67 protein-coding genes and 1 pseudogene (1 of these 68 cut by a window edge) are annotated in these 53776 nt (G+C 60.6%); 17 read left to right on the top strand and 51 right to left on the bottom strand.

Annotated elements, in window-relative coordinates:
• The 3 genes from BM216_RS17725 to BM216_RS17715 form a co-directional block, all read right to left on the bottom strand.
• Window positions 1-572, bottom strand: partial view of a GNAT family N-acetyltransferase gene (locus tag BM216_RS17725; RefSeq protein ID WP_093000544.1) — the 5' portion only. It extends 223 nt beyond the left edge of the window; the window shows 572 of its 795 coding nt (coding positions 1-572); the start codon lies at window positions 570-572; its stop codon lies beyond the left edge, outside the window.
• 158 nt (window positions 573-730) lie between these two features.
• Entirely contained in the window at window positions 731-1249 is a 519-nt protein-coding gene (locus BM216_RS17720; RefSeq protein WP_177230821.1) for a GNAT family N-acetyltransferase, read from the bottom strand.
• Window positions 1250-1319: 70 nt separating this feature from the next.
• Window positions 1320-1913, bottom strand: a complete 594-nt coding sequence (locus BM216_RS17715) for a sugar O-acetyltransferase (RefSeq protein ID WP_093000542.1) — start codon at window positions 1911-1913, stop codon at window positions 1320-1322.
• Window positions 1914-2072: 159 nt separating this feature from the next.
• On the opposite strand from BM216_RS17715, the gene gpt reads away from it, so the two are divergent.
• The 4 genes from gpt (at window position 2073) to BM216_RS17695 (ending at window position 8555) form a co-directional block, all read left to right on the top strand.
• The gene (gene gpt / locus BM216_RS17710) at window positions 2073-2570 is read left to right on the top strand and encodes a xanthine phosphoribosyltransferase (protein ID WP_093000541.1); all 498 of its coding nucleotides are present in this window, start codon (window positions 2073-2075) and stop codon (window positions 2568-2570) included.
• Window positions 2571-3312: 742 nt separating this feature from the next.
• Window positions 3313-7134: a vitamin B12-dependent ribonucleotide reductase gene (locus tag BM216_RS17705; RefSeq protein ID WP_093000540.1), complete on the top strand. Its 3822-nt coding sequence runs from the start codon at window positions 3313-3315 to the stop codon at window positions 7132-7134.
• A gap of 650 nt (window positions 7135-7784) precedes the next feature.
• Window positions 7785-8177: a hypothetical protein gene (locus tag BM216_RS17700; RefSeq protein ID WP_143102791.1), complete on the top strand. Its 393-nt coding sequence runs from the start codon at window positions 7785-7787 to the stop codon at window positions 8175-8177.
• A 96-nt stretch (window positions 8178-8273) separates the two neighbouring features.
• Window positions 8274-8555, top strand: a complete 282-nt coding sequence (locus BM216_RS17695; RefSeq protein WP_093000538.1) for a helix-turn-helix domain-containing protein — start codon at window positions 8274-8276, stop codon at window positions 8553-8555.
• Between the two features lie 162 nt (window positions 8556-8717).
• Here BM216_RS17695 and BM216_RS17690 read toward each other — a convergent pair whose 3' ends face one another.
• The 5 genes from BM216_RS17690 to BM216_RS17670 form a co-directional block, all read right to left on the bottom strand.
• Entirely contained in the window at window positions 8718-9107 is a 390-nt protein-coding gene (locus BM216_RS17690; protein WP_093000537.1) for a RidA family protein, read from the bottom strand.
• 117 nt (window positions 9108-9224) lie between these two features.
• A complete protein-coding gene (locus BM216_RS17685) occupies window positions 9225-9656 on the bottom strand; it encodes a nuclear transport factor 2 family protein (protein WP_093000536.1) in 432 nt (143 codons plus the stop codon).
• 66 nt (window positions 9657-9722) lie between these two features.
• Entirely contained in the window at window positions 9723-10445 is a 723-nt protein-coding gene (locus tag BM216_RS17680) for a L,D-transpeptidase (RefSeq protein ID WP_093000535.1), read from the bottom strand.
• Window positions 10446-10552: 107 nt separating this feature from the next.
• Entirely contained in the window at window positions 10553-11488 is a 936-nt protein-coding gene (locus BM216_RS17675; RefSeq protein ID WP_093000534.1) for a LysR family transcriptional regulator, read from the bottom strand.
• A gap of 99 nt (window positions 11489-11587) precedes the next feature.
• Window positions 11588-12070: an Lrp/AsnC family transcriptional regulator gene (locus BM216_RS17670; RefSeq protein WP_093000533.1), complete on the bottom strand. Its 483-nt coding sequence runs from the start codon at window positions 12068-12070 to the stop codon at window positions 11588-11590.
• Between the two features lie 100 nt (window positions 12071-12170).
• Between BM216_RS17670 and BM216_RS17665 the strand changes: the two genes are divergently transcribed.
• Together BM216_RS17665 and BM216_RS17660 are read left to right on the top strand one after the other, a co-directional pair.
• A complete protein-coding gene (locus BM216_RS17665; protein WP_093000532.1) occupies window positions 12171-13688 on the top strand; it encodes an aminotransferase class V-fold PLP-dependent enzyme in 1518 nt (505 codons plus the stop codon).
• Entirely contained in the window at window positions 13675-14553 is an 879-nt protein-coding gene (locus BM216_RS17660) for an MBL fold metallo-hydrolase (RefSeq protein ID WP_093000531.1), read from the top strand. Before BM216_RS17665 ends, BM216_RS17660 begins: the two co-directional genes overlap by 14 nt.
• Before the next feature lie 116 nt (window positions 14554-14669).
• Here BM216_RS17660 and BM216_RS17655 read toward each other — a convergent pair whose 3' ends face one another.
• The gene (locus tag BM216_RS17655) at window positions 14670-15767 is read right to left on the bottom strand and encodes an alpha/beta hydrolase (protein WP_177230820.1); all 1098 of its coding nucleotides are present in this window, start codon (window positions 15765-15767) and stop codon (window positions 14670-14672) included.
• Window positions 15768-15971: 204 nt separating this feature from the next.
• Here BM216_RS17655 and BM216_RS17650 point away from each other — a divergent pair, with 204 nt between their 5' ends.
• Window positions 15972-16793 (top strand): DUF1206 domain-containing protein, encoded by an 822-nt coding sequence (locus BM216_RS17650; protein WP_093000529.1) that lies wholly within the window; start codon window positions 15972-15974, stop codon window positions 16791-16793.
• 95 nt (window positions 16794-16888) lie between these two features.
• Here BM216_RS17650 and BM216_RS17645 read toward each other — a convergent pair whose 3' ends face one another.
• Window positions 16889-17095 (bottom strand): CsbD family protein, encoded by a 207-nt coding sequence (locus BM216_RS17645; RefSeq protein WP_093000528.1) that lies wholly within the window; start codon window positions 17093-17095, stop codon window positions 16889-16891.
• Between the two features lie 84 nt (window positions 17096-17179).
• Window positions 17180-17620 carry a hypothetical protein gene (locus tag BM216_RS34050; protein WP_093000527.1) on the bottom strand — a complete coding sequence of 147 codons (441 nt, stop codon included), beginning with the start codon at window positions 17618-17620 and terminating at the stop codon, window positions 17180-17182.
• Between the two features lie 248 nt (window positions 17621-17868).
• Between BM216_RS34050 and BM216_RS17635 the strand changes: the two genes are divergently transcribed.
• The gene (locus BM216_RS17635; protein ID WP_244530222.1) at window positions 17869-19266 is read left to right on the top strand and encodes a peptidoglycan L,D-endopeptidase MepK; all 1398 of its coding nucleotides are present in this window, start codon (window positions 17869-17871) and stop codon (window positions 19264-19266) included.
• 891 nt (window positions 19267-20157) lie between these two features.
• Here the strand turns inward: BM216_RS17635 and BM216_RS17630 are convergent.
• Entirely contained in the window at window positions 20158-20796 is a 639-nt protein-coding gene (locus BM216_RS17630; protein ID WP_093000525.1) for an outer membrane protein, read from the bottom strand.
• Between the two features lie 389 nt (window positions 20797-21185).
• Here BM216_RS17630 and BM216_RS17625 point away from each other — a divergent pair, with 389 nt between their 5' ends.
• The 4 genes from BM216_RS17625 to BM216_RS17610 all read left to right on the top strand — a co-directional run bounded on the left by BM216_RS17625 (window position 21186) and on the right by BM216_RS17610 (window position 24243).
• Window positions 21186-22277, top strand: coding sequence for an acyltransferase family protein (locus tag BM216_RS17625; RefSeq protein WP_093000524.1), 1092 nt, complete (start codon window positions 21186-21188; stop codon window positions 22275-22277).
• An 84-nt stretch (window positions 22278-22361) separates the two neighbouring features.
• On the top strand, window positions 22362-22577 hold the full coding sequence (locus BM216_RS17620; protein ID WP_093000523.1) for a hypothetical protein: 216 nt from the start codon (window positions 22362-22364) through the stop codon (window positions 22575-22577).
• A gap of 94 nt (window positions 22578-22671) precedes the next feature.
• On the top strand, window positions 22672-23673 hold the full coding sequence (locus BM216_RS17615) for a ketopantoate reductase family protein (protein ID WP_093000522.1): 1002 nt from the start codon (window positions 22672-22674) through the stop codon (window positions 23671-23673).
• A gap of 255 nt (window positions 23674-23928) precedes the next feature.
• Window positions 23929-24243, top strand: a complete 315-nt coding sequence (locus tag BM216_RS17610) for a DUF1883 domain-containing protein (protein ID WP_093000521.1) — start codon at window positions 23929-23931, stop codon at window positions 24241-24243.
• Between the two features lie 18 nt (window positions 24244-24261).
• Here the strand turns inward: BM216_RS17610 and BM216_RS17605 are convergent, their stop codons facing one another.
• Together BM216_RS17605 and BM216_RS17600 are read right to left on the bottom strand one after the other, a co-directional pair.
• Window positions 24262-25575 (bottom strand): replication-associated recombination protein A, encoded by a 1314-nt coding sequence (locus BM216_RS17605; protein ID WP_093000520.1) that lies wholly within the window; start codon window positions 25573-25575, stop codon window positions 24262-24264.
• On the bottom strand, window positions 25572-26975 hold the full coding sequence (locus tag BM216_RS17600) for a DegQ family serine endoprotease (protein ID WP_093000519.1): 1404 nt from the start codon (window positions 26973-26975) through the stop codon (window positions 25572-25574). Before BM216_RS17600 ends, BM216_RS17605 begins: the two co-directional genes overlap by 4 nt.
• Before the next feature lie 128 nt (window positions 26976-27103).
• Between BM216_RS17600 and BM216_RS17595 the strand changes: the two genes are divergently transcribed.
• Entirely contained in the window at window positions 27104-27478 is a 375-nt protein-coding gene (locus BM216_RS17595; protein WP_093000736.1) for a YkvA family protein, read from the top strand.
• Window positions 27479-27523: 45 nt separating this feature from the next.
• Entirely contained in the window at window positions 27524-27889 is a 366-nt protein-coding gene (locus tag BM216_RS17590; RefSeq protein ID WP_093000518.1) for a lysozyme inhibitor LprI family protein, read from the top strand.
• 56 nt (window positions 27890-27945) lie between these two features.
• Here the strand turns inward: BM216_RS17590 and BM216_RS17585 are convergent, their stop codons facing one another.
• The 3 genes from BM216_RS17585 to BM216_RS17575 form a co-directional block, all read right to left on the bottom strand.
• Window positions 27946-28170 carry a DUF433 domain-containing protein gene (locus BM216_RS17585; RefSeq protein WP_093000517.1) on the bottom strand — a complete coding sequence of 75 codons (225 nt, stop codon included), beginning with the start codon at window positions 28168-28170 and terminating at the stop codon, window positions 27946-27948.
• A 96-nt stretch (window positions 28171-28266) separates the two neighbouring features.
• On the bottom strand, window positions 28267-30102 hold the full coding sequence (ilvD, locus tag BM216_RS17580) for a dihydroxy-acid dehydratase (RefSeq protein ID WP_093000516.1): 1836 nt from the start codon (window positions 30100-30102) through the stop codon (window positions 28267-28269).
• Window positions 30103-30508: 406 nt separating this feature from the next.
• Window positions 30509-30931 (bottom strand): DUF4112 domain-containing protein, encoded by a 423-nt coding sequence (locus BM216_RS17575; protein ID WP_093000515.1) that lies wholly within the window; start codon window positions 30929-30931, stop codon window positions 30509-30511.
• A gap of 211 nt (window positions 30932-31142) precedes the next feature.
• Between BM216_RS17575 and msrP the strand changes: the two genes are divergently transcribed.
• Together msrP and msrQ are read left to right on the top strand one after the other, a co-directional pair.
• Window positions 31143-32087 (top strand): protein-methionine-sulfoxide reductase catalytic subunit MsrP, encoded by a 945-nt coding sequence (gene msrP, locus BM216_RS17570; protein ID WP_093000514.1) that lies wholly within the window; start codon window positions 31143-31145, stop codon window positions 32085-32087.
• A 2-nt stretch (window positions 32088-32089) separates the two neighbouring features.
• The gene (msrQ, locus tag BM216_RS17565; RefSeq protein ID WP_093000513.1) at window positions 32090-32737 is read left to right on the top strand and encodes a protein-methionine-sulfoxide reductase heme-binding subunit MsrQ; all 648 of its coding nucleotides are present in this window, start codon (window positions 32090-32092) and stop codon (window positions 32735-32737) included.
• 4 nt (window positions 32738-32741) lie between these two features.
• Here msrQ and BM216_RS17560 read toward each other — a convergent pair whose 3' ends face one another.
• From BM216_RS17560 to BM216_RS17535, 5 genes are all read right to left on the bottom strand, one after another.
• Window positions 32742-33122 (bottom strand): DUF779 domain-containing protein, encoded by a 381-nt coding sequence (locus BM216_RS17560; RefSeq protein WP_093000512.1) that lies wholly within the window; start codon window positions 33120-33122, stop codon window positions 32742-32744.
• A gap of 300 nt (window positions 33123-33422) precedes the next feature.
• A complete protein-coding gene (gene adh, locus BM216_RS17555) occupies window positions 33423-34931 on the bottom strand; it encodes an aldehyde dehydrogenase (protein WP_093000511.1) in 1509 nt (502 codons plus the stop codon).
• A 130-nt stretch (window positions 34932-35061) separates the two neighbouring features.
• The gene (locus BM216_RS17550) at window positions 35062-35925 is read right to left on the bottom strand and encodes a helix-turn-helix domain-containing protein (protein ID WP_093000510.1); all 864 of its coding nucleotides are present in this window, start codon (window positions 35923-35925) and stop codon (window positions 35062-35064) included.
• Between the two features lie 252 nt (window positions 35926-36177).
• Complete coding sequence (locus BM216_RS17540) at window positions 36178-36588, bottom strand: DUF1801 domain-containing protein (RefSeq protein WP_093000735.1); 411 nt, start codon at window positions 36586-36588, stop codon at window positions 36178-36180.
• 14 nt (window positions 36589-36602) lie between these two features.
• Window positions 36603-37034 carry a DUF1801 domain-containing protein gene (locus BM216_RS17535; RefSeq protein ID WP_093000508.1) on the bottom strand — a complete coding sequence of 144 codons (432 nt, stop codon included), beginning with the start codon at window positions 37032-37034 and terminating at the stop codon, window positions 36603-36605.
• A 148-nt stretch (window positions 37035-37182) separates the two neighbouring features.
• On the opposite strand from BM216_RS17535, the gene BM216_RS17530 reads away from it, so the two are divergent.
• Window positions 37183-38055, top strand: coding sequence for a DUF817 domain-containing protein (locus BM216_RS17530; RefSeq protein WP_093000507.1), 873 nt, complete (start codon window positions 37183-37185; stop codon window positions 38053-38055).
• Here BM216_RS17530 and BM216_RS17525 read toward each other — a convergent pair.
• The 29 genes and pseudogenes from BM216_RS17525 to tuf all read right to left on the bottom strand — a co-directional run.
• Complete coding sequence (locus tag BM216_RS17525) at window positions 38027-38446, bottom strand: ribosomal maturation YjgA family protein (RefSeq protein ID WP_093000506.1); 420 nt, start codon at window positions 38444-38446, stop codon at window positions 38027-38029. The two genes, BM216_RS17530 and BM216_RS17525, sit on opposite strands and share 29 nt — an antisense overlap.
• A gap of 77 nt (window positions 38447-38523) precedes the next feature.
• Window positions 38524-38949 (bottom strand): 50S ribosomal protein L17, encoded by a 426-nt coding sequence (rplQ, locus tag BM216_RS17520; protein WP_093000505.1) that lies wholly within the window; start codon window positions 38947-38949, stop codon window positions 38524-38526.
• A 46-nt stretch (window positions 38950-38995) separates the two neighbouring features.
• A complete protein-coding gene (locus BM216_RS17515) occupies window positions 38996-40006 on the bottom strand; it encodes a DNA-directed RNA polymerase subunit alpha (protein WP_093000504.1) in 1011 nt (336 codons plus the stop codon).
• A gap of 175 nt (window positions 40007-40181) precedes the next feature.
• Window positions 40182-40571 (bottom strand): 30S ribosomal protein S11, encoded by a 390-nt coding sequence (rpsK, locus tag BM216_RS17510; protein WP_007766864.1) that lies wholly within the window; start codon window positions 40569-40571, stop codon window positions 40182-40184.
• Between the two features lie 112 nt (window positions 40572-40683).
• Complete coding sequence (gene rpsM / locus BM216_RS17505; RefSeq protein ID WP_093000503.1) at window positions 40684-41052, bottom strand: 30S ribosomal protein S13; 369 nt, start codon at window positions 41050-41052, stop codon at window positions 40684-40686.
• A 274-nt stretch (window positions 41053-41326) separates the two neighbouring features.
• Window positions 41327-41911 carry an adenylate kinase gene (locus tag BM216_RS17500; RefSeq protein ID WP_093000502.1) on the bottom strand — a complete coding sequence of 195 codons (585 nt, stop codon included), beginning with the start codon at window positions 41909-41911 and terminating at the stop codon, window positions 41327-41329.
• Complete coding sequence (gene secY / locus BM216_RS17495) at window positions 41908-43248, bottom strand: preprotein translocase subunit SecY (protein ID WP_093000501.1); 1341 nt, start codon at window positions 43246-43248, stop codon at window positions 41908-41910. Before secY ends, BM216_RS17500 begins: the two co-directional genes overlap by 4 nt.
• Window positions 43249-43485: 237 nt before the next feature.
• The gene (gene rplO, locus BM216_RS17490) at window positions 43486-43965 is read right to left on the bottom strand and encodes a 50S ribosomal protein L15 (RefSeq protein WP_093000500.1); all 480 of its coding nucleotides are present in this window, start codon (window positions 43963-43965) and stop codon (window positions 43486-43488) included.
• Between the two features lie 16 nt (window positions 43966-43981).
• Window positions 43982-44191 carry a 50S ribosomal protein L30 gene (rpmD, locus tag BM216_RS17485; protein WP_093000499.1) on the bottom strand — a complete coding sequence of 70 codons (210 nt, stop codon included), beginning with the start codon at window positions 44189-44191 and terminating at the stop codon, window positions 43982-43984.
• 14 nt (window positions 44192-44205) lie between these two features.
• Window positions 44206-44772, bottom strand: coding sequence for a 30S ribosomal protein S5 (rpsE, locus tag BM216_RS17480; protein WP_093000498.1), 567 nt, complete (start codon window positions 44770-44772; stop codon window positions 44206-44208).
• A 125-nt stretch (window positions 44773-44897) separates the two neighbouring features.
• Window positions 44898-45260, bottom strand: a complete 363-nt coding sequence (rplR, locus tag BM216_RS17475) for a 50S ribosomal protein L18 (RefSeq protein WP_093000497.1) — start codon at window positions 45258-45260, stop codon at window positions 44898-44900.
• Window positions 45261-45272: 12 nt separating this feature from the next.
• The gene (gene rplF, locus BM216_RS17470; protein ID WP_093000496.1) at window positions 45273-45806 is read right to left on the bottom strand and encodes a 50S ribosomal protein L6; all 534 of its coding nucleotides are present in this window, start codon (window positions 45804-45806) and stop codon (window positions 45273-45275) included.
• Window positions 45807-45848: 42 nt separating this feature from the next.
• A complete protein-coding gene (rpsH, locus tag BM216_RS17465) occupies window positions 45849-46247 on the bottom strand; it encodes a 30S ribosomal protein S8 (protein ID WP_093000495.1) in 399 nt (132 codons plus the stop codon).
• Between the two features lie 12 nt (window positions 46248-46259).
• Window positions 46260-46565, bottom strand: a complete 306-nt coding sequence (rpsN, locus tag BM216_RS17460; protein ID WP_093000494.1) for a 30S ribosomal protein S14 — start codon at window positions 46563-46565, stop codon at window positions 46260-46262.
• Window positions 46566-46598: 33 nt separating this feature from the next.
• The gene (gene rplE / locus BM216_RS17455; RefSeq protein ID WP_093000493.1) at window positions 46599-47156 is read right to left on the bottom strand and encodes a 50S ribosomal protein L5; all 558 of its coding nucleotides are present in this window, start codon (window positions 47154-47156) and stop codon (window positions 46599-46601) included.
• A complete protein-coding gene (gene rplX / locus BM216_RS17450; protein ID WP_093000492.1) occupies window positions 47149-47457 on the bottom strand; it encodes a 50S ribosomal protein L24 in 309 nt (102 codons plus the stop codon). The genes rplE and rplX overlap by 8 nt, the downstream gene beginning before the upstream one ends.
• Before the next feature lie 12 nt (window positions 47458-47469).
• Window positions 47470-47838, bottom strand: a complete 369-nt coding sequence (gene rplN, locus BM216_RS17445) for a 50S ribosomal protein L14 (protein WP_003495199.1) — start codon at window positions 47836-47838, stop codon at window positions 47470-47472.
• A 234-nt stretch (window positions 47839-48072) separates the two neighbouring features.
• On the bottom strand, window positions 48073-48309 hold the full coding sequence (rpsQ, locus tag BM216_RS17440) for a 30S ribosomal protein S17 (RefSeq protein ID WP_093000491.1): 237 nt from the start codon (window positions 48307-48309) through the stop codon (window positions 48073-48075).
• An 11-nt stretch (window positions 48310-48320) separates the two neighbouring features.
• A complete protein-coding gene (rpmC, locus tag BM216_RS17435) occupies window positions 48321-48521 on the bottom strand; it encodes a 50S ribosomal protein L29 (protein ID WP_093000490.1) in 201 nt (66 codons plus the stop codon).
• 12 nt (window positions 48522-48533) lie between these two features.
• Window positions 48534-48947, bottom strand: a complete 414-nt coding sequence (gene rplP / locus BM216_RS17430) for a 50S ribosomal protein L16 (protein ID WP_093000489.1) — start codon at window positions 48945-48947, stop codon at window positions 48534-48536.
• A 38-nt stretch (window positions 48948-48985) separates the two neighbouring features.
• Window positions 48986-49720 (bottom strand): 30S ribosomal protein S3, encoded by a 735-nt coding sequence (gene rpsC / locus BM216_RS17425; RefSeq protein WP_093000488.1) that lies wholly within the window; start codon window positions 49718-49720, stop codon window positions 48986-48988.
• On the bottom strand, window positions 49720-50109 hold the full coding sequence (rplV, locus tag BM216_RS17420) for a 50S ribosomal protein L22 (protein WP_093000487.1): 390 nt from the start codon (window positions 50107-50109) through the stop codon (window positions 49720-49722). Before rplV ends, rpsC begins: the two co-directional genes overlap by 1 nt.
• Window positions 50110-50111: 2 nt before the next feature.
• The gene (rpsS, locus tag BM216_RS17415) at window positions 50112-50390 is read right to left on the bottom strand and encodes a 30S ribosomal protein S19 (RefSeq protein WP_029620128.1); all 279 of its coding nucleotides are present in this window, start codon (window positions 50388-50390) and stop codon (window positions 50112-50114) included.
• Between the two features lie 16 nt (window positions 50391-50406).
• Complete coding sequence (gene rplB, locus BM216_RS17410) at window positions 50407-51240, bottom strand: 50S ribosomal protein L2 (RefSeq protein WP_093000486.1); 834 nt, start codon at window positions 51238-51240, stop codon at window positions 50407-50409.
• 11 nt (window positions 51241-51251) lie between these two features.
• Window positions 51252-51545, bottom strand: a complete 294-nt coding sequence (locus tag BM216_RS17405; protein WP_093000485.1) for a 50S ribosomal protein L23 — start codon at window positions 51543-51545, stop codon at window positions 51252-51254.
• On the bottom strand, window positions 51542-52162 hold the full coding sequence (rplD, locus tag BM216_RS17400) for a 50S ribosomal protein L4 (RefSeq protein ID WP_093000484.1): 621 nt from the start codon (window positions 52160-52162) through the stop codon (window positions 51542-51544). The genes BM216_RS17405 and rplD overlap by 4 nt, the downstream gene beginning before the upstream one ends.
• A gap of 13 nt (window positions 52163-52175) precedes the next feature.
• Window positions 52176-52817, bottom strand: coding sequence for a 50S ribosomal protein L3 (gene rplC, locus BM216_RS17395; protein WP_093000483.1), 642 nt, complete (start codon window positions 52815-52817; stop codon window positions 52176-52178).
• Window positions 52818-52866: 49 nt separating this feature from the next.
• Window positions 52867-53175: a 30S ribosomal protein S10 gene (gene rpsJ, locus BM216_RS17390; protein WP_003547547.1), complete on the bottom strand. Its 309-nt coding sequence runs from the start codon at window positions 53173-53175 to the stop codon at window positions 52867-52869.
• Window positions 53176-53490: 315 nt separating this feature from the next.
• A pseudogene (gene tuf, locus BM216_RS17385) lies at window positions 53491-53776 on the bottom strand (elongation factor Tu); the annotation flags it as partial.

Genomic DNA, 53776 nt, shown 5'->3' with positions numbered 1-53776 from the left:
ACAAGGCCACCCCAGGCGTAACGATGGAAGTGACTGAACACATTGTGCGGCAGATAACCATGCGCCGTAGCCACCAGCGTCCCGTCTCCGTTGCCGATCAAGGCTGTCGCTGCGGGGCCGACGCTGCCGACCAGCATGGAACCGGAAAACGGCACCATGCCCGCCTCCGCCATGAACATCTGGACATTTTCCGTCAGCTGATCATCGGGATCGGCCGCCATCTTAAGCTCGGCCAACCCATCAGGCATCCCTGCGGAAATGATCGCTTGCGATGCGGCAAGCGCTCTCTCCTTGTCTCCGATGAAGACATCCCAGGTGTCGAGGCGGCAATCGCGCCGGGCCAGCTGGACCTTGAGCTCCTTGATCTGCCTGGCATCGAGCAGCCGGAAAGCGCAGACACCATCGCGGGTGACGAACTCTGCGATACGATCCCAGCCGAGCATCTCGGGATCGTCGCACCCCATCATCCGTCCCGCCTGGCATGCGCCGGGTGTCGCGGCGATGAAACCTGCACTTTCCTCCGCAATCTTTTGAAGACGTTTCTGAATCTCCGTTCCGAAATAGCCTGCCATCTTGCCCTCCCAAGGCAGGACATCAGCTTAGCATCGCCACAAGCACCACCCAACGAGATCAAAAGGAGATACGTCCCCGTCGATATGCCCTACCCTCCGAAAATGCGGTCCGCACAAATCCGGCACGGAGCGCGGCCTTCGTATGGGAGCATGCAGCGTCACTGTGTTCGGCGTGCAAATTCCAGAGCGTAAAACTGCATCGGCATTTCGGATACGAGCGCCTGATGCGTCGCATCCATGCCGATACGCTCCAGCACCCGCTTGGAGGCACAATTGTCGACATGGGCAAATCCGATAAATCCGGCCCAACGGCCGGTTGCCTCCAGCCAGTCCCGCAGCCCCTCGGCAATCTCTGTCGCGTAGCCCTGTCCCCAATGCATGGGCAGCAGTGAATATCCGATCTCGGGTTTACCGGGCGCGTAGAGGGAAAAACCCGCACGCCCTATAAAAACGCCGTCGTCTTTCCTGACCAGACGTTGCTTGCCGAGCCCATGTTCGGCGTATTCTCTCGCCCATTCACCAAGGCGATGCTCCGCCTTGGTGCGATCGTAGAATTCGCCTCTGGCATCGAGAAAGCGCATGACCGCCTCGCTGCCATGAAGCTTTATCAACTCGGCCACGCCATCTTCACCCCAGGTCTCCAGGCGCAGCCTGTTGGTCTCCAGAATCGTCGCCAAGGCAATATCCTTCGTGATGGTGGCGTTTCGCCTTCCTGCTATATCGGCTCACCGGGGCATGACGGCAGGTCTACCTCCGGCCAAAGCTTTCGCGCCTGCCATCTTCCTCGGTGATCTCACGGATGACGCGGGCGGGGTTGCCGGCAGCAACCACATCCGGCGGAATGTCCCTCGTCACCACAGCGCCACCGCCGATGACGGCCCCGTCGCCGATCGTCACACCCGGCATGATCGAGACGCCGCCGCCGATCCAGACATTGTTGCCGATCGTGATCGGCAGTGCGTATTCGAGGCCGGCATTGCGGCGCTCAATGTCGAGCGGATGCCCGGCGGTATAGATGCCGACATTCGGTGCGATGAAGACATTGTTGCCGATCGTCACCTTCGCGCCGTCGAGGATGATCAGATTGACGTTGGCGTAGAAATTGTCGCCGATCTCGATATTGAAGCCGTAGTCGCAGTGGATCGTGCCGTCGAAGACAAAATTCCTGCCGATCCGCCCCATCAGACTGCGGATCAGGTCCGCCCGCTCCTCTCCCTCATCGGGCGAAAGCCTGTTCAGCCGGTGGAGAATACGTTTTGCGACCATGCGCTTTTCCAGCACGGCCGGATCGTGGTTCGCGTCATACAAGAGACCGCGGGCGGCCTTTTCCAGTTCGTCCATCAAATGCTCCTCATGCGAATGCCGGCAATGCTTCGCAGAGGATTGCGGCCGGATCTGGCCGCCGGGAACACTTCACGCCATCAGTCCCCTGCTTGCGCTTCGCCCCCGCTTCCCGCTATTAGCGAAAACCAAACAAGCTCTCGTATCGGCGGCAAAACCATGTCTCTTCCAGAAAAAGCATTTCCCGTATCCTGGGACCAGTTCCATCGTGACACCCGCGCGCTGTCGTGGCGCCTGTCCGGCCTTGGCCAGGAATTCAAGGCGATCGTCTGCATCACCCGCGGCGGTCTCGTTCCGGCCGCGATCATTTCGCGCGAACTCAACATCCGCTTGATCGACACGGTCTGCATCGCCACGCGCCATGACTACGTCAACCAGGGCGACACGGTGCTTCTCAAGGGCATCTCGCCCGAACTGATGGAAAATGGCGGCGAAGGCGTTCTCGTCGTCGACGATTTGACCGATACCGGCAAGACGGCGCTCGAAGTGCGCGCCATGATGCCGAAGGCGCATTTCGCCTGCGTCTACGCAAAACCGTCGGGCGTGCCGACTATCGACACATTCGTCACCGAAGTTTCCCAGGACACTTGGATCTACTTCCCCTGGGACATGGGCTTCACCTACCAGGAACCGATCGCCAAGGGCCACAAGGGCTGAGACATACAAGGGCTAGTAGGTGCATCCGCACCCACCACAGATCTCGAGTTGAGACGTCCTGATTTCGCGAATGGCAGCCCCCGCATTTCGCCATCAATATCCGGCCCGTCATCCACAGGATGGCGGGCCGTTCTACATTTAGTGGCCGCTGTTACCCATATGTCTCAATATGGTATCGCCAAACACTGAGATCCGGCGTGAATGCGGGCTTTTGCGGCATCCGTTTTGCCGCGAAGACGCCACAATCAAAAATCGCAAGCCTCGCGCAAGCTTCAGCTTGACCGGCCAACTGATTGAGAATCCTAGCTGTTTTTTATTCCCCGTTATCCACAGGCCTCACCCACAATATCTTGTGGTTTAAAAAGTACTGCGAACTACGGCTTGACCGAATCGCCAGCCAGTCGCATGAATGAACCCATGTTGCGGCGGCGACTGAACCGGGAGTAACGAGGCCGGTTCTTTTTCGAGTTTGATGGAAACAATCAAGCGCAAGGCTGGTTTTGACAGACCACCAGGCGGCGGGTTTCCGCGCGCTCGAAAAACGTCCTCACCATGACGATTGGGCTGGCATAAAGATCCTGTTAATACTATATTTAGTGTTTGCAGCCATCATCCGGCACAAGATACAGATAGGCATCCAAGATGATTCTGGATGGAATTTTAGCCGGCTGCCCATGATGGCGAGCGGCCGCAGCGGACACGTGCGCCCATTTCGGCGACAAAGGATGAGGGACCAAAGGCAATGCGTATCGAACGTCGTTTCACCAAGCCTGAGACAGGCGCCTACGGAACAATCGAGTTCCGCAAGGCGACCAGCGAGATCCGCAATCCGGACGGTTCCATCGTGTTCCGCCTGGCGGATATTGATGTGCCGTCGCAGTTCTCGCAGGTCGCGACCGACGTTCTGGCGCAGAAGTATTTCCGCAAGGCCGGCGTACCGAAGTTTCTGAAGAAGGTCGAAGAGAACGACGTCCCGTCCTTCCTGTGGCGCTCCGTCGCCGACGAGAAGGCTCTGAAGGACCTTCCGAAGGAAGAGCAGTACGGCCCCGAGACCGACGCTCGCCAGGTCTTCACGCGTCTTGCCGGCACCTGGACCTACTGGGGCTGGAAGGGTGGCTACTTCACGTCGGAAGACGATGCGGCCGCCTTCATGGATGAGCTGGCCTATATGCTTGCCACCCAGCGCGTTGCCCCGAACTCCCCTCAGTGGTTCAACACCGGTCTTCATTGGGCCTATGGCATTGACGGTCCCGGCCAGGGCCACTTCTATGTCGACCCCTTCACCGGCAAGCTGACCAAGTCCAAGTCGGCCTATGAGCATCCGCAGCCGCATGCCTGCTTCATCCAGTCCGTCGGCGACGACCTCGTCAACGAAGGCGGCATCATGGACCTGTGGGTTCGCGAAGCGCGCCTCTTCAAGTACGGCTCCGGCACCGGCTCCAACTTCTCTCATCTGCGCGGCGAAGGCGAAAAGCTTTCCGGCGGCGGCCGCTCCTCCGGCCTGATGAGCTTCCTCAAGATCGGCGACCGTGCAGCGGGCGCCATCAAGTCCGGCGGCACGACCCGTCGCGCGGCCAAGATGGTCGTCGTCGATATCGACCACCCGGATATCGAGGAATACATCAACTGGAAGGTCAAGGAAGAGCAGAAGGTTGCTGCCCTCGTCACCGGTTCCAAGATCGTCGCCAAGCACCTGAAGGCGATCATGAAGGCCTGCGTCAACTGCGAAGGCTCGGAAGACGATTGCTTCGACCCGTTGAAGAACCCGGCCCTGAAGCGCGAAATCCGCGCTGCCAAGAAGGACCTCGTTCCGGAAAACTACGTCAAGCGCGTCATCCAGTTCGCCCAGCAGGGCTACAAGGATCTTGAGTTCAAGACCTATGACACCGACTGGGATTCGGAAGCCTATCTCACGGTTTCGGGCCAGAACTCCAACAACTCCGTCTCGCTGAAGGACGACTTCCTTCGTGCGGTTGAAAATGACGGCGAGTGGAACCTGACCGCCCGCAAGGACGGCAAGGTGATGAAGACCTTGAAGGCCAAGGATCTGTGGGAACAGATCTCCTATGCCGCATGGGCATCGGCCGATCCGGGCATCCATTTCAACACGACGATGAACGACTGGCACACCTCGCCGGCCGGTGGCCCGATCCGCGGCTCCAACCCGTGCTCGGAATACATGTTCCTCGACGACACGGCCTGCAACCTCGCGTCTCTCAACCTTCTCCAGTTCAAGGACAAGGCGACGAAGAACATCGCGATCGCCGACTACGAACATGCCGTTCGCCTGTGGACCGTCGTGCTCGAAGTCTCGGTCATGATGGCGCAGTTCCCGTCGAAGGAAATCGCCGAACTCTCCTACCAGTACCGCACGCTCGGCCTCGGCTATGCCAACATCGGCGGTTTCCTGATGTCGTCGGGCATTCCCTACGACTCGAAGGAAGGCCGTGCGATCGCCGGTTCCTTGACCGCGATCATGACCGGTATCGCCTATGCGACCTCGGCTGAAATTGCCGGCGAGCTTGGCCCGTTCCCGAACTTCGCACCGAACCGCGACAGCATGCTGCGCGTCATGCGCAACCATCGTCGCGCCGCTTACGGTGAAACCTCCGGCTACGAGCAGCTTTCCGTCAATCCGGTTCCGCTCTACCACGCGGAAAATCCGGACCAGACGCTGGCCACCCATGCCAAGGCCGCCTGGGACAAGGCGCTGGAACTCGGTGAAAAGCACGGCTACCGCAACGCCCAGACGACCGTGATTGCGCCGACCGGCACGATCGGCCTCGTCATGGACTGCGACACGACCGGCATCGAGCCCGACTTCGCGCTCGTCAAGTTCAAGAAGCTCGCCGGCGGCGGCTACTTCAAGATCATCAACCGCGCCGTCCCGGACGCGCTGCGTTCGCTCGGCTATTCGGAAAGCCAGATCGCCGAGATCGAAGCCTATGCAGTCGGCCATGGCAACCTGAAGCAGGCTCCCGGCGTCAACCCCGGCACGCTGAAGGCCAAGGGTTTTTCGGACGAGAAGATCGCCGCGATCAATGACGCGACCAAGGCTGCCTTCGACATCAAGTTCGTCTTCAACCAGTGGACCTTGGGCACCGACTTCCTCAAGGAGACCCTCAAGGTTTCCGACGAGCAGCTCGCCGACATGAGCTTCAATCTGCTCGAGCACATCGGTTTCTCGAAGAAGGACATCGAAGCCGCCAACGTTCACGTCTGCGGTGCGATGACGCTCGAAGGCGCGCCTTTCCTCAAGGACGAGCATCTGGCCGTCTTCGATTGCGCCAACCCCTGCGGCAAGATCGGCAAGCGTTACCTCTCGGTAGAATCCCACATCCGCATGATGGCGGCCGCCCAGCCGTTCATCTCGGGTGCGATCTCCAAGACGATCAACATGCCGAACGAGGCGACCGTCGAGGATTGCGGCGCAGCCTACATGCTGTCCTGGAAGCTGGCTCTCAAGGCCAACGCTCTCTATCGTGACGGCTCCAAGCTGTCGCAGCCGCTCAATGCCTCGCTTATCGACGAGGACGATGCGGAAGACGCGATCGAGGAACTGGTTGCCGCTCCGACTGCCGCCCAGGCCGTACAGATCACCGAAAAGATCGTGGAACGCGTCATCGAGCGCGTTACCCGCGAGCGCGAAAAGCTGCCGAACCGCCGCCAGGGTTACACCCAGAAGGCCAATGTCGGCGGTCACAAGGTCTATCTGCGCACCGGCGAATTCGGCGACGGCCGCATCGGCGAGATCTTCATCGACATGCACAAGGAAGGCGCTGCCTTCCGTGCGATGATGAACAACTTCGCCATCGCCATCTCGCTCGGCCTCCAGTACGGCGTGCCGCTCGAAGAATATGTCGAGGCCTTCACCTTCACCAAGTTCGAGCCGGCCGGCATCGTCACCGGAAACGACGCGATCAAGAACGCCACGTCGATCCTCGACTACGTGTTCCGCGAACTCGCCGTCTCCTATCTCGGCCGCCACGACCTTGCCCATGTCGACACGTCCGACTTCGGCAACACGGCGCTCGGCAAGGGTATCCAGGAAGGCAAGACGCAGCTCGTCTCGACCGGCTGGACCCGCGGCTACAAGCCGACCCTGATCCAGGGCGGCGCGACTGCCGGCGGCAACGAAGCCAAGGGCGCGGCCACCGCCGCCCCTGCCCGCGCCTCTTCGGGTGCCACGGTTACCGCCTTTGCCGGTGCCGCCGCCCGCAAGCTGGAACCGACGGTCGCCATCTCGACCTCGGAAGTCGTGTCCTTCAAGCGCGACTATGAAGAGCGCGCCAAGGAACTGGCCGAAGAGATCGCCGATGAAGCCTTGGGCGAGGTCGCCAACGAAGAGCAGCAGGCCGCAACCGCCCTCTTCTCCGACAAGGCCGCAGCCGACGCCGCTGCCGCCAAGACGGAAGCCAAGAAGGTCGAAGCCGACCGCCGCATGAAGTCGATCATGCAGGGCTACACGGGCAACATGTGCTCCGAGTGCCAGAACTTCACAATGGTCCGGAATGGGACTTGCGAGAAGTGCGATACGTGTGGTGCGACGAGCGGTTGCTCTTGATGGAAGCGATGGCCGCAGGAGACCCTCAATATGGATCGCTCGCTGCCATTCGGAAAACTTGAACTGATAAAGGGTGGGGGTATTTCCCCACCCACTTGGCGTGACATACCTTCTACGGTGCTTGCGCGTTCGATAACCAACTGAGACATCGCTTCTTTTTACCGTATAGCGCAGGGCGACGTGCAGAAGGCATTAGATGCCAACCGTCGGCAACCGCTTTTGGATCTTTGGAGTGCGGTGGTAGGCGAAATTCCACCATTTCCTAACGCCGCAGCCAAATGGGGTAGCATATTCAAATCGTGCCCTCTTATTTCGATGGCTGATTCCATCGCTTGCTTTCGCGGTTTGAAACGTCCGATGGGTAGTGACGATAGAGGTTTCGATTGCTACGCGTTCGTCTCTAAACCTACCCACCGTTTCGTGTACGAACCAAGCTTGGCGTGCAGCATCAAATTAATAGACGTTCCAGCGGATTTGGTACATATTACCTACGTTCGCTGCGACCATCCGCAAGGTCGAGTGAGGACATCAGGTTCTGAGATGACAGCCAGCGTTGGCGTCGTTACGCACTGGCATTTCGTTGAGGCAGACCAGACGGAACTGAGCCTTCCCGCTGATTTCAGCAATCGATATCGACAGAGAATATGGTGATGCGCGACTTCGACAATCCTTACACAGTCGGATCGTATAAGCCTTCGGCGATATATTTCCAAGATTCCGACTGCTTGGAGTACGTCAGGTGCGATGTGCCAAATATATATCGCCGGGTAGACGAATTTTTGACTTTAGTTGTGTCGATGGAGGATCGCGAGCCAATCGGCTTTACCCTGAAAGGGTTCAGGAATTTCTACAGCCGAAAGTACGCCACGAAATCAAAAGTCCCGGAATTCCGGAACTTGGTGTGTCTGATAGAAGAAATAGTAGAAGAAATCGGCAACGATATATTCCAAGAAGACAAGCGGAAAGCCTACAGGAAGGCTATCGAGATAGCCAAAGACGACGAAGTGCAATTGACAGACATACCGAGGCAGGCGCACGCATAGACTAAGGATCGCGGGTGTTGCCGATAAGATATGGATTTCCGGGTACGGATGGCAGCTTCTAGACCACCCCAAACCGACTGGCCCCGCCTCGACGCCATGACCGACGAGGAAGCGGAGGCCAATGCGCTTGCCGATCCCGACAATCCGCCGATGACCGCCGAGCAGCTTCGCGCAGCCCCCCGCATGCCACAAGTAAAGGTCATCCGCCGCGCGCTTCGTCTCACCCAGGAAGAGTTTTCCGCCCGCTACAAGATCCCGCTCGGCACGCTGCGCGATTGGGAACAGGGACGCTCCGAGCCGGACCAGCCGGCACGCGCCTATCTGAAGGTTATTGCAGTCGATCCCGAAGGCACCGCCAAAGCACTTGTTGCGCAGTGAAAGCCGATGACGGATCGCCAAATTTCACGCGTATCCTCAAGCCATCTGTCTTCAACGAGCGGCATCCATCGCGGATTTCAGGCCCCTGCTGTCCGATCATCCTGTCTTGCCAATCCGCCGCGCGACAAAGTCTCTCGGCAAGAGATGACGGCAATATACGTACTAATCCGGTATGCGCGCGATCACCTTGATCTCGAAATCGAAGCCGTTGAGCCAGGTCACTCCGACCGCCGTCCAGGCAGGGTATGGAGCTTGAGGGAAAGCCTCGTTCTTGGCTTCCATCACTGCTGCGAACTGGCTTTCAGGGTCGGTATGGAAGCTCGTCACGTCAATGATATCCCGAAAACTGCAGCCGGCGGCGCTCAGCACTGATTCAAGGTTACGGAACGCCTGGCGAACCTGGGCCGGGAAATCGGGTTCGGGAGAGCCGTCGGAACGACTTCCAACCTGACCAGAGACAAACAGATGTTCCCCGGAGCGGATTGCCGCCGAATAGCGATCCCGTTCGTAAAGGGCACGGTTTTCAGGAAACACGACTTCTGTTTTCGACATGGTAGGATCCTTCTGCTTGAGAATTCTGAACACCCGGCTCGGGTCGTGTCCGTTCTTCGACCTTGATCAGGAGGCCCTCGATAGGCGCACCAGCCCCCTTCGACAGGACAGGGACATCTAGAACATGCCGTTCGGATTGGCGGACCGCTGAGGCATGACTTGAAGAACATCCCAGTGCTCGACAATCTTGCCGCCGAGATCCAGCCTGAAGATGTCGATGGCGGCATAATCGTCTCCTCCGGGCCAATGCTGAAGGCAATGCACGACGACCAGGTCGTCTTCCGCGATCACCCGCTTGATCTCGACGGACTTTCCCGGCCATTCCCTTGCCATCCGCTCGAAATAGGAGACGAAACCGTCCCTTCCGCTCTCCACGTGCGGATTGTGCTGTACATATTCGGCGCCGCCGTAAAGCTCGAGCGCTTCACGAGGCCGGCAGTCATTGAACATGAGTTCGTAGAAAGCGATCACATTCGCCTTGTTTTCTTCCGTAGCGATGGGCTCGTCCTTTTTCTCAAGTGGCGCCTTGCGGAGACATGTCGAAGCCATATTCGCGACGTCCGCTTGTCGTGATCTGCACTCGGCTGAGCCACGGCATGCGGTACCGGCTTCCGATCAAGCGGTTCCTGCGATCGGCGTCTGGTATACGACGATCCTCGCATGGTGAGGGATGCGCTCGTAAAGGTCGACAATGTCGTGGTTGACGAGCCGCACGCACCCCGACGAGACGGAGCGTCCAATCGAATTCCATTCCGGACTGCCGTGAAGGCGATAAAGCGTATCCTGCCTGTTCTGGAAAATGTAGAGGGCGCGGGCGCCAAGCGGGTTCATCAAGCCGGGATCCATGCCGCCATTCGCAACGGAATATCTCTCCAGGTCCGGCTGCCGCGCGATCATCTCGCCAGGCGGCTTCCACCTCGGCCAGGGCTGACGCCAATGGATCACGCCATCGCCTTCCCAGGCAAACCCCTCTCGCCCGATGCCGACACCATATCTCATTGCCATGCCATCAGGCTCGACCAGGTAGAGGAAGCGTCCAGGCGTATCCACCACGACGGTTCCCGGCGCCTCGCCTGTGGGATCACTGACGCGCTGCCGCAGGAAAGCGGGATCCATTTTCTGGTAAGGGACGGCCGGAACAAGGAAACCTCCGTCCTCGAAGGCGGCGTAGCGAGCCTCGAGTTCCGGATCCGGAGAATAAGCGAGCGGTGCGCCCGCAGGACCGGGCGCGACGCCCGGAGACATACTCGCCTGAGGCGTGGTGCAACCCGTCAGGATTGCTGGGGCTGCCAGGGATGAGAGGAGAAACCCTCTGCGAGAAATGGAGTGATATTGCATTAACCGGTTCGCACTCTTTCGTTTCAATGACCCGCGACGTCCGTGACAGTGGCGGATTTCCTGCAGGCGATCTATGTGCAACCAGTGATGGCGGCGATAACTACCGGTTATGCATCCTCCATCCTTCTCTCCTCGTTTTGCATCAGGCCTTCCAGAGCTCTGAGCCTCGGCATGACGAAATCCGTAAATGCCCGCACGACCGGGCGCATGAACTTCGTGGAAGGATAGGCGAGAAACGCTTCCGAGGATTCGAGCGTATAATCCGGCAAGACGCGGACAACCTCGCCCCGTCGCAAAAGATCGGTCACCAGGTTTTGCTGAACGAGCCCTATGCCCCTTCCGCGCAATATTGCGCTCGTCATCACCTGCGCGCTGTTCGTCTTGAGAACCGGGTTGATCGACACGACCTCAACCCGACCGCTATCATGGTAAAACGAGACCGTCCCCCGGTTTGATGGCGTTCTCAACGTCGCTATGACATTCAAATTGGAGAGGCTCTGCGGCTCGTACACCGGACCTGCCTTCTCCAGATATTCCGGGGACGCGACCAGGAACCGACGGACCCAACCCACTCTGCGCGCCACCACCTCCTGTTCCAGGATCTTCCCGTAGCGCAAGGTAAGGTCGAAGTTATCGTAGATCAGATCAACGATGCGGTCGTCGAGGACAAGTTCGATCGTCACGGCCGGATGCTGGTCCTGAAAATCCCCCACGAAAACCTGAAGGTGCTGGGCTCCGATGCAGGACGGCGCATGTATTCGCAGGTTTCCGCTGATCTCGCCGGTGTTGATCATCGCCCCTTCCAGGGCTGCGTCGATCGAGGCGATCGCCAACCGGCTGGCTTCGTAGAGTTCCATTCCCTCGATGGTAGGACGGATGCTCCTGGATGACCGTTCGAGGAGCCGCGTCTTTAGATGACGCTCCAGGTTTGCGAGATGTTTCGTGACCGCCGGCTGCGAGACACCCAGATCCCTTGCAGCGCTCGTGATCGATCCTCGTTCCACGGTTCGGATGAAAGCCTTCAACGCTGTATTGATGTCCACTGCGCACTCCTCCTTCGCGACTTCGTCAACCGAACGCTGGAATGTGGCGTGATCATGTTTGGTAAGGGGCGCGGGCCAGACTTATGTGCGCGTCATAGCCTAACGCAGCCTGCCCAGATCCACCGGACGGTTGTTGATGATGGCTTCCATCGAGAAGAAACCCGTCACGGTCGCAAGATCGAAATCCGCGATCAGTTTCTGATAGAAGGCGTCATAGCCCGACATGCCGCGCGTGACGACCTTTATCAGGTAGTCCCATTCTCCGCCGATACGATAGAAGTCGATCACTTCGGGCAGCTTCTCCACTCTTTCCCGAAATGCATCGCTCCATTCCTTGGAATGGTGGCGCGTACGGATCATCACGAAGACGGTGAGATCAAGCCCGAGCGCGTGCAGATTGATCTCGCTGTGCGCTCCGCGGATCAGGCCCAGCGCGTGCAGCCGCTGCAGGCGCCGCCAGCAGGCGTTCTGGGACATACCGACCTTGTCTGCGAGATCGCGCTGGGAAAGATTTGAGTCGACCTGCATGGCGGTCAGAATTTTCATATCAAAATCATCGAATTTTATCGCTTCTTCGTTCATTTGATATGCATTCCTTCGCCTATCGCAGAAAAAAGGTGAACATTTCCCACCTCGAAGAAGGATATGATCCATATCAATATCCGCCGCAAGGAGATTGATCGTGGATGCCGCTCGACCGCCCGTAAAGACAGTATCGACGCCGCTCTCCGCGTTTCGGGATAGCCTGAACAGTGCCGACGCGATCAGCCAGCTCCGCGACGGGCTGGTAGGCGCCCATGTGAAGATCGACGGACCGTTCGGGAGGAAAGAGCTGGTCTATGCGGACTATGTGGCATCCGGCCGCGCGCTCCATCAGGTCGAGCGTTTCATCCTCGAGGAAGTGCTGCCCTATTACGCCAACAGCCATACGGAGGCGTCCTATTGCGGAGGCTTCATGACGCGGATGCGCCGCGAGGCGCGCGTACTGATCGGCGGCTTTTGCGGCGCCACCGACAAACATGCCGTCATCTTCACCGGCTCCGGCGCAACATCGGGCATCAACCGCCTGGTCAAACTGTTCGGCGTGACGAATGCCGTCGCGGCAGGCAAGCGCGTCCGGGTTATCATCGGCCCTTATGAACACCACTCCAACATCCTTCCATGGCGCGAGAGCGGGGCCGAGATCGTCGAGATTGCGGAACATGCCGATGGCGGACCAGACCTCACGCTGCTTGCCGGCGCGCTCCGCGACGGATCGCCCGAAGTGACGATCTGTTCGTTCTCGGCCGCCTCCAATATCACCGGGATCACCAGCGACGTGGCGGCAATCACCGCGATGGTGAAAGCCGCGGGCGCGAAGATGATCTGGGATTATGCGGGGGCCGGTCCCTACATACCGATTTCCATGTCGCCGGCAACGGGCGCGGAAATCGACGCGGTCGTCGTCTCCCCGCACAAATTCATCGGTGGACCGGGTGCATCCGGCATTCTCATCCTTCGTCGCGACGGGCTTTCCACCGACAAGCCTTCCTGGCCCGGCGGTGGCACGGTCAAGTTCGTATCCCCGACGGCGCATGACTATAGCGACAGCCTCGAAGCCCGCGAGGAGGCCGGCACTCCGAATGTGGTCGGCGACATCAGGGCCGCCCTCGCCTTCATCGTCAAGGACGCGATCGGACGAGAGCGCATGGCGTCGCGCAACAGGGAACTGGCGCGGCAGGCCTTTGCGGCCTGGAAGGACGTGCCGCGGCTGCAAATTCTCGGCCTCCCGCACGCGGATCGGCTGCCGATCTTTTCCTTCCGGGTGAAGGACGGTAGCGGCGGCTACGTCCATCAGCAGCTGGTTACCCGCATGCTGAGCGACCGGTTCGGCATCCAGGCCCGCGGTGGCTGCGCCTGCGCGGGCCCCTATGTGCATCGGCTGCTCGCAATCGACGACGAACAGTCCGAGGCGATCAGGCAGGCGATCCTCTCAGGCGACGAAATCAGGAAACCCGGCTTCATCCGCCTCAATTTCAGCGTCCTGCTGCCGGATGAGAAAGTCCGGTTCATCCTCGATTCCGTGGCGCAGATCGCCGCGGACGCAACGGACTTCGAGCCCTTCTACGAGGTCGATCCAGCTCGGGCAATCTTCTCTCCGCGCATCGGAGCCGGGCTGCGCGTCGGAATGACGGAGGAACTGGACCATGCTCCAGCCTGAGATCACAGGCTTCCATGACGTGCGCACCGGAAGCGTCCAGTATATCGTGGCATGCCCGGTGACGCGCCACTGCGCCGTTGTCGATCCGGTGCTGGACTATGATGAAAAGTCGGGCTCGACCGCCACGACCAATGCGGATCTCATCCTCGACTACATCAAAAGCCGCGGGCTCACGCTTGCCTGGATCCTCGACACCCACCCGCATGCGGATCACTTCTCGGCCGCCCGGTATCTGAAATCGCGCACGGGCGCACCGACGGCGATCGGCGAGCATGTGCAGGATGTCCAGCGGATCTGGAAACAGATCTACAACCTGGCCGACCTTGCCTGCGACGGATCGCAGTGGGACCGGCTATTTCGAGATGGCGACAGCTTCAAGGTCGGCGAGCTTGACGTCAGGGTCATGCACTCGCCCGGCCACACGCTCGCCTCGATCAGTTATGTGGTCGGTGATGCGGCCTTCATCCACGACACCTTGTTCATGCCGGACAGCGGCTCCGCCCGCGCGGACTTTCCCGGCGGAAGCGCCACGAGCCTCTGGCAATCCATTCAGGACATCCTGAACCTGCCGGACGATACCCGACTGTTCACCGGTCACGACTATATGCCCGGTGGGCGCCAGGCCATGTGGGAAAGTTCCGTTGCGGAACAGAAGGCACGAAACCCGCACGTCGCCGGCCGCTCGAAGGAAGACTTCGTTGAGATCAGGGAAGCTCGGGACCGGACATTGCCGATGCCGAAACTCATTCTCCACGCCTTGCAGGTCAATATCCGTGGAGGCGAACTGCCGGAGCCCGAGGAGAATGGCAAGCGCTATCTGAAAATCCCCCTGGGCGCGCTGCCGGGATCGGTCTGGGGTTCCTAGAGCGTTTCCGCCTTTCTTCGAAATGCGAAATCGCTCTAATCCTTTGATCTTAAGCAGTTCCGGACGCAAAACCGCTACGCACTTTTGCTGGAACTGCTCTAGCAGGCCACGCGGCACTATTGGGCGAGCAGCGAACCGCCGAGGCGGAACGGCGCGGAGATGGCGGACCCGACGCTATTGAGAACGATGGCGCCTGTTCCGGCGACCGGATTGTCAAACCCCTGGCGCAGATGCGGATAGACAGCCGCGAGCGCCGCGAAACGGTCATGGCTGGAGCCATTCAGCGTCGGCAGCTTGGAGATGTCGACGATATCGAGGTTTTCCTTCAGAGCCAGTTCTCGGGTTCTCGGGTCATCGACATCGAGCGAACCCGCCGTGGCAGCGGATCCCGCAAGGCGTTTCGACAAGGCAAGCGCGATGTCGTCCTTTGATGCGAGGATCACGATCGGCTTGCGCAGGCGCTCCGTCACCGCAAGCTGCCGCTTGAGAAGATCGATGTCGATATCGGGCGCCGCAAGCACGAGCTGGTCGACGGAACGGATGACATCCTTTCGTCCCATCAGCGACAATTGCCGAACGGCCTCGACCGCAAGCCAGGCGCCCATGCTGTGGGCGAGCATCGTCGTCTTGACGCCGCCGCCCGACAGGTCAGACAGCACGGTAACGAGATCGTCGCGGGCGAAAGCCGCCGAATCCCGATCGGCGACATAACCCGTCACCTCCCCCTGGGAAGGCCAGTCGAACAGGATCGGTGGGCCCTGCACGCCGGTATCGGCGGCCATCTGCGCCAGGCGAAACAGCGCCTCCTGATAGGTGTAGTTGAAACCGTGCACGAACAGTCCGGCCGTTGCCCCGCTGGCCGAAGTCTGCGTGATGCGTCTTGCCGTGTGCACGAACTCCGCGGTGGTCAGATCCCTGCGGCCGACAACGGCGAAGGAATGCCGAGGATCCGGCCTGCCCTGCGGCCACTCGATCTGCGGCGGCCGATGATCCGGCGGGATCGAGATGGTCACTTCCGAATAGCGCAGCCGATCCGATCGACCAGCGGTGAAGCTGTGGAAACGGTCATTGGCCGGAACCCGGTCGCTGGCAACGAGGATCGTCACGATCTTCGCGCCCTTGGGACGTTCGACCTCGACGAGACTTGCCGGCCCCGGCCGGGCACAGCCGGAGAGCGTCAAGGCGAGAAGGACGAAAAGCAGGAAGCGATGCAAGGGCGGAACCGGGTCAGGAAACTGCCGGCAACTTAATCCTTCGGCGGCGATTGCACAGATGGCCGACGGTCCGCCAACGCGTTTTCCCGAGCTTGTGTCCGGCGCGCAACGCCCGCCTGTCGCGAACCTCGCCCCGCTCGCTGACAACCTTCCGGCTCCTGGCGCGTTAGCAGCCAGGATACCGAACAAGCCGCGGAGCGCAGAATGCCCGACAACCTTCGTTTCGAACTGCTCGCAAAGGCAGGATACGCCGCGCGCGGCATCGTGTTCCTGCTGATTGCCGGGCTGGCACTCTTCTCGGGAGTGACGGGCGGAAAGCCGGAAACGAAGTCGGCGATCTCTACCCTGCTCGAACAGCCCTTCGGGCGGATCTGGGTCGGGATGATCGGGCTCGGCCTGTTCGGCTTTGTCGCCTGGCGTCTTGCCCAGTCCTTTGCAGACAGCGACGGTCACGGCTCCACTGCCAAGGCGGCCGTCATTCGTGTCGCCCTGCTCGGAAGCGCCGTCACTTATGCCGGACTGGCAACATATGCCATCGGTCACGCCCTTTCCGGCGGGGGCGGGAGCGAGGAAGCCGGCGAGAAAGGTCTGGCGCAGTGGATCATGTCCCAGCCCTTCGGCTCCTATCTGGCGATCGCGGTCGGTCTCGGCTTCATCGCCGGCGGCATTGTGACGTCAGCTAAAGGCGTGACGCGAAAGTTCGAAAAATACATTCACGTGCCGGATCGAAAGGGCATTCTGAGCCTGATCTGCATCTATGGTCTGGTGGCGCGCGGAGTGGTTTTTGCGGTGACCGGCATCCTGTTCGCCTATGCCGGGTTCCGCGTCGATCCGCAGCAGGCCGGAAGCATGTCGGATGCGCTGGACTGGCTGCGGCAGCTTCCGCTCGGCTCGATCCTCTATGTGGCCATCGCGGCCGGACTGGCGGCATTCGGCATCTACAATCTCATCGAAGCGCGCTATCGCATCGTTCGCGGTCCGACCATCAAGGATGTGAAGCGGGCGATCCCGCTGCGCGGCGGATGAGACGCTTGTCGACTGCCGAAAGCGCGGCCGCCTACCATGCTCCCATATGAAAGAACCCCGCCGGAGCGGGGTTCGGACAGTGATCCGGAGCGGTTTCAATGAAAGCGCTGGCGATCATACCAGTCGTCGATATCCTTGCTTGTCTGATCCTTGGCGTAGCCGTAGCGTTCCTGGATCTTGCCTTCGAGCTGGTCTCGCTTGCCGTTGATGACGTCAAGGTCGTCGTCGGTGAGTTTGCCCCACTGCTCCTTGACCTTGCCCTTCATCTGCTTCCAGTTCCCTTCGACCCTGTTCCAGTCCATGGCTTGTTTCCTCCAACTTTGTTGTTGTTGCAGTGACCAAACCATCGGCACCCTACTTCGTTCCTGAGCGAAATCCGCGAGCGATTACAGGATGCGGCGGTTCACCTCGGCGGTGATCATCGGCACGGCGACGGCCGCTGCAGCCGGCACCCGCAGCAGCTGCATCATCTTGCCGAGTACGAATGTCACGCCAACGGTCGCGGCGATCCGAAGCCACGGATGGACCTCTTCTGCAGCCGGCAGGGCGGGATCTGCCGCGTCGGACTGTTCGTGTATCCTGGCCAGCTGCGCCTTGAGCTTCTCCACTTCCCGTCGCAGGCTGTCGATCTCCTTGCGGTAGTCAGCGGCAGCGGCGGGCCTGCGGGTTGGGGTGGTCGTCTTTGCGGCCGTGGCTGCCTTGGCCGGTGCGGCCCGCTTGGCGGTACCGGCCTTTGCCGGACTTGCCGGCTTGGCCGCTGAAGCGCCTGCCGTAGTTGCCTTCGCGGCCTTGGTGGAGGCGCCTGCCCGGGATCTCGGTTCTTTCATGTCCTGATGTTCCTCGCATTATGATTCCCCCATTGAACGCGGAGATCGGGGAAAGGATGCGCCGGATCGATGACGCGGCCAAACAAGGGTGACACATGAACCTCCAGGTCACGAAACCGTGTCACCTTGGCGCATATAACCTTTCGTCAACCTCTCATTAGCACTTCATTGACCATAATGGATGCTTGAGCCGGGCAGATCGCAACTCGAGAGCCCGAATTTTGGTCTTTGCGTCGAACGGGTTTGTCGTGTCCGAGTATCAGTCGAGTGGGTCTTTGCCGGGTGCTTCGCGCACCATTGCAGGCTTCGTCGCGGATGCGGCGCTTTCTGCCATCACAACAATCACAACGCGATCGGCGAAAGCCACGCGGGCGATCGCCGTCGCACTTGCGGCACTGATCGGTTCGGCGGCTGCCGCGGAGGCCGAGAACCGGTCGCTGAAACTGCATTTTACCCACACGGGCGAGCGGGCGGAGATCACCTACAAGCGCAACGGACGCTTCGACCCGAAAGGCCTTGCACAGGTCAACCGGATCCTGCGCGACTTCCGCAAGAACCAGTCGACGAAGATGGATCCGCGCCTTCTCGATCTCGTCTGGGAAGTCTACGACCGCAGTGGCGCCACCGGCTATATTCACGTCGTCTCCGCTTATCGTTCGCCTGCCACCAACAGCATGTTGCGCGGTCGGTCGCGCAAGTCCGGCGTTGCCAAGAAGAGCCAGCATACGCTCGGCAAGGCGATGGACTTCTTCATTCCCGGCGTGAAGATCTCGACGCTGCGCCAGGTCGCCATGCAGATGCAGGTCGGCGGCGTCGGTTATTACCCGACGTCCGGTTCGCCCTTCGTCCATCTCGACGTCGGCAATGTCCGCGCCTGGCCGCGCATGTCGCGCAAGGAACTGGCACGCATCTTCCCGAACGGCAGAACCATGCACCTCCCCGCCGACGGCCGGGCTCTGCCCGGCTATGCCGAAGCCGTGGCCGATTACAAGCGCCGCGTCGGATCGAAATCGATCCAGATTGCCAGCACCGCGCCGGATGACGACGATGACGATACCGGGTCGGCAAAACGCTCCGGCAGTGGCCTGCTGACGGCCATGCTGCCGACGCCGAAAAGCCGCGCGATCGAGGCGTTTTCCGAGCGGACCAGCCCGAAAGCGGCGGCGGCTGCAGCATCGACTGAAAAGGCCGATCCGAACTTCGTCGACCTCGCATCGCTTTCAGTCCCGGCACCGAGTTTCCGCCCATCCACGGCCCCGGCACCGATCGACCCCATCCAGACGGCAGCGCTGGCACCGGCCCTCACCCTTGCGCCGACACCCTCGCCGGCACCGCTGCCCGCCATTGCCGCCGCTCCCGCACTCCGGCTGCCCAGCCCGGGCCGCGCGCTGAAGACACCCTCCGGGGCGATAGGCCTGCTCCCCATCACACCTGAATTCGTCGATGAGGAAGACGAGTTCGATTCCGATGACGCACTGCTCTCCTGGGCGCTCGCTGCCCCCGGCACCAATGGCGGCATGACGGCGCCGCTGCTGGTCCGCCGCGCGATGAGCAGTGTCGAGGCCGGCACACCGGCCGAACCCGCGCCGCTTCCGGTCGCGGTCTCCCGGGAATTCGATAGCGACCGGTTCTGGTCGGGCGGCTGATTGAGCCCTCTTGAAATACCCCCTCACCAACAAAATCCAAGACTTGGCCTTTGGCTAAGATCTTGTTTTTGTAACCTCCCCACTAGGGGAGAGGTCAGACGCCGAGATCGCTGCACGCTCCCTATCTCCCCCTTGGTGGGGGAGAATGGAATTTCAACATCTTAGCGTCAGCTAAGTGCTAGAAATTCCAAGTGAGGGGGTCGCCATCCCCGGGGACGTTCCGGCACTCCATTTGAGCAAAAACAATCCCCTACGACAAACTTTATCCCCACCCTCTCGCCTGATGCCTACAATCCTCCCCGTCCCGTCGCGGATACACCGGAAGGCGTTCCGGCGAGGCGGGGCCGGCATCGGTGGTGAAGGGACGACGTGAACCGTCATCATCGGGGTCCGTTGAGAAAATGGTTGCCCTCCGACGACCGGGAGGCGCGGGATGAAAGTCGGACCGACATCCCGCATCACTTCCCTGATGGAGCGTCGGGCGTGCCTGTGAGGCACAAAGGGTGGCGGGATGGCGCCATGGGGCGTTCGCGGATGTCTTCGGACATTCGGAAACCATGGCGCAGGTGGATGACGTGGCCCAAGGTCGTCATGGCCCGGGTCGGGTTCCGTAAAAGGGCGTGCATGACACTCGATAATGAGACACGCCCCCGTGCCCACTGTCCCGTCCATCGCAGAGCAACCGGAGTTCACGGATAGAAACTGCCGAACGGGGCGCTGAGAGGTGTCACTTTAAACTAACTTTTACGAGGCAGCTTTCAGCGCCCCGGCCGAATTCAAATACCGAGATCGCCAAGGGCGCATTGCGCCTGGCATCCAGCAGCCAGCCGAAACGCAAAACGGCGGGATGCCGAAGCATCCCGCCGCCAGATCAAGCGATCAAAGGGCGAATTAGAACTTGTAGTTCACGCCGGCCTTGATCGTGTGGTCGCCGATGTCGGTCTCGCGGGTGCCGGCATCGCTGAAGCTGCGGACGTCACCGGTGCGGGTGTAGTTGTACTCGACGCGGCCGGAGAGCTTGTCGTTGAACTTCTGCTCGACGCCGGCGCCAACCAGCCAGCCGGGCTTCCAGCCGCTCGGGCCTTCAGCGCTGCCGGTGTCGCGCAGGCTGGTCATTGCAGCACCTGCCGTACCGTAGATCAGGGTGCTGCCGAGCGGCGCGCCGACCTTGGCCTTTGCGGCCAGACGGTAACGCTCCTTCAGCTTGCCGCCGGGAACGTCGACCTGGGTGTCGCCCAGGTGGGAGAATTCGGCTTCACCGCCAACGACAACGCCGTTGATCTCGGTGTTGTAGCCACCGTGAATGCCGCCCATGAATTCGGAATCGCCCGAAAAGGGCTTCAGGTCGTCGTTGGCAGTGCCAGCGTGCAGACCGATATACGGGCCGGTCCAATCCGACGACGGGCCAGCAGGCTCGTTGTAGGACGGCGCTTCGTAAGAATTGGTGAGGTCCGCAGCAGAGGCAGCGGAAGACAGGGCGGAACCGGCGACGAGTGCGGCGAGTGCCACGGCGAAAGGCTTCATGGTCATGATACTGTTACTCCATACACAGCCTGCATGTGGTGGAAGGCAGGCGATACAACCGGCATGACAAGCCGCATGGATCATAACGCGACCCGCCCTATTCCCTCGGCCGCATCGATGATCCCGCACCGATACCCTTCCTATTTTCACGAATTTATAAATACTCCATTAACCGCGGAGCCGGGCTCGCGAAAAGACCGGCGCGGGGCATTCACGACATCGCGAGGACTGTCGCCGGGCGGTGACGACGCGCCCCTCGCCTGCCGCAAATTGTCGTGAAGCCGGGTAAAAGCAGCACACTAGGCAGCCAGGCGGTCTGGCCAGTGTGGCGATCGGTGCTATCTTTTCGTCGACGCCGAACCTCTGCCTGGCGCCAACTCCAGCTCCGAGAACCGATGACCGACGCCAAAAGCCAGCCCAGCGAACGCTTCGTCCTCCTTGATGGCCTGCGGGGCATTGCCGCGGTCTTCATCATCCAGCGCCACGCGGAGGATCTGCTCGGCGATGCGCTGCCTTCCAGCTATCTCGGCGTCGACCTGTTCTTCGCGCTGAGCGGATTCGTGCTCGCTCACGCCTACGGCGCGGCACTCGCCGAGGGACGGATATCGACATCACGCTTCCTCAAGGCGCGGCTGCTTCGCCTCTACCCGCTCTATGGCATCGCGCTGGCGCTCGGTACCGCCTATTACATCCACATGTATTTCGCCGGACTTCCCGTCATGGCGGATGAATACGTGATCCCGCAGGAGCTGGTGCTTGCCTTTTTCACCGGCCTTCTCTTCCTGCCCTCGCCGGTGACGATCTCGTTCAATGCAGCCCTCTTCATCGTCCACCCCGCCTGGTCGCTGTTCAACGAACTGGTGGCGAATGTCGCCTATGCGTGGCGGGGTGCCCGCGCTACCGTTCGGCAGATCGGCGTGCTACTCGCCGTCAGCGCCGTATTGCTCGTCGTTGCCGCGCTGCAGTTCGACCGGCTGCATGCAGGGTTCCGATGGCACGAGATGTATGCCGGCATGGCCCGCGTGTTCTTCTCCTTCTTCGTCGGCGTGCTGATCTACCGCTATCGTCGCAAGGTGCCGCTGGTGCGCCCCCTGCAGTCGCTTGCCTGCCTGGCGCTGCTTGCGCTCGTGCTGGTCTTTCCGACGCCGCGCGACCTGCGCTGGATCTTCGATCTGGCGGTCGTCTTCCTCGTCTGGCCAGCGCTTCTCTACTGGGCGAGCGCAATCGTTCCGGGCCCCCGAACATCCGCCGTTGCGAGCTTCCTCGGCACTGCGTCCTACGGGGTCTATGTGCTGCACACGCCGCTGCTAGACTGGGCTCATGTTCTGTGGCCAGGGGTGACCGATGCCGCCATTGCACCATATGCGGGCATCGGCCTCATAATTCTCGTCGTCCTGATCTCATGGTATGCTACGATCCGGATCGATCAGCCCCTGCAGAAGCGGCTGAAGCAGAGAGTGCTGAAGCGCGTGCCAGTAACGCCCTAGACAATTTTTGCCGACCGCCGGAACTTTTTGGCTCGTGTGGAAATTAACAAGGATTCGACCAAAAAAGAGAGGAGAACTGCATCCATGCCGAACGCTGTACAACAGGCCGTGACATCGCCGAAAGAACACGTTCTCACGGTCCAGGAGGCTCTCGAGCCACTCTTTCTTGCGCTTGAAGAAGAAGCAGAGCTCAAGATGATCGCTGCCGCAATCAAGGCAGGTTGGCCGCTGGAGGAGGCGGTCGCAGCTATCGACGAATTACGTCGCAACGAATTGCTGCCGTTGGGCCGCCCGCATTAGGGCGGACGATAATTTCCCTTAAATACCTACTCGCCTCATCGTCCCCGCTGCCTTAGCTTGCCGCACTCTGGCAATTTATGGAGCGGCATGGACGATGAGCATCAGGACGATTTGTGTATATGGCGCGGGCGCGCTCGGCGGGGCTTTCGCAACAAAGATCGCGCATGCGCTTTCCGATGAGGTTCAGGTCTCCGTCATCGCCCGCGGCGCCCAGCTTGCTGCAATCCGCGAAAACGGGCTGAGCGTCGTCTATGACGGCGAAAACCATCCTTCCCTTTCCGCGCGCGTGACTGCAACGGATGATCCATCGACACTACCGCCGCAGGATCTCGTCATCACCGGCATGAAGGGCCACCAGCTTTCCGCAGCGGCGGAAGGCATCTCAAGCCTTTGCAACGACAAGACACGGGTCATGATGATCCTCAACGGCGTGCCGTGGTGGTATTTCCATGCGGACAAGGAAAGCCGGTTTGCCGGGCAGCAGCTGCCGGAGCTTGATCCGGACGGGCGGCTTTGGGCTCTCGTGGACCCGAGACGCGTGATCGGCTGCGTTGCATATCAGGGTGCCGAAGTGATCGAACCCGGCCGCACGAAGCTCAACGGCAAGGGCCGCTTTTTCCTCGGCGAACCAGACGGCACGTTGTCTGACGATCTCAACGCACTTGCCGGGCTGCTCGGCCGCTCAGACCTCGACATCCGCCCGACGGCGCGCATCCGCGACGAGATCTGGGCGAAGCTGCGCGGCAATGCCGCCTTCAACCCGATCAGCGCGCTCACCCGCAGCCTGATGGTCGACATGATGGCCAGTCCGGAACTTGCCCAGATGGTTCGCAAGATCATGAACGAGGTGCAGGCCGTGGGAACCGCGCTCGGCTGCCAGTTCCAGAGCTCCGCCGACGAGCAGTTCGCCAGCGCCCACGGCTTCGGCCCCGTCAGGACATCGATGCTGCAGGATCTTCTGGCAGGCAAGGCGCTGGAAATCGTACCGCTCAACGGAATGGTTTCGGCCCTTGGAAAGCTCGCCGGCGTGCCGACACCGACCTGCGATACCATTCTGGCGCTTACCAAGCAGCTCGACGTCGAGAACCGGCGCTGAGCAATTCATGGCAGCACACAAAGAAAACCTCGCCGAGGGGATGACGGCGAGGTTTCAAGTCTGGAGGTCAAAATTTATCGTTATTGTGGCGGCACAGGGGACAGACACCGCCTTTGTTATCTTTCATGACCCGGCAGTGTGGCTCCAGCCGTGTCAGCTGTAAGTACAACCCATCTGCCGCCGATAGGTTCCACCAATCCTTAACGGACGATGCGCTATGGTTGCAGCTCAACCGCCCAACTCGACGAGACAGCCATGCCAGGTCCGAACTTCCGCTTCACGCATTATGATCTCAAGCCGCAGCGTGCCGGAACCACAATCGAGGTGACGCTGAGCGCGGTCAACAACGTGCGGCTGATGAATGCGGCCAATTACCAGCGCTTCACGGAACGCCTCGATTTCAAATATGTCGGCGGTGTCGCCCGCAAATCGCCGATCCGTCTCGTCATTCCCGAGAACGGCCACTGGCACGTCATCGTCGACACGGAAGGGCATCACGGCCTGGCGGAATCCTCCATCAAGCTGATAGCCGTTCCGGCTGCGCGAAGCCCGCAGCAGCAGGCGTCCTGAGCCTCACCAAGTTGTCGGCTAGTCGTTGCGCTCCTTGCGCAGCTTCGACCACCAGTCCAGTCGCTTCCGGATCTCCCGCTCGAAACCGCGTTCCGGCGGATCGTAGAAGGTCTGGCGTCCCATCTTTTCGGGGAAATAGTCCTGGCCGGAAAAGGCATCGGGCTCGTCGTGGTCGTAGCGATAGCCGTCGCCATAGCCCTCGCCCTTCATCAGCTTCGTCGGCGCATTGAGGATACGTTTCGGCGGCAGGAGCGAGCCGTTTTCCTTGGCGGCACGGGTGGCGGCCTTGAAGGCGGTGTAGACGGCATTCGATTTCGGCGCGGTAGCGAGGTAGACGCAGGCATTGGCGAGCGCCAGCTCTCCCTCCGGCGAACCGAGATAGTCATAGGCATCCTTGGCAGCGTTGCAGACGACGAGCGCCTGCGGGTCGGCCAACCCGATATCCTCCACCGCCATCCTAACCAACCGTCGTCCGAGATAAAGCGGATCCTCACCGGCATCGAACATGCGGGCCAGATAGTAGAGCGCCGCATCGGGATCCGATCCGCGCACCGACTTATGCAGCGCCGAGATGAGATTGTAGTGGCCGTCCTGCGCCTTGTCATAGACGGGAGCGCGGCGCTGGACGATCTCGGTGAGACCCACCGTATCGAAGACCTCGCCTTCCCTCGCCGCGCGCCAGACCTCTTCCGCCAGCGTCAGCACTGCCCGGCCGTCGCCATCGGCCATGCGAAGCAGCGCGGCCCTTGCATCCGCATCGAGCGGCAGCGGCTTGTCCTCGACCTGCTCGGCGCGCTTCAGGAGCTCTTCCAGGCTCTCCTCGTCATGCGACCGGAAGGTCAGGACGCGGGCGCGGGAGAGAAGAGCGGCGTTGAGTTCGAAACTGGGGTTTTCGGTGGTCGCGCCGACGAGAATGATTGTCCCGTCCTCCATGACCGGCAGAAAACTATCCTGCTGGGCACGATTGAAGCGATGGATCTCGTCGACGAAGAGCAGCGTCTGTCGGCCGTCCATGCGGCGCAGTTTCGCGCCCTCAAAGACCTTCTTCAGGTCGGCGACGCCGGAAAAGATCGCCGAGATCTGCTCGAAGGCAAGTCCCGTCTCGCCGGATAGCAGCCGCGCCACCGTGGTCTTGCCGGTGCCCGGCGGCCCCCAGAAGATCATCGAGCCGAGCGTGCCCGACGCAATCATCCGGCGCAGCGCTCCGTCCTCCCCGGTCAGATGCGGCTGGCCGGACACCTCGGCAAGCGAAGTCGGCCGGAGCCGATCCGCCAGAGGTCTCCGGCTGGCGACATTATCAGGGACACGGGGAGAAAAGAGATCGCTGCTCATCGGAAGAATTGCCGGATACGCTGGCCGTTGCGCTCGATTTCGACGCGCCAGAAGCCCGGGTCCTCGTCCATCATGCCTTCCATCGTCTTCGTCGTGTTCACCGGGCTGCCGTTGATGGCGACGATGATGTCATTGGGCTGGAAGCCGAGGCGTGCCGACGGCGATCCGCGCGAGACATCGGTGACGATGACGCCGGTCTTTTCGGCCGGAACACGGAGTTCGGTCGCGAGCTTGGGCGAGAGATTGGCGATATGCAGGCCGGCGAAGGGATTGCGGCCTTCGATGAGGCGCTCGTCGCGCGGGGTCGTCTCGGGGGCAGTGTTGAGCGCAAGCGTCATTTCCCGGGAGCCGTCGGCTGTCTGCACCGTCAGTTCCGCCTGCTTGCCGAGGCCGGCCGTCGTCAGACGATAACCGAGCGCATCGGGATGTTCGACGGCGATGCCGTTGACGGCGGTGACCACCTCGCCCGGCTTCAAGCCGGCCTTGTCGGCCGGGCCGCCTTCGACGGTACGCACGACAAGCGCGCCGCGGGCGGCCTTCAGGCCGAGCGCTTCGGCGACATCGGACGTGACCGGCTCGAAGGTCGCGCCGACGAAGGGACGCTCGAAGGTGGTCTTGCCTTCGGCAGCGGCCGCCAGGAAGACTTTCACGAGATTGGCGGGGATTGCGAAGCCGACGCCGTTGGAGCCGCCGCCGCGGGAGAAGATCGCGGTGTTGATGCCGATCAGCTCGCCGTTCATGTTCATCAGCGCGCCGCCGGAATTGCCGGGATTGATCGAGGCATCGGTCTGGATGAAGAAGCCGAAATCGCCGCTATTGACCTGGTTGCGGGCAAGCGCCGAGACGATGCCGCTCGTCACCGTCTGGCCGACGCCGAACGGGTTGCCGATGGCAAGGACGAGATCGCCCACCTCGGTGCGGTCGGAATCACCGATCGCCAGAACCGGAAAATCCTCCTTGCTCTTGATGCGCAGCACCGCGAGATCGACCGTCTCGTCCTTCAGCACCAGTTCGCAGGGAAACTCGCGTCCGTCGGCCAGCGCAATCTTGATGTCGTCGGCGCCGTTGATGACGTGGTTGTTGGTGACCACGAGACCGTCATGGGAGAGGATCACGCCCGAGCCGAGCGACGACTGCTTTTCCGAACGGTTCGGCATGCGCTGGCCGAAGAACTGATCGAAGAAGGGGTCGCCGGTATACATGCTCGGCCGCTGCACGACGCGTTCGGCATAGACATTCACCACGGCACCGGCGGTCTGCTTGACCAGCGGCGAGAAGGAGAGCTGCATTTCCTGGCGGCTCTGCGGAACCGTTTTCGTATCTTGCGCGTGAGCGCCGACGGGACATACCACCGCCAGAGCAAAGAGACCGACCGACACGTGTCTGAGCAGGCTGAACATTCGATTCCTCATGATAGAATTCCAAATGGCGTTTTAGCGCCGCAGGCTGGAAAATAAAGATGGCCGAAACCAGACGAAACGACCGGTCGTTCGTCTATATGGGTATCAGAGGCAGGCTGGGAAAGAACATGCTTGAAAAGGCGAAGAGATGGGCGAAGGCGCTCAAGCGGGATGTGGTGGCGCTTTGGATCGCCGCGCGTGATCGCCGAGTGCCGCTTGGCGCCAAGCTGGTGGCTGGGGCGGTCGCGGCCTATGCGCTGTCTCCTGTCGATCTCATCCCGGATTTCATCCCGATACTCGGTTATCTCGACGACCTACTCATCGTGCCGCTCGGCATCCTCTGGGCGATCCGGCTCGTGCCCGGCCCGCTGATGGACGAATTCCGGCTCCAGGCCGAACAGCGTTCCGGCCGCCCCGTCAGCCGGACCGGCCTCGCCGTCATCCTTGCCATCTGGCTCGCCTGCATCATCTTCGTCATCTGGAGCCTCAAGGACGCATTCTAGCGGATCTGTCCTGTCGGCCCTGCCAAGGCATCAGGAGCACAGGCCATGACATCGAAACTCGCCGCAATTCTGCTTTCGGGCACTCTCGCGACCACTCTTCTGGCGCCCAATCTCGCCACCCCGGCAGCGGCTGCGAGCTTCGACTGCGAGCGGACCGATCTGGCGCCCGACGAGAAGGTGATCTGCGACACACGTGTGCTCAACGATGCCGACGTGAAGATGGTGACTACTTTCGACATCCTGACCAGCCTGCTCGCCATGGGCAATCGCGACAAGCTGCGCGAGGAACAGAGCGCCTGGCTGAAGAAGCGCCAGGCCTGCGGCGGCGATGCGGCCTGTCTGACCGGCGCCTACGAGGAACGGATGAAGCAGCTCAACGAGGCGTATGAGGGGTTAAGCCGCCCACTGTAAGATCGGCATCGGAACGCTTGCTTTCCCTCCCAAAAAAACTTCGAGGAGGAAGCGCATCAGGCAATGTGCAAGACGATGTGGTCGCTCTGGCGTGCCGCATATTCAAGCGCTGCGCTGATGTCAGCGGTTTCGAGCGCGGGGTAATCCTCCAGAATTTCCTCATGGCTCGCACCTGCTGCGAGAAGCTCGAGGATGTCCTTTACCCGAATGCGCATCCCGCGGATGGTCGGACGGCCGGAGGAAATCTGCGGATCGAATGTGATGCGATGAAGCTCGGACATGGCCATCGTTCAAGATGCTGACGGCGGCAGAATAACACAAAGCCCCGCCAGGGAAACCGGGCAGGGCTTTGACGATGTATCCGATGGCGGTCAGGCCTATTCCGGCAGGATCCGCACCGCGCCCTTGTCGGCAGACGCCGCAAATGCGGCATAGGCCTTGAGCGCGGTCGTGACATTGCGCTTGCGCGGGGCGGCCGGTTTCCAGCCGAGGGCTTCCTGCTCGTGGCGGCGGGCGGCGAGATCGGCGTCGGAGACCTTGAGGTTGATCGTGCGGTTCGGGATGTCGATCTCGATCAGGTCGCCTTCCTGAACGAGGCCGATGGCACCGCCCTGGGCCGCTTCCGGAGAAGCGTGGCCGATGGACAGGCCGGACGTGCCGCCCGAGAATCGGCCGTCGGTGACCAGAGCGCAGGCCTTGCCGAGACCCTTCGACTTCAGGTAGCTCGTCGGATAGAGCATTTCCTGCATGCCCGGGCCGCCCTTCGGGCCTTCGTAGCGGATGACCACGACGTCGCCGGCCTTGACCTCGTTGGAGAGGATCGCCTTGACCGAAGCGTCCTGGCTTTCGAAGACGCGGGCGGGACCGGTGAATTTGAGGATCGATTCATCGACGCCGGCGGTCTTCACGATGCAGCCGTCGAGCGCGATGTTGCCGTAAAGCACGGCCAAGCCGCCATCCTTGGAGAACGGCTTTTCGACCGAGCGGATGACGCCCTTTTCGCTGTCCGTATCCAGCTCTTCCCAGCGCGAGGACTGGGAGAAGGCGACCTGGGTCGGCACGCCGCCGGGGGCTGCCTTGAAGAACTCGCGGACGGTTTCGGAATTGGTGCGGGTGATATCCCAGCGGTCGATGGCGTCGCCCAGCGTCGTCTCGTGAACGGTATAGCAATCGCGGTTGATCAGGCCGCCGCGATCGAGCTCGCCGAGGATGCGCATGATGCCACCGGCGCGGTGGACGTCTTCCATATGGACGTCCTGCTTGGCCGGCGCGACCTTGGACAGGCAGGGAACACGGCGCGACAGCGCGTCGATATCTTCCATCGAGAAGTCGATGCCACCTTCATAGGCAGCCGCCAGGATGTGCAGAACGGTGTTGGTGGAGCCGCCCATGGCGATATCGAGCGACATGGCGTTCTCAAAAGCCTGCTTGGTGGCGATGTTGCGCGGCAGGACAGTCATGTCGTCCTGCTCGTAATGACGACGAGCGAGATCGACGATCAGGTGGCCGGCCTCGACGAACAGGCGTTTGCGGTCCGAATGGGTGGCGAGTGTCGAGCCGTTGCCGGGCAGCGACAGGCCGAGCGCCTCGGTCAGGCAGTTCATCGAATTGGCGGTAAACATGCCGGAGCACGAGCCGCAGGTGGGACAGGCGGAACGCTCGATCGTCTCGACTTCCTCGTCGGTATAGCTCTCGTCGGCAGCGGCCACCATGGCGTCGACGAGGTCGAGCGCGACCTTCTTGCCGTGAACTGTCGCCTTGCCGGCTTCCATCGGGCCGCCGGAGACGAAGACGGCCGGGATGTTGAGGCGCATCGCGGCATTCAGCATGCCGGGGGTGATCTTATCGCAGTTGGATATGCAGACCATGGCATCGGCGCAGTGCGCGTTGACCATGTATTCGACCGAGTCGGCAATGATTTCGCGCGACGGCAGCGAATAGAGCATGCCGTCATGGCCCATGGCGATGCCGTCGTCGACGGCGATCGTGTTGAATTCCTTGGCCACACCGCCGGCCGCCTCGATCTCGCGGGCGACGAGCTGGCCGAGATCCTTCAGGTGGACGTGACCGGGCACGAACTGGGTGAAGGAATTGACGACCGCGATGATCGGCTTGCCGAAATCGCCGTCCTTCATGCCGGTGGCGCGCCAAAGGCCGCGCGCGCCGGCCATGTTGCGGCCGTGGGTCGTGGTTCTCGAACGATAGACGGGCATGGGTATTTCCTCGCTCAAAATTCAGGCCGGCATTCTATCCGCTTCCGGAGAGAGGCGCAAAAAGCCTATTTTTGGATATGTCCTAAACCAACTGCCGGATGCTGTCACTGCCGGTTCAAGCCGAAACAGTACGGTACGGTACGGTTCGCATCAAGCGGGTTTCGGCAAAATCGGCTGTAAAAGGCCTGCGTGCTCCCGCGTTGATCGGGTAATGCCTCGGAATCATTCTGCACGAACGGCCAATCCCACCCTCCCTCATTCCTGTGCTTGTCACAGGGATCCAGCCGACGCGCGTCCGCGCGGCGAGAGGAGTCTTTTCAGCCCAAGGACTTGGGCTGACTGGATTCCTGTGACAAGCACAGGAATGAGGAGAGCTTGTTTGGCTCGCGCTATATCGACCTAATTACTACCGCGCGTTCCGCAACTCCTCCGCCCGCACATCGAAATGCTGGAGGATGATATCGAGGTTGCGGCGGTGGGATTTGAAGAAAAGGTCGAACAGGTCGCCGGCGACGGGGATGCTGCCGACCACGCCGTCGGCGGCGATATTGCCGAGCATTTGGACGAGCTTGTTAGGCGGCACGCCCATGCGGCGCGCCTCGTTGACGATATAAAGGCCGACCAGTGCGCCGCCGGCATCGCCGACCACCGGAATCAGGCCGAAGATGGAATCGGCACCGAAACGGATGCCGGTGCCGGGAATGCGGATCGCGGTATCCATCAAGCGGGCGATGCCGTTCAGACGGCGCAGGCGCCTGAGCTTTTCGACATGATCAAGATCATCCTTGATGAAACGCTCGCTGGCGGCATCCCAAGTTTTCGTCGCCATTCCAACCCTCCATATGGCCAAGTCGTCAGTGAAGGCCGTGCATGCGATAAATGAGAACTGGGGCCGCGCGTTCCAAGAGGCAGGCGCAAAAACCGTTCGACGCGTTTCACGCAAACGTGGCTTCCTACAATATTTGCATGGCTGTGAAACCGCAGGCTTTGGGATTACGTATAAGCATATGTAAAGGCACGTTGCCTGAGGAGAGCTCGTCATGCCCGCCTACCGTCCGCCGCAGATCGCAGCCTCGGAAATCACGCCCAAGACCATCTATATGTCGCGCAGGAACTTCATCGGCGCCGCCGCGGCTGCCGGCATTGGCCTCACCTTCGGCGGCGAGGCGCTGGCGGCGCCACTCACCGCGCAGCCTGGCCCCTACAAGCTGAATGAGAAGCTGACGCCGAAAGAAGCGATCACCACCTATAACAATTTTTACGAGTTCGGCGTCGGCAAGGAAGATCCGTCGCAGAATTCCGGCGCCTTCAAGCCGACCCCGTGGTCGGTGAAGGTGGAAGGGCTTGTCGGCAAGCCGAAGGAATTCGGTCTCGACGAGATCATGAAGATGAAGCTCGAGGAGCGCACCTACCGGATGCGCTGTGTCGAGGGCTGGTCGATGGTGATCCCGTGGATCGGCTTTCCGCTGTCGGCCATTCTTGACAAGGTCGATCCGCTCGGCAGCGCCAAATACGTGGCTTTCGAAACGGTCGTGCGGCCGGAGGAAATGCCGGGTCAAGGCGGTCTCTTCCAGGCCTTGCCCTGGCCTTATGTCGAGGGCCTGAGGATGGACGAGGCGCGGCATCCGCTGACGATCCTGGCCGTCGGGCTTTACGGCGAAACGCTGCCGAACCAGAACGGTGCGCCGATCCGGCTGGTCGTGCCGTGGAAATATGGGTTCAAGGGCATCAAGTCGATCGTCAAGATCAAGCTCGTGGAAGAGCAACCACAAACGACTTGGAAAAATTCCAATGCCCGCGAATACGGCTTCTACTCCAACGTCAATCCGGCGGTCGATCATCCGCGCTGGAGCCAGGCGACCGAGCAGCGGATCGGCGAAGGCGGGTTCTTCGGCACCAAACGGGTCGATACGCTGCCGTTCAACGGTTACGCGGACGAGGTGGCCAGCCTCTATGCCGGCATGGACCTGAAGGCGAATTATTGAGCATGGCTTTTCTTCCCGCCCTGCCCCGCAAATATCACGCCGCCAGCATCTGGGCGCTTTACGTCATCGGCCTCTGTCCAGCGGCCTGGTATTTCTATCAGGCGGCAACCGGGTGCCTCGGCTTCAATCCGGTCAAGACATTCGAGCACCTGCTCGGCATATGGGCGCTTCGGCTGATCATCGCGACGCTGGCGATCACGCCACTGCGCGACCTCTTCGGCATCAACTGGGTGCGCTACCGGCGGGCGCTCGGCCTGCTCGCCTTCTATTACGTGGCGATGCATTTTTCGGTCTATCTGCTGCTCGACCTGCAGCTGAATTTCGGCGCGGTCGGCGGGGATATCGCGCGGCGGCCCTATATCACCATCGGCTTTGCGGCGCTGCTCTGCCTTATTCCCCTTGCGGTGACATCGAACAACTGGTCAATCCTCAAGCTCGGTCAGGGCTGGGTAAAGCTTCACAAGCTGATCTATCTGATCGCGGTCGCGGGGGCGTTTCATTACGTGCTCGCCGTCAAGTCGGTGACAGCAGGGCCGTTTATCCATGTCGCACTGATCGCGCTTCTCGTCGCCTACCGCTTCGTGCGCCGGCCGATCCTGACCTGGAAGCGGTCACGCAACGGGCAGCCGGTTCGCGCCGCCGGCCGATAGGCTGTCAGGCGACGCCCGGTATGGCGCAGGCTTCCCCGCCGCCGAAGAGGCGCGAACGGGTGAGGAAGCGTTTTTCCCGGCCGTTATCGAGCGAGAACATGCCTCCCCGCCCCGGCACGACATCGATGATCAGCTGGGTGTGCTTCCAGGCTTCGAACTGGCTGCCGCTGATATAGACCGGCACGCCGCCGATTTCGCCGAGCCTGACATCCTGGTCACCGACGATGAAATCATCGGCCGGATAGCACATGGGCGACGAGCCGTCGCAACAGCCGCCGGACTGGTGGAACAGGATGTCGGGATAGTCCTCTTGGATTTCGGCGATGAGCGAGAGTGCGGCATCCGTGGCGGTGACGCGCGGTTCGCCGTTGATGGTGGTGTCCATGGTGGTCCTTTCTGGGTGAAGAGAGCTTGAAAACTGCCCCTCATCCGGCTGCCGCCACCTTCTCTCCGTTCTGACGGGGAGAAGGAACCGTGTCGCGAGGTTTCCGTCTCTCACCAGCGTCAAAGCGAGATAGTCCTCTCGTTTCGCGCGCGGTTGCCGGCGATTAAGCCCGGAATTCGTCCTGCCGTGGCGAAAATGGTGACTTCGAGAACCGGAGCGGAGTGGACTTGAAGTCCATGAGCACCGGAAGCGCAGAAGGCGCCATTTGCAGCCCGGCAGGGCGAATTCAGGCCGATCGTCTCAGAAGAAGCCGAGCTTCTTCGGGCTGTAGCTGACCAGCATGTTCTTGGTCTGCTGATAGTGGTCGAGCATCATCTTGTGGGTCTCGCGACCGATGCCGGACTGCTTGTAGCCGCCGAAGGCCGCGTGGGCCGGATAGGCATGGTAGCAATTGGTCCAGACGCGGCCCGCCTGGATCTCGCGGCCGAAGCGGTAGGCACGGTTGCCATCGCGGGTCCAGACACCGGCGCCGAGGCCGTAGAGCGTGTCATTGGCGATAGATAGCGCTTCCGCATCGTCCTTGAAGGTCGTCACCGAGACCACCGGCCCGAAGATTTCCTCCTGGAAGACGCGCATCTTGTTGTGGCCCTTGAAGATGGTCGGCTGGATGTAATAGCCCTCGGAAAGCTCGCCGCCGAGATCGTTGCGGGCACCGCCGGTCAGCACTTCGGCACCTTCTTGGCGGCCGATATCGAGATAGGCGAGGATCTTTTCCATCTGTTCGGTGGAGGCCTGGGCGCCGATCATCGTTTCCGCATCAAGCGGATTGCCCTGCTTGATCGCCTGGACGCGCTTGACTGCCTTTTCCATGAACCGGTCGTAGATGCTTTCATGCACCAGCGCACGGCTTGGGCATGTGCAGACCTCGCCCTGGTTCAGCGCGAACATCGCAAAACCTTCGAGCGCCTTGTCGAAAAAGTCGTCGTCTTCATTGGCGACGTCGGCGAAGAAGATGTTGGGCGACTTGCCGCCGAGTTCCAGCGTGACCGGAATTAGGTTCTGGCTGGCATATTGCATGATCAGCCGGCCCGTCGTCGTCTCGCCGGTGAAGGCGATCTTGGCGATGCGGTTCGACGAGGCGAGCGGCTTGCCGGCTTCAAGGCCGAAGCCGTTGACGATGTTGAGCACGCCAGGAGGTAGGAGGTCGCCGATGATCTCGGCCCAGACGAGCAGCGATGCGGGTGTCTGTTCGGCCGGCTTGATGACGACGCAGTTGCCGGCGGCGAGTGCCGGGGCAAGCTTCCAGGCGGCCATCAGGATCGGGAAGTTCCACGGGATGATCTGGCCGACGACGCCGAGCGGCTCATGGAAGTGGTAGGCGACGGTATCGTTGTCGATCTCGCCGATCGAGCCTTCCTGGGCGCGGATGCAGGAGGCGAAATAGCGAAAGTGGTCGATGGCAAGCGGAATGTCTGCAGCCATCGTCTCACGGATCGGCTTGCCGTTGTCCCAGGTCTCGGCCTGGGCGAGAACCTCCAGCTTGTCCTCCATACGCTGGGCGATCTTCATCAGGATGTTGGAGCGCTCGGCGGGTGCCGTGCGGCCCCATTTGTCCTTTGCAGCATGGGCTGCGTCGAGCGCGGCGTTGATGTCCTTTTCGTCGGAGCGCGGAATTTCGCAGAGCTTGCCACCGGTGACCGGGGTGATGTTGTCGAAATATTTGCCGCTGATCGGCTCCCGCCATTCGCCGCCGATATAGTTGCCGTATTTCAGCTTGAACGGCGACTCGACGATTTTCTGGTGCAGCATGTCATCCTCCCTTGATGAGCAGGTTCGAGCGAACCCGATGGGAGAAATCTGATCATATCGGTTGCCGAAAACAGGGCGGGTCTATGATACCGCGGCGCACTCTGTAGCAAGTCTGCGACACATCATGGCATCAATGGAGGCCGAAGCGCTTCATCTTGCGGTGGAGCGTGGAACGACTGACGCCAAGCGCTGCAGCCGCCTGCGAGACATTGCCGCTGGTGCGCGACAGGACGCGCAACAGCATCGCCCTTTCGGCCTCATCCAGTGATGCCTCGCTCTTTTCGTTCAATAGGTCTGAGGCGGGAATCCCGGCCTCGATCCGCTGGTCGTCCAGTTTCAGCGCCATCCGGGCAGCGCGTGTGGCGCCGAGCACCATGTCGTTGCGATCGACGGCCAGAAGTCCGATCGTGGAAACGAGGTCATTCGGCACCATGACGAAGCGGGCGCCGGCATAGGCGCTGCGGAAGAGGTTAAACTCGATGCGGCCGGCAGCCTCGCGCACCGTCTGGGCGAGAATGGCGACGATGCCGTCGCTCGCATCGTCGCGGCAGGTCGAAACGTCGAGCGCACCGACAAGCTGGCCGCGGTGATCGCGGATTGGCGCCGTGCCGACACCGTTGGTGCCGATGCTGGCCTCGGTCCAGACCGCCCCGGTCCAGAGGCCGAGATCGTGAAAGTCCTTGTCGTCGCCGGCAACCCCGCGGCGGTCAAGCGCGATGCCCTCCCTGTCGGTCATCAGGATACAGCAGCCTGCCTTGCCGGCAATCAGGAAAAGGCGGTCGAGCTCTTCCGCGGCATGGGCGACAAGCGCGCCGGATCGCTCGCGGGCACGGCGAAGTTCGTCCTCGGTCAGCCGCACCGGGAGGCGCCTCTCCTCAGGCGCCAGATGGTGCATGGTCATGCAGCGTCGCCACGACGCGACGACCGCCGAACTGGCGACGAGAGACTGCGCCGAGGCATAGACCTGATCGGCGTGGGAAACATGCTCGTGCATCGGGCTCCTCCAACCAAATGCCATGGGTGAATTGTCGCTAAAAAAATGGGGGATGGCAATGAGGAAGTGGGAGCGCCTTTGTTCTCCCCCCTTGTGGGGGAGATGTCACGAAAGTGACAGAGGGGGTGGCGCCGCGAACTCAATTTGCGAGGAGTATGCGGACACCCCCCTCTGCCCTGCCGGGCATCTCCCCCACAAGGGGGGAGATCGGCTAGGGGCGCTGGTCTGCCCACCCCCAAAGGCCCAATTCCGCTATTTCCGCTTCGTCTGCTTGCTCTTCGCGAGATTGAGCGCGGCGGCCCTCTCCACCAATGCCACAAAGGCCTCGTCGTCAATCCGATCCCCCTCCTTGAGATCGATCGCCCGGCGCATATTGCCGTCGAGGCTGGCGTTGAAGAGGCCTGTCGGATCCTCGACCGACGCACCCTTCGCAAAGGTCAGCTTGACGACCGCCTTGTAGGTCTCGCCGGTGCAGATGATGCCGTCCTTTTCCCAAACCGGTACACCGCGCCATTTCCATTCTTCGACAATGTCGGGGATGGCCTGCTTTATCAGTGCACGGACATGGGCGAGCATCTCGCCGCGCCAGTCGCCCAGCTCGACGATGCGCTGGTCGATCAGTTCGGAAGGAGCCTTGTCTGCGGCGGCTCCGTCTTTAGTCATCGCATGGTCCGCCATCAGAGCTTTTCGCCGGGCAGCAGGCTTGCCTGCCGGATCCAGCTTTCGAGTTGCGCCTCTTCCCAGGTGTCGCTCTCATGGATGTTGAGATAGCGGGTCTCGGCAGTCTTCGATTCGCCCGGCGGGACTGGATAGAGCGAGGCGCCGCGGAAGAAGGTAAGCTTCACATATCTGGCGAAGCAATGGACGCCGAGAAACCAGCCCTGCCCTTCGATGCCGTAGAGCGGCGTATTCCATTTCACCGCCTTGGCTGCATCGGGCACCGCCTTCTCGATCAGCGCGTCGAGCTTGCGTCCCACCTCACTCTTCCATCCGGGCATGGCGGCGATATAGGCCTGCACCGGTTCGTCGCCATAACCTTTCGGGATCTGCGGATTGCCGCCCGACAGCAGCTTCGGCTCCGCCGTCCCGGCGCCTATTTTTCCGGACATGGTGCGCGCTCCTCCAGCTGACCATCCGGTCCATCATAGCGTGAGCAGTCAGCGCGTCCAGCCTGTGTTGGAGCAGGGAAAGCCGTACCCCGCGCCTTGACTTCTGCCGATTCGAAGGTTCCATTCTGGGCTTCAACGGGATGAAGACATGAGCACGGGTACGACAGCGCAGAGCGGCCGCCTTTCGTTTCTCGACTTCTACCTCTGCGACCTGCGCCCCTGGGGAGAGCTGCGGGGCTTCGCGCGCTTCATCGTCGAGTTTCTATACTTCGGCTTCAAGGAGGCGCGGGCCTGCCTGTTTGCCGGCCTCTTCTTCGTCTCGATCTTCCTCGTGCCGAAGGCCGGGCTGTTCGGCCTGCCCCGCTATGATGTCCTTTTGGTCATCGCGCTTGCCATCCAGCTCTTCATGATCTGGAGCAGGCTCGAGACCTGGGACGAGGCAAAGGCGATCGGCCTGTTCCATATTGTCGGCTTCGCGCTGGAAGTGTTCAAGACGTCCGGCGCCATCGGTTCATGGTCCTATCCGGATTTCGCCTATACGAAGCTGTTCGGCGTACCGCTGTTTTCGGGCTTCATGTATGCCGCCGTCGGCAGCTACATCATCCAGGCGTGGCGGCTTTTCGACCTGCGCATCCACCACCATCCGAGCTACTGGATGGCGACGCTGGTCGCACTTGCGATCTACGCCAACTTCTTCACCCATCACTTCATCGGCGACTATCGCTGGTATATCGCCGCCTGCGCGCTCGGCCTCTATGCCCGCACCACCGTCACCTTCCGGCCCTATGACCGCGACCGCAAGATGCCGCTGCTTCTCGCCTTCGTGCTGATCGGCTTCTTCATCTGGCTGGCGGAAAACATCTCCACCTTCTTCGGCATCTGGTCCTATCCGAACCAGCTCGGCGCCTGGTCGACGGTGCATATCGGCAAATGGAGCTCGTGGTCGCTGCTGGTGATCATGACCTTCACCATCGTCGCCCATCTCAAGCACATCAAGCAACAGATCCACGTGCCCGATTAAGCAAGCTCGCCTCGACGACCGCAGCGCCGGCAATGCCCGTGGCATAGGCCAGTATATTCCAGAGCGAGAAGACGCGGCCAAGCAGGAGCTTGCCTGCGGTCGTCAGCCGAAAGGCGTCCAATTCAGGCGTATGATAGAGGCGCGAGAGCTCGACCGCCAAGGCAATGGCCATTGCGCCAGAGGCCACCAAGGCGATCCTGGCAGAGCCGGTGAGCATGCCGACGAGCAGGAAGACCATGCTGCCCCAGAGGATGGAGCCACCATATTTGACCATGGTGAATGGTAGGCCGATCTCGTAGCCGAAACGGCGAAGCGCGAGGCCGGCGGCAATCACGGCCAGCACCGCCAGGCCGCGACCGATCCGCTTTGAAAATGTTTCGCGTGCGATCATGTGCTTACCTCGGCTCGACGCAAAAAGGCCGGGCGTTTCCACCCGGCCTTTTGAAAAATCTTCGATCGAAGATCGAATTAAGCGGCTTCGGCAGCTTCTGCCTCAGCAGCAACGCGAGCCTTGTCGGCCTTGCCCTTGGCGTCGACGTCGCGCTCAACGAACTCGATGACGGCCATCGGAGCGTTGTCGCCCTGGCGGTAGCCAGCCTTCATGATACGCAGGTAGCCGCCGTTGCGGGTTGCGTAACGCGAAGCGATGACGTCGAACAGCTTGCGAACAGCGTCCTGGTCCTGAACCTGCGAGATCGCCTGACGACGAGCGTGCAGATCGCCGCGCTTGCCGAGGGTGACGAGCTTTTCGACGATCGGACGAATTTCCTTCGCCTTCGGCAGGGTGGTTACGATCTGCTCATGGGTGATGAGCGATGCGGCCATGTTGGTGAACATAGCCTTACGGTGGCTTGCGGTGCGGTTAAGCTTGCGGCCTGCTTTTGCGTGGCGCATGTCTGGTCTCCTTCACTTGCAGGCATTCGCCTGCAGTCTGATTCTGTTAGTATTGGTCTTCGTAACGCTTAGCGAGATCTTCGATGTTTTCCGGCGGCCATGCAGGAACTTCCATACCAAGATGGAGGCCCATGGATGCCAGAACTTCCTTGATCTCGTTCAGCGACTTGCGACCGAAATTCGGAGTGCGCAGCATTTCCGCCTCGGTCTTCTGGATGAGGTCGCCGATATAAACGATGTTGTCGTTCTTCAGGCAGTTGGCCGAACGGACTGACAGTTCCAGTTCGTCGACCTTCTTGAGGAGTGCCGGGTTGAACGCGAGTTCGGTGACGGATTCCTCTTCCTGTTCCTTCTGCGGCTCGTCGAAGTTGACGAAGACCGACAGCTGGTCCTGAAGAATGCGGGCGGCGAAGGCTACGGCGTCTTCACCCGTGACCGAACCATCGGTTTCGATGGTCATGGTCAGCTTGTCGTAGTCGAGAACCTGACCTTCACGGGTGTTTTCCACCTTGTAGGACACTTTCTTGACCGGCGAGTAGAGGCTGTCGACCGGGATGAGACCGATCGGGGCATCCTCTGCACGGTTACGCTCGGCCGGGACGTAGCCCTTGCCGTTGTTGACCGTGAATTCCATGCGGATCTCGGCGCCCTCGTCGAGCGTGCAGATCACGTGGTCGGGGTTCAGGATCTCGATGTCGCCAACCGTCTGGATGTCTCCGGCGGTGACAGAGCCCGGGCCCTGCTTGCGCACGACCATGCGCTTCGGATCATCGCCGTCCATCTTGATGGCGATTTCCTTGATGTTCAGCACGATGTCCGTCACATCTTCCCGGACGCCCGGGATGGAGGAGAACTCGTGCAGAACGCCGTCGATCTGGACTGCCGTGACGGCAGCACCGCGAAGCGACGACAAGAGAACGCGACGCAGCGCGTTGCCGAGCGTCAGGCCGAAGCCGCGCTCGAGGGGTTCGGCAACCAGGGTTGCCTTGGTACGACCGGACGAGGTGAACTCTACCTTGTTCGGCTTAATCAGTTCCTGCCAGTTCTTCTGGATCATGACCTACTACCTTCCGTTCGTTACCACCATCCAATCGTGGTAACCGAGCACGAGGAACACCGGAAATAGCCTTCCGGCGATACGGTGAAAGCCGCCTCGACTCTTTCAGGAGGCGAAGCGGCTATTCCCCGAGTTCAGATAAGGATCGCTAAAAAAGCGAACCCCAATACGTCCATTAGACGCGGCGCTTCTTGCGCGGGCGGCAGCCGTTGTGCGGGATCGGCGTGACGTCGCGGATCGAGGTGATCATGAAGCCGGCAGCCTGGAGAGCGCGAAGTGCCGATTCACGACCGGAACCCGGACCGCAAACTTCGACTTCAAGCGACTTCATGCCGTGCTCCTGAGCCTTCTTGGCGCAGTCTTCAGCAGCGATCTGGGCGGCGAACGGGGTCGACTTACGCGAACCCTTGAAGCCCTTTGCACCGGCGGACGACCAGGCAATAGCATTGCCCTGCGCGTCGGTGATGGTGATCATGGTGTTGTTGAAGGTAGAATTGACGTGGGCAACGCCCGACGTGATATTCTTGCGTTCGCGACGACGAACGCGGGTGGCTTCCTTGGCCATAGTATCCCTTTCGTTGATCTCTGCACCGCCGTAATTCCAGCGGCTCCACCTTGGAACGAAGCGTCACGATAAAGCGGACAGAACCCTGCCCGCTCGCGACGTCCATCCAAAATTACTTCTTCTTACCGGCGATCGCCTTGGCCGGACCCTTGCGGGTACGAGCGTTGGTGTGCGTGCGCTGACCGCGGACCGGAAGGCCACGACGGTGACGCAGACCACGGTAGCAACCGAGGTCCATGAGACGCTTGATGTTCATCGCGGTCTCGCGACGAAGATCGCCTTCGACAGCGTAGTCGCGGTCGATGGTTTCGCGGATCTGAAGGATTTCAGAGTCCGTGAGCTGATGGACGCGCTTTTCAGCCGGAAGACCGACCTTGTCCATGATTTCCTGCGCAAACTTCGGGCCGATCCCGTGAATGTAGGTCAGCGCGATAACAACGCGCTTCGCAGTCGGGATGTTGACGCCAGCGATACGTGCCACGTCTATTCTCCTTGCGTTCCGGTTGCCATCCGGCAAGCGGTACTTCTTCCATGATAGCGGCCCGATCAAGGCCACCAGTTCAACAACACCAAACGAGACAAATCAAAACGATCGGCCCCGGATACCCTTGCGGATGTCCGCGCCAATCGCTCAAGTCTGTCGCGAGTTGGCGCGGTGTTTAACGGAATCAGCTGTCAAATGCAACTGCCGAGCCCGAGATTCTTTAACAGGCCTGTGACAGGCCCGATCCAATCCCCTCTTGAGGAGATCGATTTCAAAGGCCGCCGAGAATCTTTTCGATCTCGACTGTCACCTTGTCCATCTCGGCCATGCCGTCGATGCTCTTCAGCTTGCCTTTGGCATGGTAGTAACCGATCAGCGGCGCGGTGCTCTTGTAATAGGCACGCAGGCGATCGGCATAGACTTCCGCATTGTCGTCCTTGCGAACCGGCTGGCCGGCGGCACGGGCTTCCTCTGCACGGCGCAGGATGCGTCCGACCATGGCGGCATCATCCACGACGAGCTCGATCGCGACATCGAGTGCCTGCCCCTTTTCCGTGAGCATGGCTTCGACGGCATCCGCCTGGACGAGCGTCCGCGGATATCCATCGAGGATAAAGCCATTGGCGCAATCGGGCTGATCGATGCGCTCGGAGACGATCGCATTGACGATCTCGTCGGAAACGAGATCGCCGGCATCCATGACGGCCTTGGCACGCTTGCCAACTTCCGTCTCGGCAGCAACCGCCGCACGCAGCATGTCGCCTGTGGAGAGCTGCGGAATGCCATGCTTCTCCACGATCCGCTGGGCCTGGGTTCCCTTACCCGCGCCCGGCGGTCCCAAAAGTATCAGTCTCATCGTCCCCTCTTTCCTCCGCGCAGCTTCGACTTCTTGATCAGACCCTCATACTGCTGCGCAATGAGATGTCCCTGAATCTGCGCAACCGTATCGAGGGTTACACTGACAACAATCAAAAGCGAAGTACCACCAAGGGCTAATGGAACGCCCGTGCGGGCGATCAGGAACTCTGGCAGGACACAGACGAAGACGAGGTAGATCGCGCCGATAACCGTGATGCGGGTCAGCACATAGTCAATATACTCGGCGGTACGCTCACCCGGACGGATGCCCGGAATGAAGCCGCCGTGTTTCTTCAGGTTGTCGGCCGTGTCCTTCGGGTTGAAGACGATGGCCGTGTAGAAGAAGGCGAAGAAGCCGATCAGCGCCGCATACAGGACCATGAACAGCGGCTGGCCGTGGCCGAGCGACGCGATGATCGCAGTCCCCCATTCCGGCATGCGCGAGGTGTCCATGAAGCCTGCGGCGGTTGCCGGCAGGAGCAGGAGCGACGAGGCGAAGATCGCCGGGATGACGCCCGAGGTGTTCAGCTTCAGCGGCAGGTGCGACGTATCGCCCTGGAACATGCGGTTGCCGACCTGGCGCTTCGGATACTGGATCAACAGGCGGCGCTGGGCACGCTCGACGAAGACGATCAGCGCGATGACGCCGATGGCAACGACGATGACGGTGAGAATCAGTGCCGTCGGCAGTGCGCCGGTACGGCCGAGTTCCATCGTGTTGGCGAGAGCGGACGGAAGACCGGCGGCGATACCTGCGAAGATGATCAGCGAGATGCCGTTGCCGATGCCGCGCGAGGTGATCTGCTCACCGAGCCACATCAGGAACATGGTGCCGCCGAGCAGCGTGACCACGGTTGAAAGCTTGAAGAACCAACCCGGGTCGACCACGATCCCCTGCCCGCTCTCGAGGCCGGCGGCGATGCCGTAGGCCTGGAGCGTGCCGAGAATCACCGTGCCGTAGCGGGTGTACTGGTTGATGATCTTGCGGCCGGCCTCGCCTTCCTTCTTGAGATTCTCAAGCGAAGGCACGACGGAGGTCATCAGCTGCACGATGATCGACGCGGAGATGTACGGCATGATGCCGAGCGCGAAGATCGCCATACGCTCGACGGCGCCACCGGCAAACATGTTGAAGAGACCGAGGATACCGCCGGCCTGACCGCGGAAGGCCTGTGCATAGGCTTCAGGGTTCAGACCCGGAAGCGGGATATGGGTGCCCAGGCGATACACGAGGAGAGCAGCGAGGGTAAACCACAGCCGCTTCTTGAGATCCTCTGCCTTGGCGAAGGTCGAAAAATTGAGATTGGAGGCCAGTTGTTCCGCTGCAGACGCCATGCGTTTCTCCGCCCGATCGCTCGTCCGCCGGCGGGAGTTGCCATGGCCGGAAAGCGTTCGCAAATTCTGGTTCAAAAAACCGGGCGCGGGAGATTGCGGAACGCAATCAGGTGCCTCACCCTGTTTTCATGTGATCAGCGCCCCTTAGGGTTACCGGTGGGGCCGCCAGATCGTGAGGCTCACATATGGACATAAAATCGCCCGGTGTGAAGCTCACCCCGGGCGATTTTAAACGTTTTACTCTGCGGCAGTTTCGACAGCTGCGAGCAGCTTGATCGATGCGCCGGCCTTTTCGATCTTCTCGACGGCAGCCTTGGAGGCGCCGGCGACTTCGATCGAAACCTTGGCCTTCAGCTCACCGCCGGAAAGCACGCGTACGCCGTCCTTGACGCGACGGATGACGCCGGCAGCCTTGAGGGCGGCAGCATCAACAGTGGCCTTCGGATCGAGCTTCTTGGCATCGATCGCGGTCTGGATACGGCCGAGCGAAACGGTGACGTATTCAGATGCGAAGATGTTGTTGAAGCCACGCTTCGGCAGACGACGGTAGATTGGCATCTGACCGCCTTCGAAGCCGTTGACGGCAACGCCGGAACGGGCCTTCTGACCCTTGACGCCGCGGCCACCGGTCTTGCCCTTGCCGGAGCCGATACCGCGACCTACGCGGATACGGTCCTTGGAGGCGCCTTCGTTGTCCTTGATCTCATTCAGTTTCATGGTCAATCCCTCCGTCTCACTTCTCGTCGACGATGCGAACGAGATGCTGGACAGACCGGATCATGCCACGAACGGAAGGGGTATCTTCCAGCGTGCGAACCCGGTGCATCTTGTTGAGGCCCAGACCGACCAGCGTTGCGCGCTGGATAGCCGGACGGCGAATAGGCGAACCGATCTGCTCGACCGTGATCGTCTTTGCTTCAGTCTTCTTCGTAGCCTTAGCCATGGGTCAGACTCCTCTTATTCTTCCGATGCAACGCCGGAAGCGGCACGGCGAGCCTGCAGCGTAGCATATTTCATGCCGCGCTGAGCTGCGATGTCCTTCGGATGCACCTGGTGCTTGAGGGCGTCAAACGTCGCACGAATCATGTTGTACGGGTTCGACGAACCGGTCGACTTGGCAACGACGTCATGAACGCCGAGCGTTTCGAATACGGCACGCATCGGGCCACCGGCGATGATACCGGTACCAGCCTTGGCGGCACGCAGCAGAACCTTGCCGGCGCCGTGACGGCCGTTGACGTCGTGATGCAGCGTACGGCCGTCGCGCAGCGGTACGAAGATCAGTTCGCGCTTTGCAGCTTCGGTCGCCTTGCGGATGGCTTCCGGCACTTCACGTGCCTTGCCATGGCCGAAGCCGACGCGGCCCTTCTGGTCGCCTACGACGACGAGAGCAGCGAAACCGAAGCGACGGCCGCCCTTGACGACCTTGGCGACGCGGTTGATCGCGACCAGCTTGTCGACGAATTCGCTATCGCGCTCTTCACGAGGCGCACGATCTTCGCGGCCTCTTCTTTCCTGTGCCATTGTCCTTGTCCTTTTTCTTTTGCGGGTGGAACGGCAGGTTCACGATTATTCCGGATAACCGGAGGAGATGCGGCAGAACCGCAATTCGCCCGGCCTCCCCTCTCGGGCAGACCGGGCGAAATTCCTTAGAAGCTCAGACCGCCTTCGCGGGCAGCTTCAGCAAGTGCCTTGATACGGCCGTGGTAGATGAAGGCGCCGCGATCGAACACGACTTCCTTCACGCCAGCCTTGGAGGCGCGCTCTGCAACCAGTTTGCCGACGGCAGCAGCTGCTGCAACGTCCGCACCGGTCTTCAGCGACTTGCGCAGATCGACGTCGAGCGTGGAAGCGGCAGCAAGCGTGCGGCCGGCCACGTCGTCGATGACCTGTACGTAGATGTTCTTGGACGAGCGGTGAACCGACAGACGCGGACGGCCGTTTGCGACCTTCTTGATCTGGCGGCGAACACGGCTCGCACGCTTGGTGAGTGCTTCTTTTCTGGTAGCCATGATCGCTCGTCCTTACTTCTTCTTGCCTTCCTTGCGGACGATCCGTTCCTCGGCGTACTTGACGCCTTTGCCCTTGTAGGGCTCGGGACCACGGTATTCGCGGATTTCCGCGGCAACCTGACCGACCTGCTGCTTGTTGATGCCGGTGACGACGATTTCCGTCGGCTTCGGCACGGCAATGGTGATGCCTTCGGGGGCTTCGTAGACAACGTCGTGGCTGAAGCCGAGCTGCAGCTGCAGGTTCTTGCCCTGCATGGCAGCGCGGTAACCGACGCCGTTGATTTCGAGCTTGCGCTCGTAGCCGTCCTTAACACCCTTGAAGATGTTCTCGATCATCGTGCGGGACATGCCCCACTTCGAACGAGCATCCTTGGTCTGGCTGGCCGGGGTTACCGAAACAGCGTTGTCCTTGAGTTCGAGCTTGACTTCGTCGTTTGCGACGAAGAACAGCTCGCCCTTCGGGCCCTTAGCAGAAACCTTCTGGCCTTCGACCGAAGCCGTTACACCTGCCGGAACCTGAACGGGCTTCTTACCGATACGAGACATTTGTTTATCCTGTCTGTTCGCTATGGAGATCTCTGCTCAGCCTTAGAAGACCGAGCAAAGAACCTCGCCGCCTACGTTCTGTTCGCGAGCCTGGTGATCGGCCATCACGCCCTTCGGAGTCGAAAGGATGGTGATGCCGAGGCCGTTCGCGACCTGCGGAATGGACTTAACCGAGACATAAACTCGGCGGCCCGGCTTGGAGACGCGGCCGATCTCACGGATCACGGAAGCGCCTTCGTAGTACTTCAGTTCGATTTCCAGCTCGGACTTGCCGTTGCCGTAGTCGACCTGGGAGTAGCCGCGGATGTAGCCTTCAGCCTGCAGCACGTCGAGAACGCGAGCGCGCAGCCGGGAGGCAGGCGTCGAGACGGTCGACTTGCGGCGGGAAGCGCCGTTGCGGATACGGGTGAGCATATCGCCCAAGGGATCAGTCATGGTCATCTAACGATCTCCTTACCAGCTCGACTTGACGACGCCCGGCACCTTGCCGAGGTTGCCGAGTTCGCGAAGTGCAATACGCGACATCTTAAGCTTACGATAGAAAGCGCGCGGGCGACCGGTGACTTCGCAACGGTTGCGGATACGCGTCTTCGAGCCATCGCGAGACAGAGAAGCGAGCTTGATAGTTGCCTTGAACCGGTCTTCGATCGGAAGTTCCTGGTTCATGATGATCGCCTTCAGCTCGGCGCGCTTAGCGGCCTGCTGGGCGACTGTCTTGCGGCGGCGCTTGTTCTTTTCAACTGCGCTGGTTTTCGCCATATCGGAGTTCCTTTTTAACGCTCGTCGTTACGGTTACGCACGGAACGGGAAGTTGAACTCTGTGAGCAGAGCGCGAGCTTCGTCGTCGTTGGTAGCCGTCGTGCAAACGATGATGTCCATGCCCCACATCTGATCAACCTTGTCGTAGTTGATCTCCGGGAACACAATGTGCTCCTTGAGGCCCATGGCGAAGTTGCCACGGCCGTCGAAGGACTTCGGGTTCAGGCCGCGGAAGTCGCGAACGCGCGGAAGCGCGATGTTGACCAGGCGATCCATGAACTCGTACATGCGGGCGCCGCGCAGGGTAACCTTCGCGCCGATCGGCATATGTTCGCGAACCTTGAAGCCAGCGATAGAGTTGCGGGCCTTGGTGATGACCGGCTTCTGACCAGCGATAGCGGCCAGGTCAGCTGCAGCAACAGTGGGCTTCTTGGAGTCGGCAGTTGCCTCACCCACGCCCATGTTGATGACGATCTTGTCGACCTTCGGGATCATCATTTCGTTCGCGTAGGAGAACTTCTCCTGAAGCGCGCCGCGGATGCGGGAAACGTATTCCGCCTTGAGGCGCGGCTCGTACTTGGACTCAGCCATCGATTACATCTCCCGTACGCTTGGCTACACGCACCTTCTTTCCGTCGACGACGGAAAAGCCAACGCGGGTCGGCTTGCCGTCTTTCGCGACGATCGCGACGTTCGACAGATGGATGGATGCTTCCTTGTTGATGATGCCAGCTTCCTGCGTCTGCGTCTGACGCTGGTGGCGCTTCACCATGTTGATGCCACGGACGACCGCACGGTCTTCCTTCGGCAGAACCTGGATAACTTCACCGGTACGGCCCTTGTCCTTGCCGGCGAGTACGACGACGTTGTCGCCCTTCTTGATCTTCTGCATGGATCCCGCTCCTTACAGTACTTCTGGAGCCAGCGAGATGATCTTCATGTGGTTCTTGGCGCGAAGTTCGCGCGGAACCGGTCCGAAGATACGGGTGCCGATCGGCTCTTTCTTGTTGTCGATGAGGACCGCTGCGTTGTTATCGAAGCGGATGACGCTGCCGTCGGCGCGACGGATGTCTTTAGCGGTACGCACAACAACCGCCTTCATCACATCGCCCTTCTTCACGCGGCCGCGCGGAATAGCTTCCTTGATCGAAACGACGATAATGTCGCCGACCGAAGCGTACTTGCGCTTGGAGCCGCCCAGCACCTTGATGCACATGACACGACGTGCGCCGGAATTATCCGCCACGTCGAGGTTTGTTTGCATCTGAATCATGTCAGGTCGCCTTTTTCTAATGACCGAAACACCACGCGCAGAAGCGCCTGGGGCCGGCTATGAACAGATTTTCAGTGTGCGCGGGATGGGTCTTGCCAAGGTGGTTTCCCTGAAAGGGACCTTCCGTGCGCTCAAAGCAAAAGAACGCCCGTTTCCGAGCGTTCGACGCCAGTGGCGTGCTTCATACAGGATTCTCTGCCAGACGCAAGGGCCTGGCAGAAATTCCTGATCAGATTAAGCCTGGGCGGAGATAACCGTCCAGCGCTTGTCCTTGGAGATCGGTGCGCATTCCTCGATGGAAACGACATCACCTACCTTGTACTGATTGGTCTCGTCATGCGCCTTGTACTTCTTGGACCGGCGAACGGTCTTCTGAAGCAGCGGATGCGCGAAGCGGCGCTCGACGCGGACAACAACGGTCTTCTCGTTCTTGTCGGAAACGACAACGCCCTGCAGAATGCGTTTTGGCATATTATTCTTCCTTAGGCCTTGGCTTCTGCCGCCTTCTGGCGGGCAATGGTTTTCACGCGAGCGATGTCCTTGCGAACTTCGGTGATGCGCGAGGACTTCTCGAGCTGGCCGGTTGCCTTCTGGAAGCGCAGGTTGAACTGCTCCTTCTTCAGGTCCGCAAGCTTGTCCTTGAGCTGGTCGGCGCTGAGGCCGCGTACGTCTTCGGCTTTCATCGTGCCTTCTCCTTACTCTGCGATGCGCTGAACGAAGCGCGTCGTGACCGAGAGCTTGGCAGAACCGAGGCGGAGTGCCTCGCGCGCGATTTCTTCCGAAACGCCGTCGATCTCGAACATGATACGACCAGGCTTGACCTTGCAAGCCCAGTATTCAACCGAACCCTTACCCTTACCCATACGAACTTCGGTGGGCTTGGCAGTAACCGGGACGTCAGGGAAGACGCGGATCCATACACGGCCCGCGCGCTTCATGTAACGGGTGATCGCGCGGCGAGCCGCTTCGATCTCGCGAGCGTTCACGCGGTTCGGTTCCTGAGCCTTCAGGCCGAATTCGCCGAATGCAAGGTCAAAGCCGCCCTTTGCGACGCCCTTGATGCGGCCCTTGAACTGCTTGCGATACTTGGTACGCTTTGGCTGCAACATTTTCTTACTTCTCCGAGCTTATCTTTCGCCAGCGATAATCAAGCGTTTTCGCGTTCGCGGCGACGATCGCCACGATCACGGTCGCGGCTTGCCGGACCCAGCGCATCGCCTTCCAGCGCGCGACGTTCGGAAGCCATCGGATCGTGCTCAAGGATTTCGCCCTTGAAGATCCAGACCTTGATGCCGCAGATACCGAATGCGGTTTCGGCTTCAGCCGTACCGTAGTCGATGTCTGCACGCAGCGTGTGAAGCGGAACGCGGCCTTCGCGGTACCATTCGGTACGAGCGATTTCCGCGCCGCCAAGACGGCCGGCGCAGGTGATCTTGATGCCTTCGGCACCAAGACGCATTGCGGACTGAACAGCACGCTTCATCGCACGGCGGAAAGCCACGCGGCGTTCGAGCTGCTGAGCGATCGACTGGGCAACCAGCGTCGCGTCAACTTCCGGCTTGCGCACTTCAACGATGTTGAGGTGCGTTTCCGAGTTCGTCATCGACGAGATCTTCTTGCGAAGCTTCTCGATGTCTGCACCCTTCTTGCCGATGATCAGACCCGGGCGAGCCGAGTGGATCGTGACGCGGCACTTCTTGTGCGGACGCTCGATGACGACCTTAGCGATACCGGCCTGCTTCAGCTCCTGCATCAGGTAGGCGCGGATCTTCAGGTCTTCGTGGAGCAGCTGGCCGTATTCGGCGTTGTCGGCGAACCAACGGCTGTCCCAGGTGCGGTTAATGCCGAGGCGGAAGCCGATCGGATTAATTTTCTGGCCCATTATGCGGCCTCCCCTTTTTCCTCGACTTCGCGAACAACGATCGTCAGGTGAGCGAACGGCTTTTCGATGCGCGATGCGCGGCCACGGCCACGAGCGTGGAAACGCTTCATCACGATCGACTTGCCGACGTATGCTTCCGAAACGATCAGAGAGTCGACGTCGAGGTCATGGTTGTTTTCGGCGTTGGCGATAGCAGACTCGAGGGTCTTCTTCACCGTGCCTGCGATGCGCTTGCGCGAGAACTCGAGTTCTGCGAGCGCACGTTCTACCTTCTTGCCGCGGATCATGGCGGCAACCAGGTTCAGCTTCTGCGGGCTGACGCGGAGGGTACGGGCGACTGCCTGTGCCTCGTTGTCCTTCAGCCGGCGTTCGGTCTTTGCCTTCGCCATGATTACTTCCTCTTCGCCTTCTTGTCCGCGCCGTGACCATAGTAGGTACGGGTGGGAGCGAATTCACCGAACTTGTGACCGACCATGTCTTCGTTGACGCTGACCGGGATGTGCTTCGAGCCATTGTAGACGCCGAAGGTGAGACCGACGAACTGCGGCAGGATGGTGGAGCGACGGCTCCACATCTTGATCACTTCGCTACGACCGCCTTCACGTACCTTCTCAGCCTTCTTGAGAAGATAGCCGTCAACAAACGGACCTTTCCATACTGAACGAGCCATTGAACGACTTCCTCTCTTACTTCTTCACGTGGCGCGAGCGCATGATGAACTTGTCCGTGGACTTGTTCGAACGCGTGCGCTTGCCCTTGGTGGGCTTGCCCCAAGGCGAAACCGGATGACGGCCACCCGAGGTGCGACCTTCACCACCACCGTGCGGGTGGTCGACCGGGTTCATGACGACGCCGCGGTTATGCGGACGCTTGCCACGCCATACGGTACGACCGGCCTTGCCATCGTTGATGTTGCCGTGATCCGGGTTGGAAACGGCGCCGATCGAAGCCAGGCAGGAGCCCGGGACGAGACGCTGTTCGCCGGAATTCAGGCGAAGGATAGCCATGCCGGCATCGCGGCCGACGAGCTGTACGTAGGTGCCGGCAGAACGGGCGATCTGGCCGCCCTTGCCCGGCTTCATTTCGACGTTGTGAACGATCGAACCAACCGGGATGTACTGCAGAGGCATGGTGTTGCCCGGCTTCACGTCGACAGCCTTGTCGGAAGCGATGACCTTGTCGCCGGCAGCGAGGCGCTGCGGAGCGAGGATGTAGGCCTGTTCGCCGTCCGCGTAGGTGACGAGCGCGATGAACGCAGTACGGTTCGGGTCGTATTCCAGACGCTCGACCGTGCCTTCAACGTCGAACTTGCGACGCTTGAAGTCGACCAGGCGGTAGGTACGCTTGTGACCGCCGCCGATAAAGCGGGCGGTGATGCGGCCGTTGTTGTTACGACCGCCGCTCTTGGAGAGACCTTCCGTCAGCGCCTTGACCGGCTTGCCCTTCCACAGGCCCGAACGGTCGACGATGACCAGCTGACGCTGGCTCGGGGTCGTCGGATTATAGCTTTTCAATGCCATTTTTCTTTACCTCAGAGACCGGTGGAGATGTCGATCGTCTGACCTTCGGCCAGGGTGACAACAGCCTTCTTGACGTCCTTCTGCTTGCCGATGAAGCCGCGGAAGCGCTTCACCTTGCCCTTGCGGACCAGCGTATTGACGGCAGTGACCTTCACACCGAAGAGCGCTTCTACGGCAGCCTTGATCTCAGGCTTGGAAGCAGTCTTGGCAACGTTGAAGACAACCTGGTTCTGTTCGGATACCAGCGTCGACTTTTCGGTGATCGAGGGAGATACGATCACATCATAGTGGCGAAGATCGGTCACTTGAAACGCTCCTCTAGAGCTTCAACTGCGGCCTTCGACAGCACGAGCTTGCCGCGACGCAGAATGTCGTAAACATTGATGCCCTGAACCGGCAGAACATCGATGTTCGGGATGTTCTGGGCTGCGAGCTTGAAGTTGTTGTCGAGCTCAGCGCCGCCGATGACGAGGGCGTTGGTGAGACCGAGCGATGCGAACGTGCCGATCAGAGCCTTGGTCTTTGCTTCAGAAGCAACCAGGTTGTCGATGACGATCAGGTCTTCAGACTTCAGCTTTGCGGACAGAGCGTGACGCAGAGCCAGAGCGCGAACCTTCTTAGGAAGGTCGAACGCGTGGCTGCGCGATACCGGGCCGTGAGCCTTGGCACCACCACGGAACTGCGGAGCGCGAGCCGAATGGTGACGAGCGCGGCCCGTACCCTTCTGCTTGTACATCTTGGCGCCGGTGCGGGAAACTTCACCGCGGGTCAGCGACTGATGCGTGCCCTGCTGCTTCTTGGCGAGCTGGTAACGGACCATACGTGCGAGGATGTCCTCGCGGGGGTCGAGGCCGAAGATCGCATCCGACAGGGAAACCTTGCCAGCGTCTTTGCCTTCGAGGGTCTTGACGTTGAATTCCATGATAATGGCTCCCTTACTTCGCAGCCGACTTGACGGCGTCGCGAACAACGATCCAAGCGCCCTTGGAGCCGGGGACGGCACCCTTGACGAGGATCAGGCCGCGGCCTTCGTCGGTGGAAACGACTTCGAGGTTCTGGGTGGTGACGCGGGTCTGGCCCATGTGACCAGCCATACGCTTGCCCTTCCAGACCTTGCCCGGATCCTGGTTGTTACCAGTCGAACCGTGCGAACGGTGCGACACGGAAACACCGTGGGTCGCGCGCAGACCACCGAAGTTGTGGCGCTTCATGGCACCAGCAAAGCCCTTACCGATCGAGGTACCGGTCACATCGACCAGCTGACCGGCTGCGAAATGATCAGCCTTCAGCTCAGTGCCGACTTCGATCATGTTGTCTTCAGAAACGCGAAACTCTACGAGCTTCGACTTCGGCTCGACATTGGCGGCAGCGAAGTTGCCACGCATAGCCTTGGAGGTGTTCTTCACCTTGGCAACACCTGCACCGAGCTGAACAGCAGCATAGCCGTTCTTCTCAACAGTGCGGTGTGCAACAACCTGGCAGTTGTCGAGACGCAATACGGTTACCGGGATATGCTCGCCGGCGTCGTTGTAGACGCGGGTCATCCCTACCTTTTGTGCAATTACACCCGAACGCATCGGTTCAATCCTTCTCACTCAGTCTAAAACCCTGGCCGAAACCCAGGTCTTAGAGCTTGATCTCAACATCAACACCTGCGGCGAGGTCGAGCTTCATCAGCGCGTCCACCGTCTGGGGTGTCGGGTCAACGATATCGAGAAGGCGCTTATGCGTGCGCATCTCGAACTGCTCGCGGCTCTTCTTGTCGATGTGGGGGGACCGGTTAACCGTAAACTTCTCGATGCGGGTCGGAAGCGGAACGGGGCCCCGGACACTTGCTCCGGTGCGCTTCGCCGTCGACACGATCTCGCGCGTAGAAGCGTCGAGAATACGGTGATCGAATGCCTTAAGGCGAATGCGGATATTTTGGCCGTTCATTCGACGTTATCCTTGTTTTCTGTTCTCCCGATACCAAACGTGATGGCACGGGTTGTTCGTTTACCTAAGGCGGATCACCGGTTTCAAAGATCGAAGAGAGCACCGCTTCCAGCAGGCACCCTATTCCAGTCTTCAGGCCCGAAGGCCCACCTTAAATTCTTCTGCAACTCGCTGCTTCACCATAGCGAAGCAGGCGCAAATCGCGCTTGCGCGCCATTTGCTATGTTTTTGTGTCATAAGCAAGTCGCAATACGCCACTTGCTTAAAAAAAATTGAAGTGGGCGGTATCCGGAGATACCGCCCTGCCCTTATCGATTACTCGATGATCGAAGCAACGATGCCGGCGCCGACGGTACGGCCGCCTTCGCGGATCGCGAAGCGCAGCTTTTCTTCCATCGCGATCGGAACGATCAGTTCAACCTGAACCGTGACGTTGTCGCCAGGCATAACCATTTCCGTGCCTTCCGGCAGCGAGACGATACCGGTCACGTCCGTCGTGCGGAAGTAGAACTGCGGACGGTAGTTGGTGAAGAACGGCGTATGACGGCCGCCTTCTTCCTTCGTCAGGATGTAGGCTTCAGCCATGAACTTCTTGTGCGGC

Origin of the sequence: Rhizobium sp. NFR07, from assembly GCF_900111905.1 — a bacterium.
GTDB lineage: Bacteria > Pseudomonadota > Alphaproteobacteria > Rhizobiales > Rhizobiaceae > Neorhizobium.
This window is presented reverse-complemented; position numbering and strand designations above follow the sequence as displayed.

Excerpts from the sequence above, each read along its gene's own strand:
- BM216_RS17585 (WP_093000517.1), bottom strand. The coding sequence starts at position 28,170 with ATGTCCGAGCTTCATCGCATCACATTCGATCCGCAGATTTCCTCCGGC.
- BM216_RS17525 (WP_093000506.1), bottom strand. The coding sequence starts at position 38,446 with ATGATCGCACGCGAAACATTTTCAAAGCGGATCGGTCGCGGCCTGGCG.
- rplR (WP_093000497.1), bottom strand. The coding sequence starts at position 45,260 with ATGGCTACCAGAAAAGAAGCACTCACCAAGCGTGCGAGCCGTGTTCGC.
- BM216_RS17575 (WP_093000515.1), bottom strand. The coding sequence starts at position 30,931 with ATGGCGACGAAAACTTGGGATGCCGCCAGCGAGCGTTTCATCAAGGAT.
- BM216_RS17560 (WP_093000512.1), bottom strand. The coding sequence starts at position 33,122 with ATGGACACCACCATCAACGGCGAACCGCGCGTCACCGCCACGGATGCC.
- BM216_RS17625 (WP_093000524.1), top strand. The coding sequence starts at position 21,186 with ATGACCGACGCCAAAAGCCAGCCCAGCGAACGCTTCGTCCTCCTTGAT.
- BM216_RS17700 (WP_143102791.1), top strand. The coding sequence starts at position 7,785 with ATGCGCGACTTCGACAATCCTTACACAGTCGGATCGTATAAGCCTTCG.
- rplP (WP_093000489.1), bottom strand. The coding sequence starts at position 48,947 with ATGTTGCAGCCAAAGCGTACCAAGTATCGCAAGCAGTTCAAGGGCCGC.
- BM216_RS17645 (WP_093000528.1), bottom strand. The coding sequence starts at position 17,095 with ATGGACTGGAACAGGGTCGAAGGGAACTGGAAGCAGATGAAGGGCAAG.
- msrQ (WP_093000513.1), top strand. The coding sequence starts at position 32,090 with ATGGCTTTTCTTCCCGCCCTGCCCCGCAAATATCACGCCGCCAGCATC.
- rplC (WP_093000483.1), bottom strand. The coding sequence starts at position 52,817 with ATGCGTTCGGGTGTAATTGCACAAAAGGTAGGGATGACCCGCGTCTAC.
- BM216_RS17515 (WP_093000504.1), bottom strand. The coding sequence starts at position 40,006 with ATGATCCAGAAGAACTGGCAGGAACTGATTAAGCCGAACAAGGTAGAG.
- rpsC (WP_093000488.1), bottom strand. The coding sequence starts at position 49,720 with ATGGGCCAGAAAATTAATCCGATCGGCTTCCGCCTCGGCATTAACCGC.
- BM216_RS17590 (WP_093000518.1), top strand. The coding sequence starts at position 27,524 with ATGACATCGAAACTCGCCGCAATTCTGCTTTCGGGCACTCTCGCGACC.
- BM216_RS17685 (WP_093000536.1), bottom strand. The coding sequence starts at position 9,656 with ATGGCTTCGACATGTCTCCGCAAGGCGCCACTTGAGAAAAAGGACGAG.
- BM216_RS17715 (WP_093000542.1), bottom strand. The coding sequence starts at position 1,913 with ATGGACGAACTGGAAAAGGCCGCCCGCGGTCTCTTGTATGACGCGAAC.
- rpsN (WP_093000494.1), bottom strand. The coding sequence starts at position 46,565 with ATGGCGAAAACCAGCGCAGTTGAAAAGAACAAGCGCCGCCGCAAGACA.
- rplE (WP_093000493.1), bottom strand. The coding sequence starts at position 47,156 with ATGGCTGAGTCCAAGTACGAGCCGCGCCTCAAGGCGGAATACGTTTCC.
- BM216_RS17650 (WP_093000529.1), top strand. The coding sequence starts at position 15,972 with ATGCCCGACAACCTTCGTTTCGAACTGCTCGCAAAGGCAGGATACGCC.
- rpmD (WP_093000499.1), bottom strand. The coding sequence starts at position 44,191 with ATGGCTAAGGCTACGAAGAAGACTGAAGCAAAGACGATCACGGTCGAG.
- BM216_RS17530 (WP_093000507.1), top strand. The coding sequence starts at position 37,183 with ATGAGCACGGGTACGACAGCGCAGAGCGGCCGCCTTTCGTTTCTCGAC.
- BM216_RS17540 (WP_093000735.1), bottom strand. The coding sequence starts at position 36,588 with ATGACTAAAGACGGAGCCGCCGCAGACAAGGCTCCTTCCGAACTGATC.
- BM216_RS17500 (WP_093000502.1), bottom strand. The coding sequence starts at position 41,911 with ATGAGACTGATACTTTTGGGACCGCCGGGCGCGGGTAAGGGAACCCAG.
- BM216_RS17620 (WP_093000523.1), top strand. The coding sequence starts at position 22,362 with ATGCCGAACGCTGTACAACAGGCCGTGACATCGCCGAAAGAACACGTT.
- BM216_RS17610 (WP_093000521.1), top strand. The coding sequence starts at position 23,929 with ATGCCAGGTCCGAACTTCCGCTTCACGCATTATGATCTCAAGCCGCAG.
- BM216_RS34050 (WP_093000527.1), bottom strand. The coding sequence starts at position 17,620 with ATGAAAGAACCGAGATCCCGGGCAGGCGCCTCCACCAAGGCCGCGAAG.
- ilvD (WP_093000516.1), bottom strand. The coding sequence starts at position 30,102 with ATGCCCGTCTATCGTTCGAGAACCACGACCCACGGCCGCAACATGGCC.
- BM216_RS17695 (WP_093000538.1), top strand. The coding sequence starts at position 8,274 with ATGACCGACGAGGAAGCGGAGGCCAATGCGCTTGCCGATCCCGACAAT.
- rpsH (WP_093000495.1), bottom strand. The coding sequence starts at position 46,247 with ATGACCATGACTGATCCCTTGGGCGATATGCTCACCCGTATCCGCAAC.
- rplO (WP_093000500.1), bottom strand. The coding sequence starts at position 43,965 with ATGAAACTGAATGAGATCAAGGACAACGAAGGCGCCTCCAAGGACCGT.
- rpsJ (WP_003547547.1), bottom strand. The coding sequence starts at position 53,175 with ATGAACGGCCAAAATATCCGCATTCGCCTTAAGGCATTCGATCACCGT.
- rpsE (WP_093000498.1), bottom strand. The coding sequence starts at position 44,772 with ATGGCACAGGAAAGAAGAGGCCGCGAAGATCGTGCGCCTCGTGAAGAG.
- BM216_RS17605 (WP_093000520.1), bottom strand. The coding sequence starts at position 25,575 with ATGAGCAGCGATCTCTTTTCTCCCCGTGTCCCTGATAATGTCGCCAGC.
- BM216_RS17630 (WP_093000525.1), bottom strand. The coding sequence starts at position 20,796 with ATGACCATGAAGCCTTTCGCCGTGGCACTCGCCGCACTCGTCGCCGGT.
- rpsS (WP_029620128.1), bottom strand. The coding sequence starts at position 50,390 with ATGGCTCGTTCAGTATGGAAAGGTCCGTTTGTTGACGGCTATCTTCTC.
- BM216_RS17615 (WP_093000522.1), top strand. The coding sequence starts at position 22,672 with ATGAGCATCAGGACGATTTGTGTATATGGCGCGGGCGCGCTCGGCGGG.
- rpsQ (WP_093000491.1), bottom strand. The coding sequence starts at position 48,309 with ATGCCAAAACGCATTCTGCAGGGCGTTGTCGTTTCCGACAAGAACGAG.
- BM216_RS17535 (WP_093000508.1), bottom strand. The coding sequence starts at position 37,034 with ATGTCCGGAAAAATAGGCGCCGGGACGGCGGAGCCGAAGCTGCTGTCG.
- BM216_RS17705 (WP_093000540.1), top strand. The coding sequence starts at position 3,313 with ATGCGTATCGAACGTCGTTTCACCAAGCCTGAGACAGGCGCCTACGGA.
- rplB (WP_093000486.1), bottom strand. The coding sequence starts at position 51,240 with ATGGCATTGAAAAGCTATAATCCGACGACCCCGAGCCAGCGTCAGCTG.
- adh (WP_093000511.1), bottom strand. The coding sequence starts at position 34,931 with ATGCTGCACCAGAAAATCGTCGAGTCGCCGTTCAAGCTGAAATACGGC.
- rpsK (WP_007766864.1), bottom strand. The coding sequence starts at position 40,571 with ATGGCCAAGGAAGCCACCCGCGTTCGTCGTCGCGAACGCAAGAATATC.
- BM216_RS17550 (WP_093000510.1), bottom strand. The coding sequence starts at position 35,925 with ATGCACGAGCATGTTTCCCACGCCGATCAGGTCTATGCCTCGGCGCAG.
- rplV (WP_093000487.1), bottom strand. The coding sequence starts at position 50,109 with ATGGCGAAGGCAAAGACCGAACGCCGGCTGAAGGACAACGAGGCACAG.
- BM216_RS17595 (WP_093000736.1), top strand. The coding sequence starts at position 27,104 with ATGCTTGAAAAGGCGAAGAGATGGGCGAAGGCGCTCAAGCGGGATGTG.
- rplF (WP_093000496.1), bottom strand. The coding sequence starts at position 45,806 with ATGTCTCGTATCGGTAAGAAGCCCGTTCAGGTTCCGGCAGGTGTAACG.
- secY (WP_093000501.1), bottom strand. The coding sequence starts at position 43,248 with ATGGCGTCTGCAGCGGAACAACTGGCCTCCAATCTCAATTTTTCGACC.
- rplN (WP_003495199.1), bottom strand. The coding sequence starts at position 47,838 with ATGATTCAGATGCAAACAAACCTCGACGTGGCGGATAATTCCGGCGCA.
- msrP (WP_093000514.1), top strand. The coding sequence starts at position 31,143 with ATGCCCGCCTACCGTCCGCCGCAGATCGCAGCCTCGGAAATCACGCCC.
- gpt (WP_093000541.1), top strand. The coding sequence starts at position 2,073 with ATGTCTCTTCCAGAAAAAGCATTTCCCGTATCCTGGGACCAGTTCCAT.
- BM216_RS17690 (WP_093000537.1), bottom strand. The coding sequence starts at position 9,107 with ATGTCGAAAACAGAAGTCGTGTTTCCTGAAAACCGTGCCCTTTACGAA.
- BM216_RS17670 (WP_093000533.1), bottom strand. The coding sequence starts at position 12,070 with ATGAACGAAGAAGCGATAAAATTCGATGATTTTGATATGAAAATTCTG.
- rpmC (WP_093000490.1), bottom strand. The coding sequence starts at position 48,521 with ATGAAAGCCGAAGACGTACGCGGCCTCAGCGCCGACCAGCTCAAGGAC.
- BM216_RS17600 (WP_093000519.1), bottom strand. The coding sequence starts at position 26,975 with ATGTTCAGCCTGCTCAGACACGTGTCGGTCGGTCTCTTTGCTCTGGCG.
- rplQ (WP_093000505.1), bottom strand. The coding sequence starts at position 38,949 with ATGCGCCACGCAAAAGCAGGCCGCAAGCTTAACCGCACCGCAAGCCAC.
- BM216_RS17660 (WP_093000531.1), top strand. The coding sequence starts at position 13,675 with ATGCTCCAGCCTGAGATCACAGGCTTCCATGACGTGCGCACCGGAAGC.
- BM216_RS17680 (WP_093000535.1), bottom strand. The coding sequence starts at position 10,445 with ATGCAATATCACTCCATTTCTCGCAGAGGGTTTCTCCTCTCATCCCTG.
- rplD (WP_093000484.1), bottom strand. The coding sequence starts at position 52,162 with ATGGAATTCAACGTCAAGACCCTCGAAGGCAAAGACGCTGGCAAGGTT.
- rplX (WP_093000492.1), bottom strand. The coding sequence starts at position 47,457 with ATGCAGAAGATCAAGAAGGGCGACAACGTCGTCGTACTCGCCGGCAAG.